The organism is Alienimonas chondri (assembly GCF_013036045.1).
In the GTDB taxonomy this organism is placed as follows: Bacteria; Planctomycetota; Planctomycetia; order Planctomycetales; family Planctomycetaceae; genus Alienimonas; species Alienimonas chondri.
The window spans coordinates 1-55,412 of the sequence record NZ_WTPX01000014.1; the positions used below are offsets into that span (position 1 = coordinate 1).

Annotated in this window: 42 protein-coding genes and 1 pseudogene; 15 read left to right on the forward strand and 28 right to left on the reverse strand. The window is 68.4% G+C overall.

Translation table 11 applies throughout. The features are described 5' to 3' along the window. From LzC2_RS03570 to ruvB, 5 genes and pseudogenes are all read left to right on the forward strand, one after another. Positions 1–1,092 (forward strand): annotated as a pseudogene (locus LzC2_RS03570) (hypothetical protein); the annotation flags it as partial. A gap of 132 nt (positions 1,093–1,224) precedes the next feature. After that, positions 1,225–2,352, forward strand: coding sequence for a zinc ribbon domain-containing protein (locus LzC2_RS03575; protein ID WP_171183857.1), 1,128 nt, complete (start codon positions 1,225–1,227; stop codon positions 2,350–2,352). A 30-nt stretch (positions 2,353–2,382) separates the two neighbouring features. Then, the gene (locus tag LzC2_RS03580) at positions 2,383–3,489 is read left to right on the forward strand and encodes a zinc ribbon domain-containing protein (RefSeq protein WP_171183855.1); all 1,107 of its coding nucleotides are present in this window, start codon (positions 2,383–2,385) and stop codon (positions 3,487–3,489) included. A gap of 118 nt (positions 3,490–3,607) precedes the next feature. Beyond that, entirely contained in the window at positions 3,608–4,783 is a 1,176-nt protein-coding gene (locus tag LzC2_RS03585; protein WP_171183858.1) for a zinc ribbon domain-containing protein, read from the forward strand. 186 nt (positions 4,784–4,969) lie between these two features. After that, a complete protein-coding gene (gene ruvB / locus LzC2_RS03590; RefSeq protein WP_171183859.1) occupies positions 4,970–6,088 on the forward strand; it encodes a Holliday junction branch migration DNA helicase RuvB in 1,119 nt (372 codons plus the stop codon). A gap of 90 nt (positions 6,089–6,178) precedes the next feature. On the opposite strand, the gene tpx is transcribed toward ruvB, so the two are convergent. Next, entirely contained in the window at positions 6,179–6,685 is a 507-nt protein-coding gene (gene tpx, locus LzC2_RS03595; protein WP_171183860.1) for a thiol peroxidase, read from the reverse strand. A 584-nt stretch (positions 6,686–7,269) separates the two neighbouring features. On the opposite strand from tpx, the gene LzC2_RS03600 reads away from it, so the two are divergent. Together LzC2_RS03600 and LzC2_RS03605 are read left to right on the forward strand one after the other, a co-directional pair. Beyond that, positions 7,270–7,488, forward strand: coding sequence for a hypothetical protein (locus tag LzC2_RS03600; protein ID WP_171183861.1), 219 nt, complete (start codon positions 7,270–7,272; stop codon positions 7,486–7,488). Positions 7,489–7,636: 148 nt separating this feature from the next. After that, positions 7,637–8,266, forward strand: coding sequence for a PDZ domain-containing protein (locus LzC2_RS03605; protein ID WP_171183862.1), 630 nt, complete (start codon positions 7,637–7,639; stop codon positions 8,264–8,266). A gap of 155 nt (positions 8,267–8,421) precedes the next feature. On the opposite strand, the gene LzC2_RS03610 is transcribed toward LzC2_RS03605, so the two are convergent. The 14 genes from LzC2_RS03610 to LzC2_RS03675 all read right to left on the reverse strand — a co-directional run bounded on the left by LzC2_RS03610 (position 8,422) and on the right by LzC2_RS03675 (position 22,294). Beyond that, positions 8,422–9,765 (reverse strand): beta-ketoacyl-[acyl-carrier-protein] synthase family protein, encoded by a 1,344-nt coding sequence (locus tag LzC2_RS03610; RefSeq protein ID WP_171183863.1) that lies wholly within the window; start codon positions 9,763–9,765, stop codon positions 8,422–8,424. Positions 9,766–10,095: 330 nt separating this feature from the next. After that, the gene (fabF, locus tag LzC2_RS03615) at positions 10,096–11,367 is read right to left on the reverse strand and encodes a beta-ketoacyl-ACP synthase II (protein WP_171183924.1); all 1,272 of its coding nucleotides are present in this window, start codon (positions 11,365–11,367) and stop codon (positions 10,096–10,098) included. A gap of 160 nt (positions 11,368–11,527) precedes the next feature. Beyond that, positions 11,528–11,776, reverse strand: coding sequence for an acyl carrier protein (gene acpP / locus LzC2_RS03620; protein WP_171183864.1), 249 nt, complete (start codon positions 11,774–11,776; stop codon positions 11,528–11,530). 250 nt (positions 11,777–12,026) lie between these two features. Then, positions 12,027–12,929, reverse strand: coding sequence for an ACP S-malonyltransferase (gene fabD / locus LzC2_RS03625; RefSeq protein ID WP_171183865.1), 903 nt, complete (start codon positions 12,927–12,929; stop codon positions 12,027–12,029). Next, the gene (gene plsX, locus LzC2_RS03630) at positions 12,929–13,990 is read right to left on the reverse strand and encodes a phosphate acyltransferase PlsX (protein ID WP_315854521.1); all 1,062 of its coding nucleotides are present in this window, start codon (positions 13,988–13,990) and stop codon (positions 12,929–12,931) included. The genes fabD and plsX overlap by 1 nt, the downstream gene beginning before the upstream one ends. A 169-nt stretch (positions 13,991–14,159) precedes the next feature. Then, positions 14,160–14,342, reverse strand: a complete 183-nt coding sequence (rpmF, locus tag LzC2_RS03635) for a 50S ribosomal protein L32 (protein ID WP_171183866.1) — start codon at positions 14,340–14,342, stop codon at positions 14,160–14,162. A gap of 220 nt (positions 14,343–14,562) precedes the next feature. Then, positions 14,563–14,832, reverse strand: coding sequence for a CPXCG motif-containing cysteine-rich protein (locus LzC2_RS03640; RefSeq protein WP_171183867.1), 270 nt, complete (start codon positions 14,830–14,832; stop codon positions 14,563–14,565). A gap of 265 nt (positions 14,833–15,097) precedes the next feature. Next, entirely contained in the window at positions 15,098–15,856 is a 759-nt protein-coding gene (locus LzC2_RS03645) for an MBL fold metallo-hydrolase (protein WP_171183869.1), read from the reverse strand. Positions 15,857–15,957: 101 nt separating this feature from the next. Then, a complete protein-coding gene (gnd, locus tag LzC2_RS03650; RefSeq protein WP_171183871.1) occupies positions 15,958–17,460 on the reverse strand; it encodes a decarboxylating NADP(+)-dependent phosphogluconate dehydrogenase in 1,503 nt (500 codons plus the stop codon). 167 nt (positions 17,461–17,627) lie between these two features. Beyond that, positions 17,628–18,524 carry an HAD family hydrolase gene (locus LzC2_RS03655; protein ID WP_171183873.1) on the reverse strand — a complete coding sequence of 299 codons (897 nt, stop codon included), beginning with the start codon at positions 18,522–18,524 and terminating at the stop codon, positions 17,628–17,630. A gap of 129 nt (positions 18,525–18,653) precedes the next feature. Further along, positions 18,654–19,172, reverse strand: a complete 519-nt coding sequence (locus LzC2_RS03660; RefSeq protein ID WP_171183875.1) for a PDDEXK family nuclease — start codon at positions 19,170–19,172, stop codon at positions 18,654–18,656. Positions 19,173–19,434: 262 nt separating this feature from the next. After that, a complete protein-coding gene (locus LzC2_RS03665) occupies positions 19,435–20,748 on the reverse strand; it encodes a diphosphate--fructose-6-phosphate 1-phosphotransferase (RefSeq protein WP_171183878.1) in 1,314 nt (437 codons plus the stop codon). Positions 20,749–20,903: 155 nt separating this feature from the next. Next, on the reverse strand, positions 20,904–21,887 hold the full coding sequence (locus LzC2_RS03670) for a hypothetical protein (protein ID WP_171183880.1): 984 nt from the start codon (positions 21,885–21,887) through the stop codon (positions 20,904–20,906). Between the two features lie 8 nt (positions 21,888–21,895). Further along, the gene (locus tag LzC2_RS03675; RefSeq protein WP_171183882.1) at positions 21,896–22,294 is read right to left on the reverse strand and encodes a hypothetical protein; all 399 of its coding nucleotides are present in this window, start codon (positions 22,292–22,294) and stop codon (positions 21,896–21,898) included. Between the two features lie 96 nt (positions 22,295–22,390). On the opposite strand from LzC2_RS03675, the gene LzC2_RS03680 reads away from it, so the two are divergent. Continuing rightward, the gene (locus LzC2_RS03680) at positions 22,391–24,226 is read left to right on the forward strand and encodes an Hsp70 family protein (RefSeq protein WP_171183884.1); all 1,836 of its coding nucleotides are present in this window, start codon (positions 22,391–22,393) and stop codon (positions 24,224–24,226) included. 38 nt (positions 24,227–24,264) lie between these two features. On the opposite strand, the gene rho is transcribed toward LzC2_RS03680, so the two are convergent. After that, positions 24,265–26,094, reverse strand: a complete 1,830-nt coding sequence (rho, locus tag LzC2_RS03685; RefSeq protein ID WP_171183886.1) for a transcription termination factor Rho — start codon at positions 26,092–26,094, stop codon at positions 24,265–24,267. Between the two features lie 845 nt (positions 26,095–26,939). Between rho and LzC2_RS03690 the strand changes: the two genes are divergently transcribed. After that, positions 26,940–31,151, forward strand: coding sequence for an amidohydrolase family protein (locus LzC2_RS03690; protein ID WP_171183888.1), 4,212 nt, complete (start codon positions 26,940–26,942; stop codon positions 31,149–31,151). A 28-nt stretch (positions 31,152–31,179) separates the two neighbouring features. On the opposite strand, the gene LzC2_RS03695 is transcribed toward LzC2_RS03690, so the two are convergent. Genes LzC2_RS03695 through LzC2_RS03715 form a run of 5 tightly spaced genes read right to left on the reverse strand, consistent with a single transcriptional unit; the run spans position 31,180 to position 36,721 of the window. Further along, the gene (locus tag LzC2_RS03695; RefSeq protein ID WP_171183891.1) at positions 31,180–32,370 is read right to left on the reverse strand and encodes a thioredoxin domain-containing protein; all 1,191 of its coding nucleotides are present in this window, start codon (positions 32,368–32,370) and stop codon (positions 31,180–31,182) included. A gap of 59 nt (positions 32,371–32,429) precedes the next feature. Beyond that, on the reverse strand, positions 32,430–33,011 hold the full coding sequence (locus tag LzC2_RS03700) for an anthranilate synthase component II (RefSeq protein WP_171183892.1): 582 nt from the start codon (positions 33,009–33,011) through the stop codon (positions 32,430–32,432). A gap of 22 nt (positions 33,012–33,033) precedes the next feature. Further along, positions 33,034–34,509, reverse strand: coding sequence for an anthranilate synthase component I family protein (locus LzC2_RS03705; protein WP_171183894.1), 1,476 nt, complete (start codon positions 34,507–34,509; stop codon positions 33,034–33,036). Further along, positions 34,506–35,969, reverse strand: a complete 1,464-nt coding sequence (locus LzC2_RS03710; protein WP_315854522.1) for a DUF6513 domain-containing protein — start codon at positions 35,967–35,969, stop codon at positions 34,506–34,508. Before LzC2_RS03710 ends, LzC2_RS03705 begins: the two co-directional genes overlap by 4 nt. Beyond that, positions 35,966–36,721, reverse strand: coding sequence for an SDR family NAD(P)-dependent oxidoreductase (locus LzC2_RS03715; RefSeq protein WP_171183896.1), 756 nt, complete (start codon positions 36,719–36,721; stop codon positions 35,966–35,968). Before LzC2_RS03715 ends, LzC2_RS03710 begins: the two co-directional genes overlap by 4 nt. 771 nt (positions 36,722–37,492) lie before the next feature. Between LzC2_RS03715 and LzC2_RS22945 the strand changes: the two genes are divergently transcribed. From LzC2_RS22945 to ndk, 3 genes are all read left to right on the forward strand, one after another. Beyond that, positions 37,493–37,828, forward strand: coding sequence for an ArsR/SmtB family transcription factor (locus tag LzC2_RS22945; protein ID WP_349771123.1), 336 nt, complete (start codon positions 37,493–37,495; stop codon positions 37,826–37,828). Between the two features lie 123 nt (positions 37,829–37,951). After that, complete coding sequence (gene carA, locus LzC2_RS03725) at positions 37,952–39,106, forward strand: glutamine-hydrolyzing carbamoyl-phosphate synthase small subunit (protein ID WP_171183900.1); 1,155 nt, start codon at positions 37,952–37,954, stop codon at positions 39,104–39,106. A gap of 119 nt (positions 39,107–39,225) precedes the next feature. Beyond that, positions 39,226–39,693 (forward strand): nucleoside-diphosphate kinase, encoded by a 468-nt coding sequence (gene ndk / locus LzC2_RS03730; protein ID WP_171183902.1) that lies wholly within the window; start codon positions 39,226–39,228, stop codon positions 39,691–39,693. Positions 39,694–39,714: 21 nt separating this feature from the next. Here the strand turns inward: ndk and LzC2_RS03735 are convergent, their stop codons facing one another. From LzC2_RS03735 to sucC, 4 genes are all read right to left on the reverse strand, one after another. Further along, positions 39,715–40,530: a DUF4328 domain-containing protein gene (locus LzC2_RS03735; protein ID WP_315854524.1), complete on the reverse strand. Its 816-nt coding sequence runs from the start codon at positions 40,528–40,530 to the stop codon at positions 39,715–39,717. A gap of 142 nt (positions 40,531–40,672) precedes the next feature. Next, a complete protein-coding gene (locus LzC2_RS03740) occupies positions 40,673–42,787 on the reverse strand; it encodes a DUF5722 domain-containing protein (protein WP_171183906.1) in 2,115 nt (704 codons plus the stop codon). Positions 42,788–42,883: 96 nt separating this feature from the next. Further along, positions 42,884–43,765 (reverse strand): succinate--CoA ligase subunit alpha, encoded by an 882-nt coding sequence (gene sucD / locus LzC2_RS03745; RefSeq protein WP_171183908.1) that lies wholly within the window; start codon positions 43,763–43,765, stop codon positions 42,884–42,886. 92 nt (positions 43,766–43,857) lie between these two features. Then, positions 43,858–45,045 (reverse strand): ADP-forming succinate--CoA ligase subunit beta, encoded by a 1,188-nt coding sequence (gene sucC, locus LzC2_RS03750; protein ID WP_171183910.1) that lies wholly within the window; start codon positions 45,043–45,045, stop codon positions 43,858–43,860. 263 nt (positions 45,046–45,308) lie between these two features. Here sucC and LzC2_RS03755 point away from each other — a divergent pair, with 263 nt between their 5' ends. The 3 genes from LzC2_RS03755 to LzC2_RS03765 all read left to right on the forward strand — a co-directional run bounded on the left by LzC2_RS03755 (position 45,309) and on the right by LzC2_RS03765 (position 48,553). After that, the gene (locus tag LzC2_RS03755; RefSeq protein WP_171183912.1) at positions 45,309–45,857 is read left to right on the forward strand and encodes a hypothetical protein; all 549 of its coding nucleotides are present in this window, start codon (positions 45,309–45,311) and stop codon (positions 45,855–45,857) included. A gap of 313 nt (positions 45,858–46,170) precedes the next feature. Then, positions 46,171–47,553, forward strand: a complete 1,383-nt coding sequence (locus LzC2_RS03760; RefSeq protein ID WP_171183915.1) for an MBOAT family O-acyltransferase — start codon at positions 46,171–46,173, stop codon at positions 47,551–47,553. Positions 47,554–47,566: 13 nt separating this feature from the next. Further along, on the forward strand, positions 47,567–48,553 hold the full coding sequence (locus LzC2_RS03765) for a hypothetical protein (RefSeq protein WP_171183917.1): 987 nt from the start codon (positions 47,567–47,569) through the stop codon (positions 48,551–48,553). Positions 48,554–48,569: 16 nt separating this feature from the next. On the opposite strand, the gene LzC2_RS03770 is transcribed toward LzC2_RS03765, so the two are convergent. From LzC2_RS03770 to LzC2_RS03780, 3 genes are all read right to left on the reverse strand, one after another. Then, entirely contained in the window at positions 48,570–49,724 is a 1,155-nt protein-coding gene (locus LzC2_RS03770) for a DUF6398 domain-containing protein (RefSeq protein WP_171183918.1), read from the reverse strand. A gap of 41 nt (positions 49,725–49,765) precedes the next feature. Next, a complete protein-coding gene (locus tag LzC2_RS03775; RefSeq protein WP_171183921.1) occupies positions 49,766–51,082 on the reverse strand; it encodes an adenylosuccinate synthase in 1,317 nt (438 codons plus the stop codon). Between the two features lie 138 nt (positions 51,083–51,220). Continuing rightward, positions 51,221–55,412, reverse strand: a 4,192-nt coding sequence (locus LzC2_RS03780; RefSeq protein WP_171183923.1) for an outer membrane protein assembly factor BamB family protein, incomplete at its 5' end; no start/stop codon positions are given.

Genomic DNA, 55,412 nt, shown 5'->3' on the forward strand with positions numbered 1-55,412 from the left:
GGCGCCGCCCCCCTCCGCTTCCCGTGCGGCACCTGCGGCAAGGAGTTGGCGGCGCCCCCGCAGGCGACCACGGCCGGCGTGACCTGCCCCCAGTGCGGTGACGAGACGACGGTCCCGAGCGTGCCGTCCGCCTGCCCCGTCTGCGGAGAGAGAACCGCCCCCGGCGCCGCGGCGTGCGAAGCGTGCGGGGAACTGCTCGGGCCGCTGTCCTCGGCCGAGACCGGCGATTTCGCCGCATCGGGACCGACGACTGTCACGCTCGGCGCCGTCTGGCGGGCGGCGTGGGCCGGCGGTCTGACGAACTACGACGTGCTGGTCGTTGCATACCTCTTGGCGGGCGTGCTGTGGTGCACGGTCAGCGTCATGTTGACTCTCGGAACGGGCTTGTTGCTGGGGTTTCTGAACCGGTCCGGTTGGTTCAATTACGATGAGCGGCTCTACGTCGTCGGCGGCGTGCTGGGCTTCGCGGCGGTGACCGCGGTCGGGTGCTGCTTCGTGCATGGATTGGCCGGCATGCACCTAGAAGCGGCGCGGGGCGGCACGTCGTTACAGCACCTGTTCCGGCCGCCGCGGCTCGGTCGGGCGATGCTGTGCGGGGTGCCGCTGGTCCTCTCAAGCACCGCCCTGCTGATCGCCCCCGGGTTTCTTTCCTATTGGGCGGCCCTCGGCCCGGTTGCGGCGGCGGTAGGGATGATGGCCGCATGGCTCGTGGTTCCGGCGGTCGCGTTCGTCCTGTTCTGGCCGACGTTTTTCCTGATCCACGAGCGACCGGCGTTGCGACACTTCCAACCGCTGATCGCCGCCGCGACCACGCCGAGGGACGATTGGGGCGGACGCATCGCGGTGGCGTTGGCCGCGTACCCGCTGATCGCCTTCGGTCTGGTCGGGCCGTTGGGGCTGTTGCTGGGGGCGGGCGGGCTTGGGATGTTCGGTTCGATCGGGTTGCTGGGAACGCTGTTCCTGGGCGGCGTCGTCACTCTCTTCACCGGTCCGCTGGGCGGGCTGCTGCTGGCCCATGCGTTCGATCGGTCGGAGCGGGCGCGGGAGGAACAGATCGGCCCCGCGCCGCTCGACCCGGAGGGGCTGTTCTGACTGCGGCCGGTCCATTTTGTCCCCGCGTCGCTTCGATCGCCGGGGAAGATCGACGCGGCGTCCCGACTTGCCCAAGCTGGGAACGCCCCGCTCCCGCCGGCTCGCCGGCTCGCACGTTCGTGCCTGATCACCATGTCTGACGACCGCATCGAGTTCCGCTGCGAAACTTGCGGCAAACGGCTGCGGGCGCCGGCGACGAGAGCCGGGGCGGAAACGGATTGTCCCCAGTGCGGCGACCGTGTCCGTGTGCCGACGGCGGCGCCGCAACGCGCGGCGGACGGAGAGTTGCTCGGGACGTTCACCGCCCCCGGCGAAGTGCGTTGTCCGGTGTGCGGCGAGATCGCCAGCGGAGACGACGCCGCCTGCCCCTCCTGCGGCGAGTTGCTGGGCGGGATGGGCGACGATCCGACCGGCATGGGTCGCGGCGGGCCGACGGAGGTCACGCTGGGCAGCGTCTGGCACGCCGCGGTCGAGAGTTGGAAGGAACACTTCGGCCTCCTGCTGGCCGGCGTGCTGCTGGCGGGACTGATTTTTTTCGCGGTGGTGTTCTCCCTGTACATCGGGGTGGCGATGCTCGTCTTCGGCGGGTTCGCTGTGGCGGCCGGAGCGGGCGGCGGAGGAGAAGGAGCCGGAGTGCTGATGGCCGTCCTGGCGATCTTCGGCGGCTTGATGTTCTCCGGAGCCGTCGTCGCCGCGAACAGTTGGATGACGTTGGGACTGGCCGGGCTGCACCTCGAAGCGGTCCGCTCCCGGCCTGACCTGGCGACGCTGTTCAAGTCGCCCGGCTTCTGGCGGATGATGTTGTGCGGGCTGCTGCTGGGCTTCTTCGGTACGATCCTGGCCTACCTGCCGGCGATTGGAATCATCGCGCTGATCGGCGGGGGCGGTGGGCTGGGCGGTGGCGGAGGCGGCGAAGCCCTGGCCATGGCCGCGTTTTATCTGGTGCCGACGGCGGTCTTCGGCGGGCTGTTTCTGCTGTTCTGGCCGGTGCCGTTTCTGTGCCTTGACCGGCCGGACATCGGCCATGTGCGGCCGCTGTGGGCGGCGATTCAGTTGCCCGCCGGGTCGTGGGGCGGGCACCTCGCGGTCGGAGCGGCGGCGTACGGGCTTTTATTCATTGGAACGCTGTTCTGTTACGTCGGTCTGCTGGTGACCGCGCCGCTCGCGGGGCTGCTGCTCGCCCATGCCTACGACCGGTTCGATCGCGCGGAGACCGACGCCCACGGCCCCCGCATGCTCGACCCGGAGGGCGTGATCTAACGCCCCGGTCGCCTCCGTCCGCACGCCCTCATGTCCGCCGCCTCGACCGTTACCTGCGTGATCTGTCAGCGGGAGTTGGAGATCCCCCCGCACGGCGCCGGCGGAACCGTCACCTGCCCCCAATGCGGCGAGGCAAACCAGATCGCGGCCGGCGACCGCTCGAACGTCATGGCGCCCACCTGCCCCGTCTGCGGTGCGTCCGTGGGGGCGGACGATCCCGCCTGCGGCCAGTGCGGCGAGTTGCTCGGTTCATTGACGGACCGCGCGGGCGAGGGGCTTGTTCAGACCGGCGGCCCGCGGTCCTCATCGACGACGTTGGGGGCGATCGTGCGGGACTCCGCGAAGGACTTCGGACGTCATTGGCTGCTGCTCTGTTCCACCGCGCTCGGGGCGCAGTGCCTGTGGATCATGCTGTTCGTCACGCAGGTGTTTCTGGGAATCGGGGGAATTTTACTCGGGGCGGAGGTTCTCCACGGAGCGCTGCCGGGCGATGCAGACGTGCTGTGCTTCTTCTTTGGATACGGCCTCGGAGCGTTGGCGGCGCTACCGTTGAACGCCGCGGTGCCGATGGGACTGGCGAACCTGGACCTCGCCGTCGTCCGCGGGACGCTGCCGCGGGGCGGTCGCAGCGGCGAAGGCTCGCGGTTCTCCCCGCTGTGGCGCCCGCGGGGACGCCGACGGATGCTGTTGTGCGGCCTGATCGTGCTCGGCCTGCTCGCCGGGCAGTTGATCGCGTGGGCGCTGCTGGTGGAGGCCTGGGAGCGGGAGTTCCGAGCCGTTGTCGGGTCTTACGACGCCTTGCAAACGCTGGCCTTCGCGGGCTTCGCCGTGCCGACGGTCGTGATGTGGACGTTGTTCTGGCCGCTGCCGTTTCTGATCGTCGAACGCCCCGATCTGCGTCACGCCCGACCGTTGAAGGCCTGTCTGACGCTGCCCGCCGGCCGGTGGGGCGGGCATGTCGCGATCAGTCTGGTCACCGCGGTGATGCTGTTCCTCGCCACGCTGCCCTGGACCCTGCTGCTGCCGATCGTCGGACCGATGGTCGGCCTGCTGTTGGCTCACGCGTACGACCGCGGCGCCCGGGTCGCGGAGGAGGCGGAGGAGCCGCGGGCGCTCGACCCTGCGGGCCTGCTGTGACGGTTCGACCGATCGTCGGGCCGTCCTGATCCGCTGCGGTTGCCGGGGCGTTCGCGACGGGGGATCGTTTTCGGGTCCCGCCGCCCCGCCCCGGTTCTCCGCACGCACGCCGACGCCCATGTCCGCCGACGATCCCCAGGATTCGTTCTCCGATCCGACCCCGCCGCGGATCGACGGCGACCGGGTGATGTTCGCCTGCGCCACCTGCGGTAAGGAGCTCCTCACGCTCCGCAGTCGCGCCGGGCAGACGACCAGTTGCCCGCAGTGCGGCGACCCGGTCACCGTACCGGACACCGGCTTCGTCCCGGATCAGATCGAGCCGCCGGACTTCGTCAACTGCCCCATGTGCGGCGCGGACAATCCGCGGGGGGCAAAGACCTGCTCCGTCTGCGGCGAGCGTCTGCAGACGGAGACGCCGCCGGAGGTCGACCCGAGGGGCACGCGGTTCCGACGCCGTGTGGGGACGGTGTCGCTGGGCGAGACGTTCAGCCGCGGATGGGAATTATGCACGGAGCACTTCGGTATCCTGCTGGGCGGGGCAGCGTTGGTCGGCGTGCTGCTGATGGTCGCCGGTTGCTTCATCGGCGGGCCGCTCGGCGTCGTCGCCCAAGTCGCGAACGGCAACTTCGGCCAGCCGCCCCGGCGGGCCTCGGTCGAAGACGCGCTGGTCATGACGGGCGTCAATCAGATTGCGCAGGTGTTGACTACGGCGATCACCGCCCTGCTGTTCGCCGGATACGTCCGATTGCGGTTGAACCTGGCCCGTCGCGGACGCGCGAAGATCGACGACCTGTTCAACGAACGCGAGGTCTGGGCCAGCGCCGCGCTGACCTCGATCGTCTACAACGTGCTCCTGGCGATGCCCGGCGTGATTCTCTGGGCGATCGCCTCCGCCGGCGACGGGGGCATGCGGGCCATCGGATTCGATCCCATCATGCAGCCCGGCATCCCCGGCATGGTGATGTTCGATTTCGACCCGGTCCTCGCGCCGATCAGCCTCGTCGTCTTTCTGGTTCAGATGGTGATCGGCGTCTTCTTCTGGCCGTATCTCTTCCTCTGCGTGGACTACAAAATGAGCGGGCTGACGCCGCTCTCAGCCGCTTGGGAAGCCACGAAGGGCAGCCGGTTGGCGCTGCTGGGACTGACGATCATCCAAGGGATCATCATGTTCGTCGCGTCGCTCCCCTGCGGGCTCGGGCTGCTCCTGGCGGGGCCGTACATCTGCGCGCTGAACATCGCCGCGTACGAGCAGATCAGCGGGAACCACGCCGTCGGCCGGCAGCGCGAAGAGTGACGACGAGCGGCCTATTGACGGTGTCCTTGCGTCCACTAAAGTGACCGGGATTCGTTCGCCCCGCTGGACGATCCGCCGCCCCCCGTCGATGATCCCCCGACGTCCATGATTCGTCATCGTCGCACCGCCCGCCCGACCGCCTCGGCTCGGTCGGCGTTGAAGCCGACACCGTCCCCCAAGGCCCGGATGGCCCGCCAACCCACCTACCGCAGCGAGACCGACCACGACGCGGGGCCGGCCGACGAGCCGGCCCCCAAACCCCGACGGGATCGCGGCGAGCCGGACGACACGCCCGCCGTGGGCACGCCGGATGCGGAGTTCGAGAACAGCCTCCGCCCCCGTCGGCTCTCCGAGGTGGTCGGCCAGCGGAAGGTCGTGGAACGGCTCAGCATCACTTTGGACGCCGCCCGGCGGCGGGGCGAACCGCTCGGTCATTTGCTGCTCGACGGCCCGCCGGGGCTGGGCAAAACGACGCTCGCCACCGTCGTGCCCCGCGAACTCGCGACGGACGGCGGCGACGGGGAGATTCAGTACACCAGCGGCCCGGCGCTGCGGGCGCCGCACGATCTCGTGGCGTACCTCACCTGTGCGTCGCGGGGATCGGTGCTGTTCATCGACGAAATCCACCGTCTCCCGCCGGCCGTCGAGGAATATCTCTATTCGGCGATGGAGGACTTCCGCGTCGACATCGTCATGGGGGAAGGCACCGGCGCCCGCACCGTCAGCCTGAACATCGAACCGTTCACGGTCATCGGCGCCACGACCCGCAGCGGCATGCTGACGGCTCCCCTCCGGGACCGCTTCGTCAATCACGAGCGGGTCGAATATTATGAGGTCGACGACCTGGCCGAGATCGTCCGCCGCAACGCCGTCAAACTGGGCCTGACGACCGAAGGCGACGCGGCCCAGCAGTTGGCCCGCCGCTCTCGCGGAACGCCGCGGAAGGCCAACAACCTGCTCCGCTGGTGCCGCGACTTCGCTCAGGTGCACTCCGAAACCGGCGAACTGACCCCCACCCTCGCCGCCCGGGCGCTGGAGATGCGGGAGGTGGACGCGCTCGGTCTGGAGGATCAGGACCGTCGCTATCTGCGGACGATCATTGAAGCGTTCGTCGGCGGCCCGGTGGGGCTGACCACGCTGTCGCACGCCCTCAGCGTGCCGACGGACACGCTGGAGGACGAAGTCGAACCCTACCTCCTCCGCTGCGGCCTGATGCAACGGACCAGCCGCGGCCGGGTGGTCACTCCGAAGGCGTGGGATCACCTGGGGTTAGACCGCACGACCGACGACAGCAGTCTCTTTTAGGAAGCATCAAGACCAAGATCTCAAGAACCAAAGCCCATGCGTGAGCGTCGTCGGTTTTGGTTCTTGAGTTCTTGGTCTTTGAGTTTTTTCTCAGCCCTTGGCGGCGGCGATCGCGGCGTCGTAGTCCGGCTCTTCGGCGATCTCGGAGCAGTATTCGACGTGCTTGAGCGTGTCGTCCGCGCCGATCACGAAGACCGCTCGGCACAACACCCGGTCCAGCGGGCCGCCGTCGATCTTCACGCCGTACGCTTCGCCGAACGCGGCGGTACGGTGGTCGGAGAGGGCTTTGACGTTCTCCACGCCCTCGGCGGCGCACCACCGCTTCATCGCGAACGGCAGGTCGCAGCTGACGGAGTAAATATTGAGGGACGGATCGCTTTTCGCGGCGTCGTTGAACGATTTGGTTTCTTTGCTGCACACGCTGGTATCGAGGCTCGGCACGACCGCGACGATGCGGGCGGAGCCGGCGTCGGTCGTGAGCGTGACGTCGGACATATCGATCGCCTGCAACGAGAAGTCCGGCGCCTTGTCGCCGACTTTCAGTTCGGGGCCGGCGAGAGCGACGGCGTCGCCCTTGAAGGTGACGGAAGCGGACATGGGCGGGCGACTCGTTGGTGTTCGTGGAACGATCGGACGCCGAGGGTCCGCTCGCGAGCCGTCGGCGCGCCGCAGTTCGGCGACGCGATCGTCGGCGCGCGGCGGTTCCGCGGCGGGCGGACAGGATGGGCGCCAACCGTCCGGGAAACAACGGTCCGCGCGCGGACGTTCGGGCCAAGCACCGCCCGCGCGCTCAGGAGAACCACGGCGGGGAACCTTCGCGCGCAAACCAAGCCCCGTCTCGCATCGGCCGAGGCGGTCACGGTGGGCGCCCCGCCGCGCGCTCGTCTGCTCCTCACTCCCGCCTCGCCTGTTCCCCGCGCCGTGCCTCGTTCCGTCCCGCTCCTGATCGTGCCGCTGGGGTGTTCCGCGGCGGCAGCCGGACACGGCCCAAACGCCGTGGCGAGCCAGCGATTTCATCGTTCCCCATGCGGCCCACCACCACATCGGGCTGCGGGCGATCAGGACCGCGTTCATGACGACGGGACGGGGCGGCGCGAAGATCCCCGCCGTCGCCAGCGATCAGCAGCGGCGTCAGGCCGTTCAGTCCGCCGAGGGGGCGTACGAGGTCTGATCTCGAACTGATGACGTCGGTGCAGCCCGGCGAAAAACACCGCTCGCATATCCCGCCATGGACGATCGCAACGGCAAGCGGCGGCGACCTCCGGGGTGGCGATCTGTCGTACGACCGGGAGAAGAACGCACCGCTGGCGAATCTCTTCGTCAGCCTGCTTCAGAACGTCGGCGTCGAAACGGATCGCTTCGCCAGCGGGACCGGCACGCTGACCGGATTGGAGGCATGAGCCGCCGAGCCCTCCCCGCGGCGCCGCCCCAACGGCGCCGTTGGGAGATCCCCCGCCCCGCCTTCCCGAGGAGACCCCAGGAGCGGAACCGAGGAGCGACGTAGGTTGAGGGTTGGTCACCCGACGCCTCTCCGCAGGAAGGTCTCTCATGTTCGCCCCGCTGCTGATCGTCGCCCTGTCGGCCCCGCTCGCTCCCCAGGAGGGGGCGGAATCCTCCGACCAGCCGGCGCCCGGACCGCTGCGTTCCCGTGGGGACGGAGAGGCGCCGGAGGAGCGTACCGACCGCGGCACTCTGGACGGCATGCCGGACGCCCCCGGAGAGCCGAGAACGCAGCGCGACGGGCGCCCCGCAGATCGTCCCGGCAGCCGTGGGGATCGAGGTCGGATCGAGCCGCAACTGGTCCCGCCGCACCGAGGGGACTACGTGCTGGGCGTGTACGCCTACAACACCAGCGAGGGCGTAACGGTGACGGGGGTGATCCCGAACAGCCCCGCGGCCCGGACCGGGTTGGAACGCGGCGATCGCATCCTGACCGTCGACGGGTTCCAGATCGGTTACGTGCAGGGGCGGCTGTACCCGCTCGGGCGGGAGATACGTCGTCGGGCCGGTCGTCGCGGCGAAGTGACGTTGTTGGTTCAGAACGTGCGGAACCGGCAATTGTTGAACGTTGACGTTCGCATCGGTCGAGAGCGAGCGGGCATCCCCCGTCGACCTGGAATCCTCGAACAGTCGGACGCGCTCCCCGACGATCGTTCGCCTGAGGCGCCGCGCCGTTGAAACCGGGACCGGGACCGGGAGTTGGACCGGGATCGGCGTTCTCCAGAGGGAGGCAATCCGCTGCTCCCCCTGTGAGGCGCTGCTCCCCGCGTCAAGCCGCCGGCCTCCGGCGCCGCCGCATGACGGGAACCAGCGGGGCCAGCGCCGTCGCCGAGCTACTCCGCCCGGACGATCGCCGCGCTGGCCTGTCCGCCGCGGGTGCCGTTGAGGTTCAGGAAGACCTTGTTGCCGCCGTCCGGGGCATGATCGCCGGCGACGAACCGCAGGCCGCTGAAGTCCGCGTCCGCCTCTTGGTGATTGAGGCAGACCGGAATCAAACCTTCCCGCAACATCATCAGGCTGGCGATCAGTTCCTGCACGCCGCTGCCGGACCCGGCGTTGCCGGTGAAGCCCTTCACGCCCGTCACGGGCACGTCGGCGCCTTCGAGCAAGGCGGCCAGCCCGCGGCATTCATCGGCGTCCGACCGGCGGGAACCGACGCCGTGGCCGTTGATGTGGCCGAGGTCGCCCGGATTCAGCCCCGCGTCGCGCAGCGCCGCCCGGCCCGCGACGGCGATCGCTTTGCCGAGATGGCCGGTCGCGTCCGCTTCGGAGACGCAGGCGGAGCCGAAGCCCAGCACTTCGCCGTAGATCGTCGCTCCGCGCGCTTCGGCGTGGCCGCGCTCTTCGAGAATCACGGTGCAGGCGCCCTCGCCGACGACCTCGCCGATGCGGTTCGCGTCGTACGGTTTGCACCAGGCGCCCGGCGGGCCATCGCCCTCGGCGAGTTCGCCGAACAGGCCGGCGTTCGTCGTCCGTACCGGGTGCAGATGGGTGCCGGTGGTCCCCGCGACCATCACGTCGGCCCGGCCGCGCTCGATGATGTGAGCCGCCTCCGACAGCACCGCGTTGCCGCTGGCGCCGCCCATCGTCAGCGAGTTGCTCGGACCGCGTGCGTCCAGAGCGATGCCGATGTGGCACGCCGGCATGTTCGGCAGATATTTGAGGAGCCAGAGCGGCTCCATCAGCTTCATTCCCTTTTGGCCCCAGCGCTCAAAGTGAAATTTGCCCGGTTCTGCGGTTTCCGCAGAGTGCGGATCGAGACAGGCCGCAGCGGCGTCAGCCAGTACCGCAGGCGGGCTGAACATGAGGTTCGCCCCGAAATCCACGCCCATCCGGCTGCGGTCGATCGCGTCGAGATCCAGCCCGCTATGGGTGACCGCGTGCAACGCCGAGACGACGCCGAGTTCAATCTCCCGGCACATCACTTTGACGAACTTCCGCTGCCGTTTGGGCATCGCCTCCTTGGTGACGCCGTCGTCGAAGTCCGGCACTTCCCCGCCGACGTTGCCCGGGGCGGCGGAGGTGTCCATCACGTCCGTGACGACGTCGATCCCGCTGCGTTTGGCCTTCAGTTCCTCAAGGAACTTGTCCACGCCGATGCCCAGCGGGCTAACGACCCCGAGTCCGGTGATGACGACGCGGCGGCGGTCGCCGCTGAGGGAATCAGAATTGCTCATCGGACTATTCAGTCGGTGCCGTTAGAACCCGCAGCATCGGTCCCGGCTGTCGGGGGGTCAATGTCGGTTGAGTCAGCGAATCGGTTCCGCCACGTCGCCGCGGCAAAGCCGAGCATGGCTCCCGCAGGAGTGACGAACAGGCCCGCGAGCAGCGAGGGGATCTCAGTCCCGGGGACCGTCGCGACTTGCGAATGCCCTTCCCTGGCGAAATAGGCCGTCGCCAATGAGACGACCGCTCCCCAAGCAGTCCATCGGCCACGATCAACAGTCAGGTCTTCGATTGCGGGCTTTACACAAACGGATTCCTCCAGCCGTCCAGAGCGACAGCCATCACACCTTGCCCAGCACCAAGCAGGCGTTGTGGCCGCCGAAGCCGAAGGAGTTGTTCAGGACCGCGTCGATCTTCATCGGGCGGGCTTCGTGCGGGACGTAGTCGAGGTCGCAGCCCTCGCCCGGCTCGTCGAGGTTGATCGTCGGCGGGGCGGCCTGTTCGGTCAGCGCCATCAGGCAGGCGATCGTCTCCACGCCGCCGCTGGCGCCGAGCAGGTGACCGAGCTGCGACTTGGTGCTGCTGACGGCCAGCTTGTAGGCGTGATCGCCGAAGACGTTTTTGATGGCCGCGGTCTCCGCCTTGTCGCCGAGCGGGGTGCTGGTGCCGTGGGCGTTGACGTACTGGATGTCGTCGACGTTCAGCCCGGCGTCCTGGATCGCGAAGGTCATGGCCCGACCGGCGCCGCGTCCCTCGGGGTCGGGGGCGGTCATGTGATAAGCGTCGCTGCTCATGCCGTAGCCGAGCACTTCGCCCAAAATCTCCGCCCCGCGGTTCATGGCGTGGTCCCAGTCTTCCAGCACCAAGATCCCAGCGCCCTCGCCGAGCACAAAGCCGTCGCGATCCTTGTCGAAGGGACGGGAGGCGAGCGCCGGGGCGTCGTTTCGGTTGGACAGCGCGTTCATGCGGGCGAAGCCGGACACGCCCATCGGCGTGATGCCCGCCTCGCTGCCGCCGGTGACCATGACGTCCGCCTGCCCGTGCTGAATCAGCCGGAACGCGTCGCCGATGGCGTTCGTGGCGCTGGCGCAAGCCGTCGCCACGGCGCTGTTCGGCCCCTTGAGGTTGAACAGATAGGAAATGTTCCCGCTGGCGGCGTTGACCATCAGCTTGGGGATCATGAAAGGGCTGACCCGGCGGGGGCCGCGTTCAAACAGCGTGCGGTGCTGCTCCTCGATTTCATGGAGACCGCCGATCCCGCTGCCGACGAGCACGCCGCGGCGGGTGGGATCGCCGCTGTCTTTGTCGAGGCCGGCCTCTTTCAAAGCGCGGTCGGCGGCGACGACGGCGAACTGGACGAACCGGTCCATCCGCCGCAGCTCTTTCTCCGGCACGTCCACCATCGCGGCGGCGTCGAAGTCCTTCACTTCGCCGGCGAAGTGGACTTTGAACTCGTCCGGCACGAATCGGCCGATCCGCGTCACGCCGCTTTTGCCGGCGGCGCAGCGTTCCCAGAACTCCTGGCGGGAGTGTCCAAGCGTGGAGACCACCGAGCCGCCGGTCACGGCGACGCGGCGGAGTTCGGTCGAGCGGGTGACCCGGTCGCTACTCACGGAGGCGTTCTCACTCACGGCGGGGCGTCACGAGGCCCACGGGCCGACGGACGAAACGGGACGACGGGGAACCCGCCGCGAGCCGCGACTGACCGACGAAGCGGACGAGTGGCGGCGACGGGCGGGCGACGACGGACGGGGGTTCCGCCCAAGCGGGGTCTCAGGCCTCGGCCTGACGCTGCTCGATGTAATCGACGGCGTCGCCGACGGTCTGGATCTTTTCGTAGTCCTCGTCCGGGATGGTGATATCGAAGGTGTCTTCGAACTCCATGCCCAGTTCGACCAAATCCAGGCTGTCGGCCTTCAAATCGTCGACGAACTTACTTTCACGGGAGACCTCCTCGACCGGCACGCCGAGCTGGTCGGAGACGATCTGGATGACTTTTTCTTCGGTCGCTTCGGCAGCCACGGGTGATCCTCGGGTCGCCGCACGAGGGCGGCGGGAGTGTGTGCGTCGGGAACCGGTAGGCTCACGGCCGCCGGCAAGGGGAAGTCGGCGTTGAAGCCGGGGGACTCTTATGGAGCCCACACCATACGCTGCCGACCGCTCAGGTTCTAACCGTGCCGGGAAAGAGTGTCTACCGCAACGCGCGGCAGTCCTGACTTCGGGTCCGGTCCGGCGAGGACGACAACGGCGACGCGGGTCGCTCGAGGGTGCGTCAGTCTCCGATCGCCGTGCACGGCGTTTTACGGTCGATTCGCTTCAGCAGCCCGGTCAGCACCCGGCCGGTGCCGACCTCGTAGAATCGATCGACCCCGGCCGCCATCATCGTCCGAATCGAGTCTTCCCACCGCACCGGCGAGAGCACCTGTCGAACCAGTAGCGCGCGAATCTCAGCGGGGTCGGTGTGCGGGGCGGCGTCCACGTTGGAAACGACCGGGACCTTCGGCGAGGACATCTCCACGCCCTCCAGCGCCGCAGCCAACTGCTCGTCGGCCGGCTTCATCAGCGAGGTGTGGAACGCCCCCGCGACCGCCAACGGAATCGGGCGACCGCCGGCCGCCTCGATCGCCGCGGTCGCCCGCTCGACGGCGGCCGTCTCGCCGGACAGCACCGTGTTGCCGGGGCACAGAAAGTTCGCCAGTTCGAGTACGTCGTCGCCCGCCGCTTCGTCGCGCACGCCCTGCACCGCGTCGCGGCCCAGCAGCAGGGCGGACACCATCCCCGAGGGCGTCGCCTCCGCAGCGGCCTGCATCGCCCGTCCGCGAGCCTGCACGACTCTCAATCCGTCCTCAAAACTGAACGCCTCCGCGAAGGCCAACGCGGTGTACTCGCCGAGACTCAAACCCGCCGCGAAGGCGACGTCGCCCAGCGCCTCCGGGTGCTCGGCTTTGAGCTTCTCCAGCGCCGCGTACCCTGAGACATACAGCGCCGGCTGCGATACGTCGGTTGCATTCAGCTTCTCCGCCGGGCCGTTCTCGCACAACGCGGCGAGATCGTAGCCGAGCACTTCGGCGGCACGGTCGTACAGCTCTTGCGCGGCGGGATAAGCCTCCCGCAAAGCGACGCCCATCCCGACGGTCTGGGCGCCCTGCCCGGGAAACAGCAACGCGGTCGTCATCAGGGATTCGTCGGGGTCGCGGGGGCGGGCTGCAGGACGGCCAGCGCCTCGGCCATGCGTTCGTTGAGGTGGGCGTGCTGAAACAGTTCGACAGCCGCGAGGGCGTTTTGAATCGCCGTCGCGTCGCTGGACCCATGAGAAATGATGCAGGTGCCGTCGATCCCCAACAGGGGCGCCCCGCCCACCTTGCTGTAGCGGAACCGATTGCCGAGCGATTCGAAGCTCGATTTCGCCGAAGCGATCGCGGCCGGGGCGGCGTCGCCCAGGGAGGCGGCATTGGCGTGCAGATCGCCCATCACCTGCCCGGCGGCGGCGGTCATGAGGAACTCGGCGATCCCCTCGGAAACCTTGAGCGTGACGTTCCCCACGAACCCCTCGCAGACCAGCACGTCGGCCTCGCCCCGATACAGCCCCCGCCCCTCGACGTTGCCGACGTAGTTCGCCGCGGTCGCCGGACTGGACCTCAGCAGGTCGTGCGTTTCGCGGTAGAGATCATTCCCCTTCCCGTCTTCCGACCCGATATTCATCAACCCGATGCGAGGATTCTCGACGCCCAACACCTCCTTGGCCAGCACGGCCCCCATCACCCCGTACTGCACGAGGTGATCCGGCTTGGCGAGCGGGTTGGCGCCGACGTCCACCAGAATCGACCGCCCCTTGAGGGTCGGCAGCGTGACCGCGATCCCCGGGCGCCGGACGCCCTTCAGGAACAACCGCGTCCGCAACCCGGCGGCCACCACCGCCCCGGTGTTGCCGGCGGAGACCACGGCATCGACGCGACGCTCGGCCATCAGCGTCCAACAGACGGTAATGGAGCAGCGCGGCTTGGCCCGCAGAGCAGCCGTGGGCTTCTCCTCCATCCCGACCACGCCGTGCGACACCTCAAACGAGAGGCGCCCGCCGTAGTCGTCGCCCCCCTCGACCGCGGGCCGTACGACCGATTCGTCGCCGACCAGCACGACGTGCAGATCAGGATCCTCAGCCAAGGCCAGACGCGCGCCGTCGATATTCGGGCCGGGCGCGTCGTCGCCGCCCATCGCATCGAGCGCAACCCGAGTCACGCCGGGAGGCGGCGGACCCGGCGCTGTCGCAGGGTCGTGCAAAGCCGGGCCGGCGGCGGAAGGAGAATCGGTCACACTGACCTTCAACTGCGAGACAAGACGCCCGGGAGGGACGAACGACGGACGGGGCAAGCGCGGGGACGCCGAACAAGCGGCGCACCGCGAGAACCTAATCGATGTCCGTCTCGACCAGAGTACGACCCATGTAGAAGCCGCAGTTCGGGCAGACGACGTGCGTCGGACGAGAGGTGCCGCACTGACTGCAGGGAGCGACGGTCGGCGCGGTGCGACTCATGTGGCTGCGGCGTTTCCGCTTACGAGCCTTCGAGGTACGCCTTTTGGGAACGGCCATGGTGCTTCAATCTACGTCGCGTCCGAAACGACCGCCGCGGGCAGGTCGGAGAACGCTCGAGAGAACGACGGAACGACGGCCGCACGGCCGCCGACGGGCCGCGGATCATAAGTGCGTCCCCCCAAGCCCACAACCGAACCCCCTCCCGAGAACCTTTGCCGCTCTGCGCAAGGGGATCGCCGCCGATCGCGCCGGATGCAGCCCCTGCCGGATGCCTCGGCTACTCCGGCCGCGCCTCGCATCGCACATCCCCGTCCAGTCCGACCGTGACCGTCAACAGGTTCGGCCGACAACAGACGGGGCAATCCTCGACGTACTCCTGAGATGCGCCGCCGGCGAGATCGGCGGGAACGACAATTTCTTCCCCGCAGGCGTCGCAGATGTAGGCGATTTCGTCTGCCGCCGGCGACGTTCCTTCCTCGTCTCCTCTCGGAGCGGGCGCCGGACGGGAGGCGAACTGAGCGGCGAGATCGAAGGGGTCGGGCGTCATGGGCGGGCCTGACGAGCGTCGGCGATCGGCGCCGGCCGGTTTACGAGCACGGGCCGGCCAGCGTAGACTGGACCGCTTCCCCACCACCACCCGCGGCTCCGCGCCGCCCCCGATTAGGAAACCCCCTCGCGTATGGGCACCAAGAAGTCCGGCAAAGGTCGTCGTAAAATCGGTCGCAAAAAGCGGCGGATGCGGGCCAAGATCCGTCACAAGAAATAGTTCGCACGATTTCGGGGGCCGTTCGGCCCTCGACGTTCGACCTCCTTTATAGCGTCGCTTGAAGACCGTCGACCGCGACCGCGGTGAACGGCGGAGGGTTCGTGACGTCCCCCAGCCCGACCGGGTCCGCGGGATCGCATGCGCCGGGGCTGACGTGCACCAGCAACGTTCGCTTCGCACGCACCTGGCGGGCGAGATCGAGCGTCGGCGTTAACGTGCTATGCCCGGTGCGGGCGCCGAGGTCTTCCCAACCGTCCGGGAAGTTGCACTCGTGGGCGAACAGATCGGCGTCCGCGGCGAAGTCCGCGGTCGCGGCTTCCGGGACGGTGTCGGTACAGAACGCGAATCGCTTGCCGTCGGCGTCAAACCGTAGTCCGAGGCTGCCGCCGGGGTGCGTTTGCTCGCGAAAGTGCAGCGTGCCCCCGGCGACGTCCAGCGAGCCGGACTCCACGTCCGGCAGCGGGAGCCACTCATAGACTTGCGGGATGATCGGAAAGAGATCGTTCGCGAACAGATGCTCGCGGACGGCGTCCAACTTCTTCTTGCGGCCGTGAATCCGCACGGCCGTCAGCGTCCCCCGCTCGATATGCACGAGCGGGAACGTGAGTCCGACGATGTGATCCAGGTGGGCGTGCGTCAGCACGAGATCCAACTCGGTCACGCCGTGCTCCGACAACCGGTCCGGCGCTCGGAAGAAAGCGGAGCCGGCGTCGATACAGAGTCCCCGATCCGGCAGCAGCACACAGGTGGTGTGCCGATGGGCGTCCGGGTGATACCCGCCGGTACCGAGGAACTCGACGTTCACCCGCCCGCCTCCCGCAGCGACCTGGTCATGAAGCGATCCATGAGGGCGGCCTGTCTGTCGGAGGGACGAGCGAGCGACGACGAATTACGCGACGCCGGGAGTCATTCGGGGGCTTCGGCCGGTTCGCCCGGATCCTTGCGCAGGTCGAGCCACTCCGAGTGGAACGTCTCCTCCCGGGGCTTGTCGAGGCGCTGGTAGGTGTGGGCGCCGAAATAGTCCCGTTGCGCCTGCAACAGGTTGGCCGGCAGCCGGGCCCGGCGATAGCCGTCGTAGTAGGACAGCGCCGCGGTGAACCCGGGCATCGGAATGCCGAGCTTCACGCCGGCCTGCACGACTTCGCGCCACGCGGCCTGCGATTTGTCGATCGCGTCCTTGAAGAATTCGTCCAGCAGCAGGTTCTCGAGCTGCGGGTTCTTGTCGAACGCGGTCTTGATGTCGTCGAGGAACACGCTGCGGATGATGCACCCGCCCCGCCACATCAGCGCGATGTCGCCGTAGGCGAGATCCCAGCCAAACTCCGCGGCAGCCGCCTGCATCTGGACGTAGCCCTGTGCGTAGCTGACCAGCTTCGAGGCGTACAACGCATTGCCGACGGCGTCGATGAACGCGTCGCGGTCGCCGTCGAACTTCGTCTGGTCCGGGCCCTTCAGCACCTCTTCGGCCCGCACCCGTTCGTCCTTCTGGGCGGCGAGGCAGCGGGCGTAGACGGCTTCGGTGATGAGCGTCGTCGGCACGCCGAGGTCCAGCGCGTGCTGGGCCATCCACTTGCCGGTGCCCTTTTGCTTGGCGACGTCGAGGATCAGGTCGACCATCGCCGTACCCGTTTCCGGGTCGTGGGCGCTGAAGATGTCGCGGGTAATCTCGATCAGGTAACTGGCGAGCACGCCTTTGTTCCACGACGCGAACACGTCGTAGAGCTCGTCGTTGGACAGGCCGAGGGCTTCCTTCATCAGGAAGTACGACTCGCAGATCAACTGCATGTCGCCGTACTCGATGCCGTTGTGCACCATCTTGACGTAGTGCCCGCTGCCGGCGGGGCCGACCCACTCGCAGCAGGGGATGTCGGCGTTCGGGCCGACCTTCGCGGCGATGTCCTGCATGATCGGTTTGACCAGCGGCCACGCCTCTTTCGAGCCGCCGGGCATGATGCTCGGCCCCTTCAGCGCCCCCTCTTCCCCGCCGGAGACGCCGGCGCCGACGAACAGGTAACCCTCTTTCGTCAGCTCTTCGGCGCGACGGTTGGTGTCGACGAAGTAGCTGTTGCCGCCGTCGATGATCACGTCGCCCTGGTCGAGGTGCGGCTTGATCGCGTCGATCACCGCGTCCACGGCCGGACCGGCCTTCACCATGATCATCACCTTGCGGGGCGACTTCAGGCTGGCGCACAATTCGCCGAGGTCCGCGTAACCCTTCACGCGGTCGATCGTGCCCTCATGGACCTTGTCGATGCCCTCGCCCGGCAGGCTGGCGATGAACTCGTCAGTCGTCGCGGTGGTCCGGTTGTAGACGGCCACGGAGTGGCCGTGGTTGGCCATGTTGAGGACGAGGTTCTGCCCCATGACGGCGAGGCCGATCAGGGCGATATCGTGTTGCGGTTCGGGCATCGGGGCGCGGGCGGAATTCACTGCGGAAATCATGAAACGGCGAAGTCGTCCGGGGAGGATACCGGCGACCGGCCGTCACTGCATGCGACGGTCCGCGACCGCCGCTTCGGGGGAAGCAACGTCCGCGGACCGTGCGGGTTCGATCGGCGAGGCGTTCTACGCCGCGGTTACTTGCCCACGCGCGGCCAGGTCGGCTCCTCGGGGAGATAGGCCTGGAACTCCGCGATCAGTTCCGCCTCGTATTCGCCGGCATAGGTGCCGCCGAGGAATCGATCGCAGCCCTCGCCGTAGAAGCGTTCCCAGCTCTCTTCCTCGTGGCCCGGGTTGATCGGGTAGAACAGCGCACCCACATGACGGGCGGCTTTCAGGTCGCCGGGGGCGTCGCCCATCATCAACACCTTGCCCTTCTCATAGCCGTAGCCGGCAGCCTGGCCGAGCGTCTCCTTCTTGCCGCCGGCCTCTTGGCCGCAGATCGCCTGCACGAACTTGGCGATGTCGTGTTCCCCCCACTCCTTCGCGAGGGCGTCGTTGGGGGTGGCGCTGCAGACGATCATATCTGCGACCGAATGCAGCTTTTGCAGGCTCTCCCGGACCATCGGGTACGGGCTGACGCCGTGGACCATGTCGTCGATGTCCCGGTTGACCTGTTCGCTCCAGACGAGGCACTGCTTGAGATCCTCATCCGGGTTGCGGTCGAGTTCCTCGATCAACGTCGGGTTTCCCAGCCGCGTTTCCCGGGCGACCCACTCGCGCAGCCCCTTCAACGCCGGCAGCTCGACCTCCCGACGGCGGACTTCGGGGCGCTCCGCCAGCAGATCGAGCACGCTCAGCAGCGCCGGGAAGCGGTTGATGCCGCGTTCCTTGCTGTAGAGATTCACGAATTCCGCGCACTCACGGCCGTACTTACTGCACGCCTGCAGACCGAACGACTTGATGATGTTCGGGATGAAGCATTCCTTGTGCTTCAGTTCCATCGTGTCGAACGCGCAGCCGTCGGAGTCGATGCCGACCAGAAAGTCTTTGGTGCGAGCGGTGAACTGCGTGTCGAGCGGGTTATCAGACATCGAACGGCGTACCTGTCATAGCCCTGGACGGGCGGGTGCGGGCGGCGGCGGGCGTGAAGTCGCCCGGTCTACCCGGGATCGTCCCCGGCATCCAGTTTCGTACCGAGCGAACCAGCGAACGAACGCCCCTCATCGGGCCTTTCGCCCCGTTCCGTTGCACAGGCCGTTGACGAACAGAGCGTGGTCCAGCGTGCCGCACCCGGCCCGCACGGCGGCGACGACATCCACCTTCGACGGGTCCGGCGCCAGCACCGCCTCCGGCAACCACAACCCCGGCAGCGCGGCGCTTTTCAGATAACCCCCGCCGCGACCGGGCCGCAGCGGATCGTCGTCCAAACGGAACCATTGCAGCCCGCCGCGGGCGCCGGCGAGCACGAACTCCGTCACCCCGCCCTCGCGGAGCGCGTCGATCCGATCCGACAGATCGCGTCCCCGGTCGGTCTCCGCCACGCCGATCACGACGGTCGGCGGTCCTTGGAGCCGAGGACCGGTCAGGCGATCGGCGACCTCCGCACAGCGGCCGTCGGCCGGGGCGTATAGAGCGACGTCGGCGAACAGTTCATCCCGGGACGACAGGGTGATTCGGACGTCCGTCGCCCGCACGATGCCCGGCGTCTCGACCTCGTACTGGCGTGCCCACGACTTCATCGCCCCCGTGAGTGCGGTCCTCCGGTCGGACGGCGTCACCTCGTTCAATCGCACGCAGCCGCGCAGCAACTCTGCTCTCGTCGGGCGTCCGCTCCGCGCCAGTTCCAAACGAAATCCCGCCACGCTCGCCCGGTCTCCCTCCGTAAGTCCCCGCCCCGCTCCGCTCGATCCGCCTCCGCCGGACGATGAGGCCGGCGCGGCGATCGGCGGGAGGGCGTACGTCGGCGGAGCCGACGAGCGGGTGGCCATCAGGGGCGCTCCGTCAGGACGGGGAGGACTGGCGGTCTGCTTGGGGGACGTAGGCGTCGAGCTTCTGGTCCGCGAACTTGCGGGCCAGCTTGGCGAAGCGGATGCGGCCGTCGATCATCGGCACGCTCGGATTGCCGTCGCCGATCAGCGGGCGAACGTACTTCAGAAACTCGTCCGTCACGTCCGTGCCGTCTTCGCTGATCCACTCGGACGGGAAATGCCGCTCGCTGTTGGCGACCTCGCTCAGCGGGGCTTTGTCGTAGCGAACGCTGTAGTTCTCGCGATCGGTGCGCAGAATCGTGCTCATGTAACCGTGCTCGCCGGCGGCGGCCAGCAGGGCGGCTTTCTCGCCGGCCCGGTAGCTCTCCGCGAGGTCCACCGTGCTGGCGTGGAAGATGCTGTGCCGCTGATCGGTGCCGGGCACGTTGCAGCGGGCATTCCCCTTCACCGGCAGTCCCTTGTCGTTCAGCGCGTTCGTCAGCATCTGGGCGACGGTGATCTTGGAACTGCTGAACGTCGGGTGCCCGAAGCTGTCCCGCACGATGAACTCCTCCGGGATCTCCAGCCCTTCGATGTTCAGTCCCTCGGAGACCACCACGATCGCCCGGCCGTGCTCCTTGCAGGTCGCGGCGATCTGCTCGTGGATCTGCTCGATCGTGACCTTGCGCTCGGCCAGATAGATCAGCAGCGGCATCTCGCGATTCGGGTCCGCCAGCCGGGCGGCGGCGGGGATGTAGCCGATCTTCCGGCCCATCGCCTGACAGACCACCACCGGGTCCGCCGGAGAGGAGCCCATGTTCTCCTCGTTGACCTGCTGAATGTAGTTCGACCAATACCGCGCCGTGCTGCCGTAGCCGGGCGTGTGGTCGATCAGTTGGAATTCGCTGTCGCCGACGTCGTTGTCGATCGTCTTCGGTCCGCCCAGCCCGCAAACGTCGAGCCCCCGCTCCCGAGCGAGGTTCGCCACCTTGTTGGCGGTGTCCATCGAGTCGTTGCCGCCGATGTACACGAAGTAACCGATGTCGTGCGCCTTGAAGATTTCCATCACGCGGTCGAAATCTTCGTTCTGCCAGTCCTTCAATTTATAGCGGCAGGTGCCGATCGCCCCGGCGGCGGGGGTGGTGCCCAGCAGCGAGATTTCTTCCGGGCACTGAGCGGTCAGGTCGATCAGCTCCTCTTTCAGGACCCCTTCGATGCCGTGATGACCGGCGTAGACCGTGCCGATGTCGTCCAGGTGACGGGCCGTTTCGACCACGCCGCGAACGGTGTTGTTGATCACGGCGGACGGGCCGCCGGACTGGGCGACGATCAGATTCCGAGCAGGCATAGGCGAAGCAGACGGGAGCGACAACGACGGACGGGCGAACGAAACCCGATGCTACCGTGCGACGAGCGATCGCTCCACGGATCGGCATAGGGTCCGCTCCGCGGACCGCTCTCGCGACATGCCGCGGTCGTTCCGAACGGTCCGCACAGCGGACCCTACGAGGCCGGCTCCAGCGTCACGGTCGTGCCCTCCCAACGGAACGCGATCCCGGCAGGTTCGAACAGCGCGGTGAAGAACGTGTCGGCGTCGGCGTCCGTCACGTCGATCGAGACGCGCGTCTCCAGGCCGCCCTCCTCCCCGCCGAGCGCACGCGGGTCGTATTCGAATCGCACGCCGTTCACGGCTTCCATGATTCGCCGCACGCTCGCCCCCTCCACGGCGAGGGTGAACGTCCGCCGATCCAGCGGCACGCCCCCGCCCTCGCCCATCGCTGCCCCGTCGCCGGGAAGACGGGCCGCGAAGGCGGTCAGCGGGGGGGCCGGATCGGGCGAGAAGCCGTCCGCGAGGGGTTCGATCGTCACACCGGTGCGGTCGTCGGACCAGACGAAGGTCAGGTTGAACGGGGCGAGAATCGCGGCGAGCGCGGCGGGGGCGTCGGCGGCCGGCAGACGCCCCGCGGGCCAGAGGTCGTGCGGCACGGCGTCCGCGTTCTCGACGGCGAGGCCGAACTGAGCGGCGACGTCGTCCAGAATCGCCCGCGGCGGCGTCAGGTCGCCCCAAACGACGTTCTGCTCCGCGAGCGCGCGCTCGCGCGGTTCCCTCCGCACGCCGCGGGTCGGCCCGAGTTCCTCGCGTCGCTCCGCGGCGATCTTCAACGCATTCGCGCATACCGCCGGCGGAGCGACGTACACTGCCCCACCCAGCGCCACCGCCGCGGCGTTTCCCTGCCCGACCACGTCGGCCAACGCTTCCGCGGCCGTGAGGTCGGCCTCGTCCAGCGACACCGGCGTCGTCGGGTCGACGCCGCGCACGAACATGACCGCCGCCCCGTTCGCGTCCGCCACCCGGTTCACCGCCCGCCGCAGCGGGACGTCGTCGAACCGCACGCCCGGCACAACCTTCGCCAGCGCCGTCGGCAGCGGTTCTAGTTCATTCCCCGGGAGTTGGGTCAGGCAGGCGATAAATAGCAGGGCGGGCACGATGATCCTCAGAGCGGGCCGATTTGAGTGGGGAAGACCAGCACCGAGAGCGCCGCGTAGGCCATCGTCGGCAGCAATCCCAGCAGGAACAGCCCCCAGCGAATCGCCCGGTGCCGCAGACCGAGCCAGTCGAGGTAACTCTCGACCGCCGGCCCGGCGAAGAACAGGACGTTGACCAGCAGAACCCCCGCGAAGACGTTCCCCCAGAACGCCGGTGCGGCGTAGGTCTCCGGCCCGCACAACAGCGCCAGCGGACTGCACAGTCCGGCGAGGACCAGGTTGAACACGATTCGCAGCCGCTCCCAACTCAGGAAGATCGCCTTCAACTCGGCCTGACCGAACTTCGCGGCACCGTCTGCGGGAGCGATGGGGTCGGCGCTCAGTTCAGCGGTCGTCTCGGGCGGCATGCGGGAACGGCGGCGGTCGGATCGGAACCGCTTTAGGATACCAGATGACGCCGGCGCCCCGTCGCGTTCACTCCGATCTCGCTTCGCCCCGCCCCCATGCCCGCTGCCGGATCTCCCGACATCCCGTCAGAGTCGAAAGCGGGGAAACGGGTTCGTCGCGTGGGCATCGACCTGGGGACGACGTTCAGTTCGCTGGCGGTGCTGGATAAGCACGGAAACCCGGTCAGCGTACCGAACGCGGCCGGCGAACTGGCGACGCCGTCCGTCGTGCTGTTCGAACCCGGCGGGAAGGTCGTCGTCGGCACCGAAGCCGCCCGCCGGGCCGTCAGCGACGGGGGTCGCGTCGTCCAACAGGCGAAGCGGTTCCTCTCCGAGCCGGGGAAACGTTGGGAGATCGGCGACCGCAAGGTCACGCCCACGGAGGTCAGCGCCCTGATCCTCCGTGAACTGCTGCGCTCGGCCCGCGCGCGGTTCGGCGAGTTGGACGAGGCGGTCGTCACGGTCCCGGTGCAGTTCGGCGACGCCGAGCGCCGCCGCACCGTCGTCGCGGCGAAGTCCGCGGGGCTGAAGCGGGTCACGCTGATCGACGAACCCGTCGCGGCAGCCCTCGATCACATCCTCGCCGGCCCGAACGCCGAGGAGGGCGGGCTGTGGTTTACCGAACTCGCCGACGAAACCACCGTGCTGGTGTTCGACCTCGGCGGCGGCACCCTGGACTTAGCCGTCGTCGAATACGGAGCGAACGGAGTGAAAGTGCGGGCCGCGGGCGGGGACCCGAAGTTGGGCGGCGTGGACTTCACCGCCGCGATCGCGGACGCCCTCGCGGGCCAGTTCGCCCGGGAGAACGCGGACCTCGACATCCTCGCCGATCCCCGCGACGACGTGGATTCCGAACAGGCGCTGATGAACGAAGCGGAGGACGTAAAGCGCTCGCTGTCCGTCCGCGAAGCGACGCAGATCAACATCGTCCACGCCGGGCGCCGCAAAAGTTATAAGGTCGAACGCGACCAACTGAACGCCCTCACCGCCCATCTCGTCAAGCGGGCCGAGGAGCAGGTGACGGCCCTCATTCGCGAGCACACCAAGGGCTGGGGCGAGATCGACGCGGTCCTGCTGACCGGCGGATCGACCCGCATCCCCGCCGTGCGGGCGATGCTGAAGCGGTTGGCGGGCACGACCCCCAGCACGGAACTCTCGCCGGATCAATCGGTCGCGCACGGCGCCTGCCTGTACGCGGGGCTACTGGCGCAAGACGAGGCATTCGCGAAGAACCTGCTCGGCGATCGGGCGGACGACGGCGAGTGGCAGGACAAGCTCTCGAAAGCCGTCCCCACCCAGCGAACCGGCCGGGGGCTGGGCATCCTGGTCCGTCAGGCGAAAACCAACGCCCACGTTCCCCACTACCTCATCCCGCCGAACAGCGCGATCCCGGCCTCCGCGACGCAGGTCTACGGCACGGTGCGGCCGGGCCAGCAGCGGGTGCGATTGCGAGTCGTGCAGGCCGGCCCCACGCCGGAGGCGCCCCCGACGGAATTGGGCGACTGTGTCGTCGCCCCGCTGCCGGAGGGGCTCCCTGAGAACGCTCCGATCGCGGTGACCCTCTCGCTGGACGCCAGCGGGCTGGTGCACACGACCGCCGTCGAACAAACCGGCGGCGTCCGGGCCGAGGCGAAGATCGTGCCGCCGGACGTCCAACGCTCCAAAGCGAAACCCGCAGCCGCGTCGCCGAAGCCGTCGAGTCCCGGATCAAAGAGCGAGGAGATCTCGGAATCGCTCGCGGAGAAGCCGACGACCATCGGTTCTCAACCGCCGCCGCCCGCCCCCAGCCGGACCGGCAAAGAGGCGGATGAAGGCGAGTCGGAGTTCTGGGACATCGTCGCCCCGGAGGTGAAGAAGCAGCGTCGCAAGCGGCCTGCCGGGAAACGCACCTGACGCCGAGGCTCCGCGGAGCCTCGGCGTTGCTGAAACGTTCACATCACCTGCAGCACGCGTTCCAGGAACTCCTGGTTCGTCTCGAATTTCTGGAGCGTCCGCGACAGGTCCTCCATCGCCTGCGTGCTCGGCAGGGAGATCAGGCTGCGACGGAGCCGGTTGACGCTCTCGTGCGTCTCCCGATCGAGCAACAGTTCCTCACGACGGGTGGAGGACTGCGGAATGTCGATCGCCGGGAAGATCCGCCGGTCGGCCAGGGAGCGGGACAGAACCAACTCCATGTTGCCGGTCCCCTTGAACTCTTGGAAAATCACGTCGTCGCCGCGGCTGCCGGTCTCGACCAGCACGGTGCCGACGACCGTGACGCTGCCGCCCTCCTCGAACTTCCGGGCGGTGCCGAACAGCTTCTTGGGGATGTCCAGCGCCTTGATGTCGATGCCGCCCTGGGTGACGCGGCCGCTGTTCGTCCACTTGTTGAACGCCCGAGCCAGCCGGGTGATGGAGTCCAGCAGGACGACCACGTCCTTGCCCTCTTCCGCCATCCGCTTGGCCCGCTCGATAACGAGTTGCGAGACGCGAATGTGGCTCTCGACGTCGTGGTCCAGGCTGCTGGCGACGACTTCGCCCCTCACCGTCCGCTGCATCTCCGTGACTTCTTCCGGCCGCTCGTCGATCAGCAGGACGATCAGGTGCACCTCCGGGTGATTCTCGGAGATGCTGTCGGCCATCTCCCGCAGCAACACGGTTTTCCCGCTGCGCGGCGGAGCGACGATCAACGCCCGCTGACCTTTGCCCAGCGGGGTGAGCAGATCCATCACCCGGGTGGAGACGGTGTGCTGGCCGTTCTCCAGGATGATTTGCTCGGTGGGGTTCACCGGGGTGAGCGTGTCGAACTTCGGGACGTCGTCGTATTCCTCCGGGGGCACGCCGTCGACGGAGGTGATGAGCTTCAAACGCGGCCCCTGCCCCCGATTGCCGGGGCCGATCTCGCCGTCGAGCGTCACGCCTTCCCGCAACCGGAAACGGTCGACGAGGGCGCCGGAGACGAACGGATCGGACTCTTGCGCGACGTAGTTATTGCTGGCTTCCCGCAGGAATCCGTAGCCCTTGGGGTGCATTTCGAGCACGCCCGTCACCGGTTCGCCGCTGCCCTTTTGCGGGGCGGGCTTCCCGCCGCCGCGGGGGGCCGGAGCGGCCTGGGCGTTCTCTCCGCCGCCCTTCTTGCCGCGACGACCGCGACGAGACTTCTTTCCCCCGGCGTTCTGTCCGCCGCGGTTCGAATCGAGCGTCTCCGCCAGCTTTTCGACCGCCAGCGATTTAGCGACCGAGGGCGGCAGACGCACGCCGAAGTCGTCGCCGCTCGTCACCGACCGCTTCGGCTTCACGACCGCGGCGGCAGCCGGGTTGATCGGCACGCGGGGGGCGTCGTCTTCGTTGCCGAAGTCGAATTCGGAGAGATCGATCTCCTCCTCCTTCGGCTCCGCCTTCTTCGCTCGGCTGCGCTTGGGAGCGGCCTTCTTCGCGGTCGACTTCTTCGCCCCGCTTTTTGCGGTCGAAGAGCGGCGGCGGGTCGGCGTTTTCTTGCCGGCGTCTTCCTCGCCGTCGGACGCTTCGGCCTCTTCGTCCGCGGCCTTCGCGGTCTTGCGGCGCGTCGTCTTGCGACGGGCGGGCTTCTTCTCAGGCTCCTCGGCCAGCCCGGATCCGAACCCGTCTTCGGAGGCCTCGGCGGAATCGGTCGATTCCGTGTCGGTCTCCGTTTTCTTGACGGAGCGGGACCGGCGGCGGGCGGCGCCGCGGCGGGCCGCGGGGGCGTCGAGTTCGGCGGTGGTGTCCGTCTCCTCGGAGACGGCAGCGGTGGCGGACGGCATAGGGCCGAAGTTCCTCACACGATCAACAAGTAAACGAAATCAGACGCGACCGACCCCGATCGAGATGGGGACGCGACCGCAAGCTGGCCCGAACGGCCGACAGAAAGCGAGAGAGGCGTCACAGGCCGTACGGCCCGGGTGATGACGGCGGCAAACAGAGCGGATCTCCCGTTCCCCGGGACCGCCGAGTCCGCAGCGACGGAGAGCGTCGCGACGCACGCTGCCCCGGGACAGGGGCGAGGGCAACCGACCGTGCCGATGCCCCGGCGAAGTTCGCCAGAAACAAACGCGGCGCAAGCCGGATGCAGATGCAGAACGTTCGCCCCGAACCCGCTCGCGCTATCCCTGCAGCGAGGAGAATCGCGAGACGCGACGCTCGGAAGGGAAAGCCCGGCCGACCACCCGCGGAACCTGACGAAAACGCGTCTCCAATGAGGACGAACTGCGTCCTGCGAGACGTGACGGATCGATGCCGCCGCGGACGTCGTGATCGACGAGACGCGAAAAGAACCGACCCGGTCAGGGCGGAAAGAGGCCGACGGGAGGAACCCGGGGCAGCGATCGGGAGAAACGGGAACCGTCCGACGGCCCCGAGGCCCGACCTGCGGGAATCCTAGCCATCCCCGCTGCCATGTCAATCGCAGTCCCGCCCCGCCGTGCGGGCTGCGACGATTCCACGGGCCATCGCCCGCATGATCCCCCTTCCCGTCGCCGGCCCGTCGCGTCGCCGATGTCGGAGGACACCGCTCGCGGCGTGGCGAGAGCCGACGGGCCGCCGGTAGGTTGCTTCCCGCCGGCTCGCCCGCAGTCGCACTCGAACCGCCCCCGTGCCCCGAATCCGTCCGATGCCGAGCGTCGCTTCCCCCCGCCCCTCACGGGCCGTCCCATTGCTCCTGGCGCTTGCCGCGGGGCTGTTCGCGGCGACGCCGCTCCGATCCGCCGTGGCTCAGGAACGCCCCGCGGGCTTGGCCGCTTCGGCCTATGCGTTGGTCGGCGGGACGGTGCGAACCTCGCCGGACGCGGAGCCGTTCATCGGTACGGTCGTCGCCCGCGACGGCCTGATCGTCGCCGCCGGCCCGACGGACGAAGTGACGGTCCCCGCGGATGCGGAAGAGATCGATTGCACCGGCCTGTACCTCTACGCCGGGTTTCTCGACGCGGCGACCGACCGACCGCTGGACGACAGCCGGATTCCCGATCCGGTCGACGGCCGCAAGGTCAACCAGAGCCGTTACGTCCTCGCCGCGACGCGGGCCGACAATCGCCGCGGCCTCACGCCGGAGTTCCCCGCCCAGGAGGGTCTTGAGGAGGGCGACAAGACGATGAAGTCCCTGCGGGAAGCCGGCTTCACCGCGGTGCATCTCGTGCCCCGCGGACGGATCGCGGGGGGACGGACGGCGCTGGTCACCACCGCGAACGCGCCGCTGCGGGAGACGCTTTCCGCCGAGGGGTTGTTCGCCGCGATGGATCTCTCGCGGCTCTCCGGCCGGGAGTATCCGAACACGCTGATGGGTACGTTCGCCCATATCCGCCAGGCGTTCGAGGATGCCCAGCGGCACACCTTGCATCAGAAACTGTGGGACGACGGCGCTCCCGGCGTGCCGCGTCCGCCCACCGATCCGACGCTGGACGCCCTCGCGGCGATCCTCGCCGGCGAGATCCCGACGCTGTTCGAGGTCAGCAGCGCCGACGACGCCCGCCGAGCCGTGAACTTCGCCGCGGAGTACGACCTCACGCCCGCCCTCGCCGCCGGCCCCCGCCTCCGGGACGCGGCGTCCCTCTGGAACCCGGCGGCCGCGAATCGTGCCGAGAACGCTCCGGAGGCGATCGTGCTGAGCCTCGATTTCGGCGCGAAACCGAAGCGCGAGGGGTTCAAGAAAGGGGACGCGGAAAAGTCGGACGAGGAGTCGAACGACGCATCAGGCGAGGACGACGCATCGGCCGACGAGGGCGACGAGCCGGACGACGAAGCTAAACCGGACGACGCCCCGGATGACGCTGAGGAGGAGACGGACCCCGCGGACGTGCGTCATCCCGAACCGCTGCGGGCCTATCGGGCACGGTTGGCTCGCTGGCAGGAGGCGGTCGCGACGCCCGCCGCCCTGCACCGTGCCGGAAAGCGGTTCGGGCTGTCCTCCCGCGGATTGAAGAAGCCGAGTGAACTGCTGGAGAATCTCCGACTGGCGATTCAGGCCGGGCTGCCGGAAGACGCCGCGCTCGCCGCGTTGACCGCGGATGCGGCGGAGCTGCTGGGTCAGGGCCGCCGGCTCGGGGCTTTGGAGGCCGGTCGTCAGGCGCACGTCATCGCCCTCACCGGCCCGTTCACGGACGGCGACGCAAAGGTGCGGTACGTCCTGATCGACCGCGAACGGTACGAGTTCAACGAGAAATCCGACCCGATCGACCCCGCGAAGGCCAAGCGGAAAGCCCTGCCCGCCCCCAAGCCGATCCCCGCCCCGGGAACCGGCGACGTGCCGACCGAGACGCGGGCGGATCGCCTCGCCGCCCGCCGCGAGACCGGCGGCAACGTACTGATCGTCGGCGGAACCGTCCTGACCGGGACGGGCGAAACGCTGCCGGCGACCAGCGTGCGGATCACAGCCGGCAAGTTCACGGAGATCGGCCCGGACCTGAAACCCCGGCCGAACGAAACGGTGATCGACGCGACCGGCCGCTATTTGATGCCGGGCATCATCGACACTCACTCGCACATCATGATCACCGAGGGGATCAACGAGGCGACGCGGTCCCTCACCCCGGAAGTGCGGATCGCCGACGTGATCGACACCGACGACGACAGCGAATACCGCGCCCTCGCCGGCGGCGTGACGACCGCCCGGCTGTTCCACGGCAGCGCCAACGTCGTCGGCGGACAGGACGCCGTCGTCAAGCTGCGGTACGGCTCGACCGCCGAGGAGCACAAGTTCGACGGCGCCTTGCAGGGCGTGAAGTTCGCCCTGGGCGAGAACGTGAAGGACTCCAAGACCGCCTTCCCGAACACCCGGCTCGGCGTGGAGGCGACGCTGATGCGAGCCTTCAGCGAAGCGGCCGACTACGCCCGCCGGCAGGCTGCCTACCGCGAAGCGATCGCGGACGATCCGTCAAAGAAAGACACGCTGCTGCCGCCCCGTCGCGACCTGCGGCTCGAAGCGCTGGCGGACATCATCGGCGGCGAGAAGTTCATCCACTCGCACTGCTACCGGGCGGACGAAATCCTGATGCTGATGCGGGTCGCGGAGAGCTTCGACACCCGCGTCGCCAGCCTGCAGCACGTGCTGGAGGGCTACAAAATTGCTCCGGAGATCGCCGCCCACGGAGCGAGCTGCTCCACCTTCGCCGACTGGTGGGCCTACAAGGTCGAGGCGTACGACGCCACGCCGTACAACGCCGCGATCCTCAATGAAGCGGGCGTCAATACGGTTATCAAAAGCGACGACTGGGAACTCATCCGCCACCTCTACTTCGAGGCCGCCAAGCCGGTGAAGTACGGGCACGTCAGCCCGGACGAGGTGATCGCGTTCGTCACGCTCAACGCCGCCCGCGAGCTGGGCGTCGAGGATCGCTTAGGCAGCATTGAACTCGGCAAAGACGCCGATCTCGCGATCTACAACGCCCACCCGCTCAACACCTTCACGCGGGTCGAAACGACGATCGTGGACGGCGAGATCCTGTTCGACCGCTCGCGGGCCGTTACCGCCCTCTCGGACGAAGCTCAGGAACGAACCAAGACCCCGCCGTCCTGGACGTTCCCGGAACAGGCTCTACGTAATCTGACGCTCGATCTGGAGCCGGCCCGCGGCGGCACGTTCGCCCTGGCCGGGGCGACGCTGCACACTTGCGACGATTCACTCGGCGAGGAAGGCGTGATCGAGAACGGCGTGATCGTCGTGCGAGACGGGATGATCGAAGCAGTCGGCGCCGTCGGGTCCATCGACGTGCCGGACGACGTGCCCTTGCTGAACGTCCGCGGCCTGACGATTACCCCCGGCCTGTTCGACTCCGGCACCGAACTGGGCCTGACGGAGATCGGCAAGGTCTCCGAGACGCAGGACTACCGGGAAAGCGGCGACCTCCAACCGGACCTGCGGGCGGGCATCGCGCTGAACCGCGACTCAGAGTTGATCCCCGTCGCCCGCGCCGGCGGCGTCACGCATGCCCTGATTCGCCCCGTCGGCGGTTTGATCGCCGGGCAGGCGAGCGCCGTCAAACTGTCCGGCTGGACGGCCCCGGACATGGTGCTGGAACTGGAAGCCGGCCTGCAGATCAACTGGCCGCAGGAACGCAGCTACAACCCCTTCGACGGCGACAGTTCCGAGAGCGACGACCGCCTCAAGGAGCAGATCGAACAGCTCACCGAGTTTCTGGAGGAAGGGAAACGGTATCTCTCCGCGGTGAAGGCCGCCGAGGGCGACGAAAACGCGATCGGCCCGGTGCCGGACCCGCGGTTCGAGGCGCTCGCTCCCTACCTCAGCGGCGAGAAGCCCGTCTTCTTCGAGGCGAACACCACCCGGCAGATCGCCCAAAGCCTCGCGTTTGCGGAGAAGTTCGGTCTCAAGCCGATCATCACCGGCGCCGCGGACGCTTGGAAGCTGGCGGATGTCCTCGCGGAGAAGGACGTGCCGGTGATCATCGGCCCGGTGATGCGGCGACCGACGGAAGACCACGATCCGTACGACGCCCCCTACGCCAACCCGGGCCGTCTGTACGAGGCGGGCGTGACGTTCTGCCTCCACTCGGACGAGGCCAGCAACAGCCGGAACGTCCCCTTCGAAGCGGCCCAAGCCGTCGCCTACGGATTGCCGGAGCAAGCCGCGCTGCGGGCGATCACCGCGGACGCCGCGGCGATCCTCGGCGTCGCCGATCGGGCGGGCACGCTCTCCCCCGGCAAACGGGCGAGCCTGGTGATCGCGGACGGTTCGCCGCTGCAAATCACCTCGGACATCAAAGCGGTGTTCGTCGACGGCATTCCGCACGCCCCGGAGAGCCGCCAGACGCGGTTCTACGACCGGTACCTCCAACGCCTGCGGACCCCGGAGGCCAGCCCGGCGATGCGGTAGCCCCCGCCCCCGCGGGCGCTTCCGCCGGTCAGTACGTCCCGATGCCTTCGATCTCGTCGATCAGCAGGACTTGGCGGCCGTTGGCGTAGGCGGAGGGGTCGGCACGGAACTTGGCCCGGGTCTCCGCGGACTGGAAGAGGAACAGGTCGTCCCGCCAGATCGCGGCGTGCTTCGTGCTGCCCGGGACGGCCCGGCCTTCGTCGCGGTAGAGCACGGGATCGCAGCCTAGCAGCTTCGGGGCGTAGCGGTCGGCGTTCATGTAGAACTTGTCGAACGCGGCGTCGTCGGCCAGAAAATACGTGATGCCCTGGTGTTCCCACTGGAAGTCGCGGGCGCCGCGGACCCACTGCCGTTGATCGTGCAGCGTCACCGGGCAGAAGCCCCGCATGCCGAGCAGCTTGCGGGAGGGACGACGAGCGACGCGCGGCGAGCCGACGACCGGCCGACGCATCTCCCGTTCGTTCGACGGCTGGCCGGAGGACGCGGGGGGATCGGCGGCGAGCGGGTCGGTCGTCGGTTTCGGGCCGAACGGGTCCGGGTAGTCGCCGAAGGTGTCGCCCCGCGGCGCCGCGGAGCCGCCTGCGTTGGACGGACCGTCGCTGGCGGAATCGCCGAACGCTCCGCCGAAGGCCGCATCAGGTACCGCCGGGCTGAGGCTCGGGTCGGACTGCTTCGGTTCGGGCGCCGCCAGACCCGGGAAGGACGGATCTTCGAAGGGGGTGCGTTTGGCGATCGACTTCGGCGAGTCCACCGCCAGTCGGGCGCCGAGGTCCGGCTGCGGGAGGGAGCGCAGCGAGACGTACTGCCCCGCGACCGCCCGCACCCGACGGGCGTAATCGTCCGGCTGTTTGAGGCCGCTCATCTGACCAAGCACCCGACCGTCCGGCGTCAGGAGCACGTCGGCGGGGATACCGCGGACGCCGTACTTCTGGGCGGCCGCCTTGTTGCGATCGAAGTCGAGATGCACGCCGACGGCGTCGGTCCGCAGCACGTCCGTGACGGTCCGCGAGTGCAAGATCGGCTTCATCTGCTGGCACGGTCCGCACCAGTCGGCGCTGAAGTGCACGAGTAGGGGCCGATCCGCCCGCTGCGCCGCTGCGAATCCGGCGTCCAGGTTGCCGAGCCACTCCCCCGCCCCGGCGGTCGGTCCCTGGGCGCACGCGACTGCGGCGCAAACGGCCAGGGCCGTCAGAAATGAGTGAGGGGAACCACTGCGCACCGCCGAACTCCAACCGGGACCCGGGAATCGGGGTCATCGGTCGGTCGGCCGCCGTCGCTTCAGTCAAACCCGGCGAGGCCGTTCAAAAAGTTGGCCAGCAGGGCGTCGCCGTGCGGGGTCAGCACGCTCTCGGGGTGAAACTGCACCCCTCGTACCGGCCGGGTGCGGTGGGCGAAGGCCATGATCGTTCCGTCGTCCAGCGAGGCGGTCACGGCTAGTTCGTCCGGCAGCGTGGCGGGATCTGCGACGAGGGAGTGATACCGGCCGCAGGGCATCGGATTCGGCAAGCCGGCGAACAGGTCCACGCCGTCGTGCCGGACCGCCGCGGCGACGCCGTGCGCCGGTTCGCCGCGCACGATTCGCCCTCCCAACGCCGCGGCGATCGCCTGATGCCCCAGGCACACGCCGAGCAGCGGCACCTCCCAGTCCGTGCAGGCGGCGCGGGCCAGCGTCAGGCAGACGCCCGCCTCCGCCGGAGAGCACGGGCCGGGCGAGAGAATCACCGCCTCCGGTTTCATCGCCCGCGCTTCGGCGAGCGTGACGGCGTCGTTTCGCCGGACGGTCGCCGGTCGCCCCAACTCCGCGCACGACCGGGCGAGGTTGTGGGCGAAGGAGTCGTAATTGTCGACCAGAAGGATCACAGCGGGATGGTAGCCGCTCCGGTCAGGAGAGCGGTTCGCTCGAGGCGTCAAACGCTCGCAGGGTCGCGGCGGCCTTGTGGAGGGTCTCCTCATACTCCGCCGCCGGATCGCTGCGGGCGGTGATGCCGCCGCCGACCGGGACGACGCAGCGCCCCGTCGCCCGATGCCGGGTGACCGTGCGGATCAGCACGTTCGCGTCCAGCGAGCCGTCCCGCCCCGCCCAGAACAAACTGCCGCAATAGGGGCCGCGGGCGGCGGGTTCGAGGTCGTGGATGATCTCCATCGCCCGGACCTTCGGCGCCCCGGTGATCGACCCGCACGGGAACGCCGCGGCGAGCAGACTCCACCGATCCTCGTCCGGCCGCAGCGTGCCGCGGACTTCGCTGACGAGATGGGCGACGGTTTCGTAGCGTTCCAGTTCGCAGAGCGCCGGCGCCCGCACGCTGCCCGGGGCGCACACCCGCGACAGGTCGTTGCGGAGCAGATCGACGATCATCACGTTCTCCGCCCGATCCTTGCCGGACTGCCGCAGTTCGTCGCCCACCCAAAGATCGAGCGTGGGCGACGCCTTCCTCCGCCGCGTCCCCTTGATCGGCCGGGCTTCGACCTCCGCCGCCCCCGTCTCCGGATTCACGGCGACCGACAGAAACCGTTCCGGTGAGGCACTGACGACATCGAAGCCGCCGTCGCCCCCTTCCCCGCCGTCGTCCCCTTCCCCGCCGCCGCCGAGCGGAAACAGACCGGCGAACGGGGCTGGATTCGCTTGGCGAACGCGCTCGTACAGATCGACCGCGGACCCGTCGAAGGTCGTCAGCAGCGGCTGGGAGAGGTTCGCCTGAAAGATGTCTCCCGCACAGATCAGCTCGACCGTCTCCGCGACCGCGGCTTCGTACTCCGCCCGGGTGAAGGGACTCCGCACGCCGGGGGCGATCTCCGGTCCCACCGACGCCGGCCACGGGGATGACCGCCGGGCCTCCGGCGCCGGCTGGGGCGGGCGGGCCAATCGGGCAAGCGCCCCGTCGAGCCGCTGTTGTGCCCGCGTCGCTGATGGAGCTTCGTTCCGCGTTATCCCCGTGGAAATCGCCCAGGCCCGGCCGATGTCGTGATCCCACGCGATCAGCCAGTCCGCCAGCAAGACGCTGGCCACAGGCGGGATGCCGATTTCACGCCAGACCTCTCCCGCCTCCGGCGCCGGGAGACGTTCGAAGTGCCCGCCGAACTCGTATCCCAGCAGCCCCACCGCCCCGCCCTGAAACGGAGGCAGTCCTGCGATCGCTGGCGCTTTGTTTCGATCCAGCAGGGAGCGCAGCGGAGCAAACGGTTCGTCCCCCGTCCCCAGCGGGAGGTCCGTCGCATCCGCGGTGAGAAATGAATACCGCCCCAGTCGACCGGGCCGGGAGACGCTCTCCAAAAGCACCGGCGCGGCGTCCGCGACCTGCCGCAGCGCGGTCGGGACCGTCGGCGGAGGCGTCAATTCCTGAACGAGCGGGGCCTTCATCCGTCCGCCTCCGTCGATCGCGCCGCCGCTCGAGGGGCGACGGCGCTGGCCTCGTCTTCCGTCAGCATGCCCCACTGCAGGGCTTCGTCCTGCACATATACTTTACCCAGCGTGAGGGCCGTCGAGGCTTTGGCCAACTCGTACCCGAGATAGAAGGCATGCGAAGCCGATAGCGGACGCCCAGCATCTGCCGCGGCCTTCTCTGCCGCGTCGAACACTCGAAACGGATCCCGTCCGGTATGAAGGCCGTCTCGGTTGAAGAGGTGAATCGAGCGACCGTCGATCAGCACGCGGAAGTTCGCATCCGTCACCGACTCGGCCAGTTCGGCGATCTCCGTCGAGGTCGCCCGCCGCGGCCGGGGATCGCGGAGCATGACCAGTGCATCGGACAGATGCTTCGGAACCGTGCCGCGGTCCGCGGCACACTTCATCAAGCGGCGGGCGGCGTCGAGTTCCCGCACGCTGCTTTGCGCCCACGGGATCACCTGGGTGGTCAGCACGCTGAAGATCCTTCGTTCTTGGCAGAACCCCGCCAACAACGTATTTACCCCCGCCGAATCGACGCCGGTCAACTCCGTCAGGTTCCCCACGCCCATCAGCATCGCCGCGTCGGGGAGCCGGCGACGCACTTCGGAATACCGATCGAGCGACGCCGCGAACCCGAAGTGGATCGGTTCGAGGATCGGATCGAGCCGATGGGCGACGCCGGCCTCGCCGAGGGCCTCGGCGGTGCGGAACAGACTGTCCAGGTCCGACGGCTCATCGGGGATCACGACGAATTCCACGCCGGTCTCGCGGCCCAGCGGATCGGCCCAATCGAGATTCGTCCCGTTGCAAGACAAGACCAGTTCGGCCCCGGCATCGACGGACGCCGTCACCTCGCCGCGGTCGAAGCTGTCGACGCTCACCCGATGCCCTTCGCCCCGCAGCAAGCGGACGAGGTTCGGCACGCGGGCCGTGGGCGCGCCGGGGGTGGCGCCGACGTCGATCAGGTCCGCCCCGTCCGCCCGCATCGCCGCGGCGGTCGCGACGACCTCGGCGTCCGTCAGGCGGGCGGCGTGGTTGATCTCCGCGACGATCTCGATGTCCCACCGCGAAAGGTCCGGCGGTTCACGATCGCCCTCTCCGAAGAACAGCGGCAGATCGTGCAGATCCTTCGGCCCGCGGACGAACGGGAGGCTGAATCGCTCCGACAGCGCCGCGACGTCCAGGTCGCCCAGCCCCGGCAGCACGATCCGGTCGAAGGATTCGCCGCTGGCTTCGATGTGCGGGCCGAGTCGATTCAGCAGGAGAGGCGTGTGCATCAGCGCAGCGACCTGCACGCCGGGGACGGCGACTTCCCATTTAAAATCGTGTCGCCGGCCCAGCGGGGCGAGCGTTCGCCGCAGAGCCGGTTCCGCCAGCTTGCCGGTCACGAACAGGAGGCGCATCCCCGCCCAGCCCGTGGGAGGGTCGCTCACCGCACCGCCCCGCCGTTGACGTTCACGATTTGGCCGGTCACGAAGGAGGCCTCGTCGCTGCACAACCAGCGGGCGCAGCGGGCGATGTCCTCCGGCGTCCCCCAACGCTTGAGCGGCGTCTCCCGCAGCACGCGAGCCTGCCACTCGTCCGGGGCGGTCTCTCCCCACGCCGTGAGGATCCAGCCGGGGGCGACGCAGTTCACCCGGACCTCCGGCGCCAGCGACAGCGCCAGCGAACGGGTGAAGGCCATCACGCCGGCCTTGGCGATGGCAAACAGCTCGCCGCTGTCGCCGTCCATCCCGGTCGCCGCCTGATCCCAGCCGATGTTCAGGATCGCCCCCGAACCGCGCTGCCGCATCGCGGCCCCGACGGTTCGCGACAACAGGGCCGTGGCGGTCACGTCGACCGCCAGCAGGGCCGCGAGCTTCTCCTCATATCCCAACGTCCGCCCGGCGCCGGTCAGCAGATCGACGCCGGCGTTGTTCACCCAGACGTCGGGCGTCCCGATCGCGGCGCCGGCCTCGTCCCACAGACGATCGCATTCGCGGGCGTCTCTCAAGTCGCCGACGAACCGCCCGACGGCGCCGAGTTCTCGACAGAGCGCGTCCAGCTGATTCGCGGACGACCGACAGGTCAGAAAGAGATTCGCCCCGGCCGCTTTCAGCTCAGCGGCGATCGCGGCACCGATGCCGCTGCTCGCCCCCGTCACCACCGCCGTACGGCCGCGCAGAGACGCAAATTCGGCGGGCATCTTCGGGGAGTGATCTGACATTCACGTCATGTTAGCAAACGGCGTCGCGGAGACGCTTATGATGGCACCGGCGCCCATCCCACAGGCACGCAACGCCACATTGCGATGTGACGCAGAATCTCAATCGAGAATATCCGGAATCCTCAATGGCTCATGCTGTCGCTGCGTCCCGCCCAGTACGAACCCCTGCAAACCACTCCGCTGAATGAGAAGACCTGCGGAAATTTGCCGCCGCATCAACATTTACCGTTGACTCAATCTCTTAGCTCGAGAACACTCCCCACAGGAACACGTTTCAACGGCTTTCCCCGGCCCCCCTCAACGCCCGCTTAGAGGCGAGGGGCGAAGGGGATTTCAACGTTGCGGGTCTTCCTTTTAGAGTCCTATCTCAGAGTTCGCCTTGGATCGAAGTTTGTTCGCCTCATCGGCACGCCGCTTGCGGTAGCTCCGATCCGACCGCCGGCCCTCATCGACTTCCGGCACGCTATCGGCCGATCGTCGCTCGATCGGCCGCCTTCCATGTTAACCCCGCCGGTCTGCCGACCGGCTCACACCATCGACCATCTCATGCTCGCCACCGCTGTCGCCCACACGGTCGCTTCGCCTCGCTCGGCCCCGTCCGCTTCGTCCGTCAACAACTCGGTCAACGTGACCGGACGCGCCGGACTCGCCGCTAAGTCTGACGACGTGTTGGACGACGATTTCGGCGCCGGACTCGCCGAAGCGCTGGACGCGGACGCGGATAGCGAACACGACGGACGCTTTCCGGTCCTGCCGGACGCCCTCGAGCAGGATCTCGTCCAGGTCTTCAAGCTGCTGTCGGACGAGACGCGGTTGCGGATTCTGCTGTACCTGGCTCGCGAAGGCGAACTTCACGTGACGGCCCTGTGCAAGCGGCTCTCCCAGAGCCAGCCGGCGGTCTCCCACCACCTGGCGCTGCTGCGGAACGCCGGCATCATCGAGCCCCGCCGTGACGGCAAGCACAACTTCTACAGCATCCGTCAGCAGCGGTTCGTGGGACTGATCGCCGAGTTCTTCGCCTCCGTCCGCGATCCGGAAACCGACGCGGTCGAGTTCGACGAGTTCGTGTTGAGCAAGACGGAGTAACCTTTCTCCCGCAAACTGTGTTGATCACGCCCCGGACGCTCCGAGCGTCCGGGGCGCTTTGCGTTAGGATGCGGGCGTACCCCGTCGCCACCGCTCCGGGGGCTCCCGCCCCCCGCTCGCCTGATGCCTCATTCTTCGCCCAAGCCCGCCAAGCTCGCCCTCGCCGACGGCACCGTCTTTACCGGAGAGCACTTCGGAGCGATCGGCGAAGCCTTCGGCGAAGCGGTCTTCAACACGTCGCTGACGGGTTATCAGGAGATCCTCACGGACCCCTCCTACGCCGGTCAGATCGTGACGATGACCTACCCCGAGATCGGAAACTACGGGGTGAACGCCGACGACGTCGAATCGAAGGGCATCGCGGCACGGGGGTTCGTCGTCCGCGAACTCTGCCGCCGGCCGAGCAACTTCCGCAGTGAGAAGGGGCTGAACGAATACCTCGCGGAAGCCGGCGTGGTGGGGATCAGCGGGGTCGATACGCGGGCGTTGGTGCGCAAGCTCCGCAGCGCCGGGGCGATGACCGCGGTGATCTCTTCGGAGACGCTCGACGACGACGCCCTTGTGGAAAAGGCCTGCAACAGCCCTGAACTCGTCGGTCAGGACCTCATCAGAACGGTGATGCCGGAGTCGGCCGCCAGCTGGGACGAACCGCTGCACAAGTTCGCCGCCCCCAGCGCCGCCCCCCCTTCCCCCAACGACGGCACGCCCGGTCGGACACCGCATGTGGTCGCGATCGACTACGGCATGAAGTGGAACATCCCGAGGCATCTGTCCGCGATGGGATGCAAGGTGACCGTGCTGCCCGGAACCGCGACCGCCGCGGAGGTGCAGGCGCTCAAGCCGGACGGCGTGTTCCTCTCCAACGGCCCCGGCGACCCGCGGCCGCTGGACTATGCGGTCGGCACGATCCGCGAGTTGCTGAACGACGACGTGCCGATCTTCGGCATCTGCCTCGGTCAGCAGCTGTTGGGTCTCGCCTGCGGCGGGGAGATCGAAAAGCTGAAGTTCGGCCACCGCGGCGCCAACCAGCCCGTGCTGGAGAAGGCGACCGGCCGCGTGGAGATCACCAGCCAGAACCACGGCTTCGCCCTCAAAGAAGCGACGCTGCCGGCCGACGTGGAGGTCACGCACGTCAACCTGAACGACGACACCGTCAGCGGCATCCGCCACAAGACGCGGCCGGCGTTCGCCGTGCAGTACCACCCGGAAGCCAGCGCCGGCCCGCACGACAGCGGCCACCTGTTCGCCCGCTTCCGCGAGATGATGTCCAAGGCGTGAGCCTCAAGGCGGAGGGGCGACGGCGGAGGGCGGAAGGAACTCTGCGGTAGCGTTGAGGTAAGTCGTGACGGCGATACCCTCTCCTTCCGCCCTCCGCCTTCCCCCTTCTGTTTTATCCTATGGCTCTCGAACGCACCCTGATCCTCGTCAAGCCGGACGCCGTCCAGCGGCGCCTGACCGGGGAGATCCTCTCCCGCTTGGAGCGCAAAGGGCTGAAGATCGTGGGCTTGAAGATGCTCCGCATCACGCCGGAACTGTCCAGGCAGCACTACGCGGAGCATGTCGAGCGGCCGTTCTACCCGGACCTCGAACAGTTCATCACCAGCGGCCCGGTGGTCGCGCTGTGCGCGGAAGGCCCGGGGGCGATCGCCGTCTGCCGGACGTTGATGGGCGCCACGAACGGCCGTGAAGCCGCCCCCGGCACGATTCGCGGGGACTACGGCCAGAGCCGCAGCATGAACCTGATCCACGGCAGCGACGGCCCCGAAGCCGCCGCCCGCGAGTTGCCGCTGTACTTCCGCGACGAAGAGCTGTTCGACTTCGACAAGCTGATCGAGCCGGTCCTCTACGAAGCGGCCGAGGCCTGAACCGCGGCTTGGACGGACTCCCTAGGCGACCGGCGTCGGTTCTCGGCGGGCCGGTCGCTCGGCGCCGCACATCGGGCAGTTCGCCGGGTCGGCCTCGCCAATACCGCCCGCGACCAGCGCTTCGCCGCATTCGCGGCAGGTGTCCGCCAGCGCATAGCCGCTCGCGGTCAGACGGGCGGCCTCTTCGTCACGCTCGAAGCGCTTCTCCTCGCGCCGTTCGCTCTGCCAGTGGAACAGCGTGCGGAACATCCAGATCGCCGCGGCGGCGGCTGCGATGCCGACCAGCGATTCCGCAACGGAGAGATAGCAGGCGAGCTTCGCGACCGTGAAGTCTCTTCCGACCGGTTCCTGCATCGCGAGGCGACCGGCGATTTGCCCCAGGAGGCCAGCCACGATCCATAGCCCCCACCAGACGCCCAGCAGGCCGGGCACGGCGTTGTCCTGCCAGCGTTCCGGCACGCCGCCTTCGGACCGCGGGCGGCTGGCGCGGAAGAACTCCGCCATGGCCTGATAGGGCCGCACGAGGTTCAGAATCGGGATGAAATACCACCCGACGGCCCACCCCGCGTCGTGTTCCAGCCCGCGGGCAAGCCGATGGGCGTTCGCCCCCGCCCGATAGGTGAGGAAGCAGAAGCACACCACCGTGACCAGGAAGATCAGCAGCATCAGGACCGCGGCGCCGCCCATCGCCACGCCCATCGCTTCGGCGTCGGATTGAAGCGTGTCGTCCAGAAATGCGTCCGGGGACTCGGCCCGCTCGTAAATCGAGAGTTCCCACAAATCGAGCGGGATGAACACGAGATCCATCGCCGCGTTGGCGACCAGCAGGCCGATCACGGCGGTCAACAGCAGGCCGCCGGGGCGGTAGCGGTAGTTCTAGCGGGCCACGGCGTTCGGGGGGGCGGAGGGACGGGACGGCCCCGCCGTTATGGCGGCTCGATTCGTCCGTCGCGAATGTCTCCGGGTTTGGACGAACTCATCACGGAGAGTCGCTGGGAGCGTCCGCGGCCTCCAGCAACCAGCACCAATTCGCTTCCGCGGGCGTGCCCAGATCGCGGTACACCTCCCACGCCAATTTCTTCGGTCCGTGCGGTTCAGCCGTGGTGGGCAGCCGTCGCAGGCCGAGCCGCAGCGGTCCCTCGTTCGGATGGTCGATCCAGCGGTGATTGTGAAACGCCTCGACGACGGTCAATTCACGGAGTCGGTCCCAGGTGTAGAGGAACGCGGCGGCCTGCGTGCGTTCGTGGGTCTCCCGCTCGGCCGGGTCGGTCGTCTCCGGCGTGTGAAATCCCTGCTCGGACAGCAACACGCCCCGCACCCTGCCCTCGCTTTCCCCCGACGCAGAAGCGCCCGGCGGGCGAAACAAGAGGTCCTCCCGGTGCAGGAATCGTTCGAGCACGCCCAGATTGCGGGTCGTGATCATCGGCGTGTCCTCCGCCTCGGTCGGTAGCGGGTCGCTCCACGGCGTGGGTCGCAGCAGGCTCTGCGGATAGGGGTGATAGGCGACGCCCCACTCGAAATCCCCTTCTTGGCGGGACAATGCCGCGAGGTCCTCGAGCAATCGCCTCGGCGCGTACGTTCGCCACGTGGGGTCGGCCGGTTCATCCCAGTAATGCGTCAGCGAAATGAACGTCCGGGCGTGCGGATCGTTCCGCCGGGCGAGGGCGTGCACCAGTCGCATCGCCCGGTAATAGGTCTCCAGATACCGCAGCGGGGGCTGTGCCCCCATGTTCGTCCACTGGACGCCGCGGTCGATTTCGTTGTGGAGGATCCAGTTGCTGATCCGACCGTGAAAGGCCCCCTGAGAACCATCGACCGGCCGCGAATACCGCTCGCTGAGCAGCGCCACGGCGGCCCCGTACGCGACGACGCCCTCGGGCGTGTCGAGGTTCGGCATCGCATAGATGCCGGCCCCGCCCGCCTCGGGATGAGCGAGGAGCCGGCCGAACTCGGTTTGCGTGTAGGGGATCAGCAGGATCGCGCTGAGCACGATGCCGCGGTCCGTCACGGCCTCGATCACTTCGTCGTATCGATGCAAGGCCTGATCGACGACGTACCACGTCCGCCCGTCATGCTCGAACGGCGTGCGTCCCGGTCCGGGTTCCGTTCGGAGGAACAAGTTGAGCGGGACGTTGATCGTGCCGTTGTGCAGGCCGAGATCCTCCCAGTCCGACCGCGGCCCCCGCTCCGTCAGCCCGCCCAGCCCCTTGATCGACCGGGGCGTCAGGCGTTCGAGCGGATGCCGAGCCGGGATCGACTCTGGATGGCGGGCGGCGCTTTGCAACGTCCAACCGTCCCCGTCCGGCGCCGACTCGGCGAGCGCCCAGCGGGACGTGACGCGATCCGTGCCGGCCTCGACCCGCGGCAATTGGAGATCGAACGGCCCCGCGGGCAATTCCGCGACGACCCGCACGCCGTCACCGGACACCGCGCGGGTCGATCGAATCCACGGTCGCAATTCGAGCAGCGTCGCCGGCCGATCCGTTCGTCCCGCCACCTCGATCGAATCGGCCCCGACCGAAACCCGCGGCGGGGCGGCGGGCGGCGGATCTTCCAACAGCGCCCGGATCGCGGCTTCGTCCCGCAGCTTCGCCGCCTTCGCCTCGGCTTGAGCGGCGGATGCACGTCGCTCCGCTTCGTTCGCAGGCCGGAGACGGATGCCACGCAAACCGATCTGCACGCCGGCCTGATCGCCGAAGTCCAACCGCAACTGGTTTGCCGCGAGCGTCCAACCGCCGCCGGAGGCGGTGACCAGATCGACGGTGAACGTCCGCCAGACCTGCGACGGCTCAAGCCGACCGGCGGAGAACGATTTGTCGGCGGTGATCGGCGACCCGTAGTAGATCCGCAAGTCGTTCACGCCCGCCGGGGCGCGATACTCGAACGTCAGCCGCGTGGCTTCCGGGCCGGCGAAGTCCGGGGCGAAGGGGGCCAGAAAGACGTACGGATCGTTGCCGGTGGTGGCGATCCTCACCCCGCCCTCGACCGCGGCGACGTCCGCGTCGTGGGCGGAGTTCGTCAGGACGGACAACGCCGCGCCCCCCTGCGGTGCAGCGACGGCGATGAGAAGCGGTACGAGCGTCGGGATCAGCATGCCGGCACATTACCCGAACGGCACGGCCGAATCCCGACGGAACAAACCGCGGCGACGCCGCGCACGAAGGCGGGACGCCCCGGCCATCGTCGTCGGTCAGGCCATCGCGCGCTGCACCGCGGCGCCCATGTCGGCGGGGCTTTCGGCGACTTCCACGCCGGCGGCCTTCAGCGCGGCGATCTTCTCTTCTGCCGTGCCGGACCCGCCGGAGATGATCGCTCCGGCGTGGCCCATCCGCTTGCCCGGGGGCGCCGTGCGACCGGCGATGAAGCCGGCGACCGGCTTGGTGACGTGCTCCTTGATGTACTCCGCGGCCTGCACCTCGGCGTCGCCGCCGATCTCGCCGATCATCAGGATGGCGTCGGTTTCGGGGTCGTCTTCGAACAGTTCCAGCAGGTCGATGAAGGTCGTGCCGATGATCGGATCGCCGCCGATGCCGACCGCGGTGCTCTGGCCGAGCCCGACGTTCGAGAGCTGCCAGACGGCTTCGTAGGTGAGCGTGCCGCTCTTGGAGATCAGGCCTACGCGGCCCGGCGTGTGGATATAGCCGGGCATGATGCCGATCTTGGCCACGCCCGGGGTGATGATGCCGGGGCAGTTCGGGCCGATCAGCCGGGACTTGGTTTTGGCGACGAAGTCGTAGGCCTTCACCATGTCCAGGACGGGGATGCCCTCGGTGATCGCGACGATCAAACCGCCGCCGCGGCTTTCGTAGGCGTCGGCGGACTCCATGATCGCATCCGCCGCGAAGGGCGGCGGGACGAAGACGAGCGAGCAGTTCGCCCCCGTTTCCTCGACGCACTCCTCCACCGTGTTCCAGACGGGGAAGCCGTCGACCTCGGTGCCGCCCTTGCCCGGGGTGACGCCGCCGACCATCGGCGTGCCGTACTCGCGGCACTGCTGGGAATGAAACAGGCCCGCCGACCCGGTGATCCCCTGCGTGAGGACCTTGGTGGCGGAGTCGACGAGAATGCTCATGCGGGCAGCGGTGCGAGTCGTACGCCGGACGGCCGGCGGGAGATGTGCGGGGTCGGGTGAGTCGTCGGCAGGCGAGCTAGGCGCTCGGTTCCTCAGGCACTGAGGGAGGCGACGACCTTCTGGGCGGCGTCGGTCAGGTCGGCGGCGGTGGCGATGTCCTTGCCGCTGTCGGCGAGCATCGTGCGGGCCTGCTCCACGTTGGTGCCTTCCAGCCGAACCACCAGAGGCACGGTGATGCCGACCTTGTCGTAGGCTTCCAGCAGGGCTTCGACGACGTAATCGCACCGCATGATCCCGCCGAAGATGTTGACGAGGATCGCCTTGACGTTCGGGTCGGCGAGGATGATCTCGAACGCCTCCGTGATCGCCTCGACGCTGGCGCCGCCGCCGACGTCCAGGAAGTTCGCCGGCTCGCCGCCGTGCAGTTGGATGAGGTCCATCGTGCTCATCGCCAGCCCGGCCCCGTTGACCAGGCAGCCGATGTTGCCGTCGAGTTTCACGTAGCTCAGCCCCGCCTTGCCGGCGCGGATCTCACTGTCGTCCTCTTCGGTCAGATCGCGGTAGGCGTCGAGGTTCTTGTGGCGATAGAGGGCGTTGCCGTCGAAGCTGACCTTCGCATCGAGGGCCACCAGGGCGCCTTCGCCGGTGACGACCAGCGGGTTCACCTCCGCCATGTCGCAGTCGGAGTCGAGGAAGAACCGCACCAGTGCCGGCAGGAACTTCGCCGCGGCGCGGACAGCCTTCCCTTCGAGGCCTAACTGGAACGCCAGTTCCGTCGCCTGGAAGGCGTGCAGGCCGTAGCCGCCGTCGACGGCGACCTTGAGGATCTTCTCCGGCGTGTGCTCGGCGACGTGCTCGATGTCCATCCCGCCCTCGCTGGAGGCGATCAGGATCGGCGTGCGACGATCGCGGTCGACGGTGACGGCGACGTACAGCTCCGTGGCGATGTCGAGACCTTCCTCGACCAGCAGCGTGTTGACCCGCTTGCCCTCGTCCCCGGTCTGGATGGTGACGAGCGTGGAGCCGAGCATCCGGGCGGCGTTCTCCTTGGCCTCTTCGGCGGACTTCACCAGCACGACGCCGGCTTGCTCCGGGTGCTCTTGGAATCGGCCCTTGCCGCGACCGCCGGCGTGGATCTGACTCTTCACGACGGCCAGCGGGCCGCCGAGTTCGCCGTACGCCGCGGCGACTTCGTCGGCCGAGGTGCAGACGATTCCGCGGGGCGTGGGCACGCCGGCGTCGCGGAACAGTTCCTTGGCCTGATACTCGTGGATCTTCATGGCCGCAGACTAAGCGAGCGGCCGCGGGGGCGGAAGCGTGCCGAGAGGACGACCGGCGGGCGTCTGTGATCCCACCGCCTCCCAGCGTGCGGGGCCGAGGGATCGGCGCCTCCGTCGGCGCCGGCGACGCGGTAAAACGGTCCGTCGATTTTCGACGGATTCGGGTGCGACCGGGAAGCGCCGCGATGACCGCGACGTAGCGCTTCGGGGCGTCCAACCGTCGCGGCGCCCTGCCCGCTTGCCTCCGAGACCGAGCTCTCCCCATGCCCGCCGCCAGCCCGTCACGCCCCAAGGTTCGTTCCCGCGCCAGCCTGCTGATCGCGATCGCGGTGGTGGGCGCCGTGCTGCTCGCTGTCGCCGCGGCCGTGGGCGGCCGCCTGTTGTGGGAAGAGTCGTATCGCACAATCGACTTCCCCCCGGATCCGACGTTGGACGACCGGGAGAATCTCATCGGGCAGTGGGTCGTGCGAGAGGCCACGCTCGCCGGGCAGCCGGCGCCGAGATTCGTCGGCCGAGGGGTCGCCTTTACGGAGGACGGCCGGCTGTTAATGACGGACGGCCCCCGGATCGAACGGGGCGTGAGTTTTCCGTTCCAGGTCGAACCGAGCGACGAGCCGCTGACCGGATCCGTGAAATACGGCACGCAGCCAGCCGGTTCGATCCTCCCGAGTCCGGTGACGTCACTCCTGTACCGGTTCGAGGACGGCGGTCTGACGCTCGTGGGAAATCCTCGCGGCGGGGCCGCGCCGACGGAGTTCTCCAGCACCGCGAAGAACGGCTATCTCGTGCGACGCCTCAACCGCATGGAATAACGCTCCGTCGTCGTCCCTCGATTCGCAGCGTCCGGGTCCGGTTCGCCCGCGGGCCAGCCTCCATGCTTGTCGAAATGCTTGTTGAACGATTGGGGGCGCTTGCGTGCCGGCGGCGAGAGAATCGACATGGACCTCGGAACCGATCACGATTTGAGGCTTTCGCTCGGCCCGTAGAGAGGCCGCGTTCGACTTCGCTCCGCATCGCCTCCTCTCTCCCGCCGCGATGTCGTTCACGACGCTCAGCTTCGCCCTATTCTTCCCGGGCGTGTTTGCGGCGTACTGGCTGCTGCGGTCCGTGCGGCGCCAGAACTAGTTGCTACTCGGGGCGAGCTATCTGTTCTACGGCTGGTGGGACTGGCGGTTCTGCGGCCTGCTGTTCGCCACCAGCCTGATCGACTATCTGATCGCGGGGCGCATCGCCGCGGAGGAGCGTCCGCGGCGTCGCCGATGCTGGCTGTGGCTGAGCGTCGGCACGAATCTCGGCGCCCTGGGGTTCTTCAAGTACTACGGGTTCTTCACGGACTCCGTGCGGGCGGGGTTCACGGCGCTGGGGTTGGAGACGTCGTTGCCGACGCTGTCCGTCGTGCTGCCGGTGGGAATCAGCTTCTACACGTTTCAGTCGCTCAGCTACGTCGTCGACGTCTATCGCGGACGGCTGGAACCGGCGAAACGGGCAAGCGATTACCTCGTCTACGTCGCTTTCTTCCCCCAACTGGTCGCGGGGCCGATCGAGCGCGGCAGCCATCTGCTCCCGCAGTTCCTGCGGCCGCGGCGCTTCGATCCGGCGTGGGCTGCGGAGGGGGGGCGGCTGATCCTGTGGGGCCTGGTGCAGAAGCTCGTGTTGGCGGACAACCTCGGCCGGTACTTCGTCGACCCGACCTACGACTCCCCCGAGGGGCACGGCACGCTGGTGCTGGCGTTCGCCACAGCGTGTTTCGCGTTTCAGATCTACTGCGACTTCGCCGGGTACTCCAACATCGCGATCGGCCTGTCGCGAACGCTGGGGTTCGATCTGATGCGGAACTTCGCCTACCCCTACTTTTCCCGCAGCCCCGCTGAATTCTGGCGGCGATGGCATATCTCGCTGTCCACTTGGTTCCGCGATTACCTTTACATCCCCCTCGGCGGGAATCGATGCGGACCGGGGCGACAGGCGTTCAATCTGCTGTTCACCTTTCTGGTCAGCGGGCTATGGCACGGGCCGGCGTGGACGTTCCTCGTGTGGGGCGGGCTCAACGGGCTGGGCGTGCTGCCCTCCCTGCTGCCGAGTTCATCCGGCAACAGTCGATCCGGCGGCGGGCCGGACGAACCGCCCTGCGGCCGCGGCTGGCTGCCGTCGATCACGGATGTGGTACAGATGGGCGGGACGTTCGCGTTCATCTGCCTGACGTGGGTCTTCTTTCGCAGCGAGACCTTCGCAGACGCCTGGGTCGTCCTCACCGGTCTGACGCAGCCGGAAAACGGCTTGGAAGAGTTGAAGAGCGCCGGCACGATCAGCGGGTACTGGTCGCTGCTGCTCGCGGCGCTGCTGGCGGGCTATCTGCTATGGGAGTGGGCGGCCCGCGAACGGCCGTTTCCCCTGTCGATCGGCGACTGGCCGGTTTGGGTTCGCTGGCCGGTGTACGTCGCGTTGGGTTGGACGATCATTTTGATGTACCCGCAGGCCAGCGGGGCGTTCATTTACTTCCAATTTTGAGGGAGCCTTGCCGATGGTCGCCCCGCCGCCCGCCGCCGATGCGTCCCGCCCCGTCGGGATCCGTCGGTTCCTGCTCAAGGTCGGACTGTTCCTCGCCGTACAGGCGGCGAGCGTGTGCGGGCTGATCGTCGCCGGACAAGACGACGACCCGTATTTTGCCGCGTACGCACAGAAGCGAACGCTCGCCGAGACCGCGCCGGGGCCGCGCGTCGTGCTGGTCGGCGGATCGAACCTGGCGTTCGGCGTGGACTCCGTGCGCCTCGGCGCAGCGGTGCGACGCACCCCAGTGAACCTGGGGCTCAACGCCGGGTTGGGGCGCCATTTCATCCTCGATCAGGCGGCCGCGTCGGTCAAAGAGGGGGACCTGGTGATCCTGTCCCTGGAAACCGGGCCGGGCAATCAGGCGACCGTGATGAACGATCTGCTCTTGCTGGAGCCGACCGCCGCCAGACATCTGAGGCTGCCGGGATGGAAGACAGTCGGCGATACGGCGCTGGAGTACGTCATGCTCAAGGCCCGCGGCGGCGCCCGTCGGCTCACGTTGGACTCCGAACGAGAACGTGGCTATCGCGGCTCCGGATTCGATCAGAACGGCGATTACGTCGCCCATCGGACGATTACGCCGGACCCGAACCGCGTGCTGGTCGGCATCGCCGGAGCGACGCCCCCCGAGAAGCTGGAGCACGTCGACGCATTCGCCCGGACGGTGCGGGAGGCCGGCGCGACGCTGGCTGTGGTGCACCCGCCGGTGCCTCGGCGCCGCTACCTGGAGCACAAAGCAAACCTCGACGCCTGGGATCGCTCGCTCCGCGAACGGCTCCCCGTGCCGGTCCTCACGACCCCGGGCGATGCAGCCCTGCCGGAAGAACTCTTCTACGACACCGCCTATCACCTGACGGGACCCGGGATCGAACGTCGCACGACCGCGCTGATCGACCTGCTGACCGCTGCGGGTCTGGCCGAGCCGCCGACCGAGCCTGGCGCCGAGCAGCAGCGCTGACGGACCGAATACGCCGTCACTTCTTCCCTCTGCGTTTCCTCTTGGACGGCCGTTTCTTTTTCGGCGTCCGTCGACGGTCAGTCCGGGACGGGCCGTCCAGCGCCTTCGCGAGTTGCGCGAACGTCAGCCGGGTTAGCAAACGCTCGACCTGAGGATGGTTCGGGGCGACGTCTTCGCACAACTCGTAGTCTCTCTCCGCAGCGTCGTAATCGCCGATCGCCGCGTGATATTGGCCCATGAGGGCATGAAAACCGATGAACTCGCTGACGTGAAAGCGTCCTTCCCTCTCCGGGTACAACCACGCCAAGGCGAGGCGCCCCCCGAAGACGTCCGGGAACTCGTCCAGGCGATCGGCCGCGATCAATTGGCCGGCGTAGTTCAGACGGGCGAACAGATAATCGGGGAAGAGGCGGTAGGTCGCTTCGATTTCGGCCGCGGCCTCTTCACCGCGGCCCGCCGCCTGGAGGGCGACGGCGAGGAAGTTTCGCAATGGCGGATGGTCCGGGTGGCGTTCGATCAGAGTTCGGATCTCGTCGAGCCGGTCCGCTCCCTCCCCCGCAACCGCTGCGGCGCCGACAGCCTCGATCGCCGCCCGCTCGGCCGGCGGCAGCGATTCGTCGTACTCCTCAAAGATCGGCTCTTCGGTCACCTCGTACTGCACGAGGTGAATCTCTGTCGGTTCCGCCCCTTTGCCGCCGGGTGCCCCGCGGTCGCGGGGGCGGGTGGGCGCCCCCAAGGCGGCCGACGGGTACCGCTCCCGCCGCTCCGGCAGCATCCATTCCCAATCCAGTGGCGAGAGGTCCAGACCCTCCCGGAGAATCCTCGCTTTGTTGTACATCGTCGCGGGCGAGACGCCGCAGGCCTCGGCGACCTCCTCTGCCCGCATGTGCGGATCCTGCGACGGGTCCGTCAGGAAGTTGAGCGAGCCGACGCTGTAGATCACCCCCGCCGCCCAGCTTTCGGGCTTCCCGCGTCCGACCGGCGAACCGTCCTGACAAAGTGCCGCCGCCATCGTTCGACAGAGATCGCGGTAGCCGTCGCCCAGGCGCGCTTCGCACAGGGCGTCGGTTCGCTCGACGATCTGTAGAAACCGCGACCGTAGCCGGAGCGGAACCTCGTCCAGCAGCGAACCGGCTTCGTCCGATCGGTCTGATCGGTCGTGCACTGGCATGGGCCCGTCGTGCTAAAACATGGGTCAGGGGCGACCGGGCCTCACACCCGGATCGTTTGCGCTCGATCCGGGCCGACGCCGACGTAGGTCAACTTGGAACCGAGCAGATCCGCGATCGTTTCGAGGTAGGCACGGGCGTCCGCGGGGAGATCTTCGTAGCGGCGGCAGGCCGTGGTGTCGTCCGGCCAGCCGGGCAGCGTGCGATAGATCGGGGTCGCCTCGGCGAGGTCTTCGGCGTGGCTGGGGAAGTCGGTCGTGCGTTCGCCGCGGAGCGTGTACGCCTCGCAGATCTTCACCTCGTCGAAGCCGTCCAGCACGTCGAGCAGGCTGATCGCCAGCGCGTCCACGCCGGACAGCCGAGCCGCGTAGCGGGCGGCGACGGCGTCGAACCAGCCGCAGCGACGCGGGCGGCCGGTGACGGTGCCGAACTCGTTGCCCCGGGTGCGGATGCGTTCGCCGGTGGAATCGTCCAGCTCCGTGACGAACGGTCCGCCGCCGACCCGCGTGCTGTAGGCCTTCACCACGCCGAGCATCGTGTCGAGATGCCGTTCCGGCACGCCGCTGCCGGGGTGCACGCCGCAGCCGGAGCTGTTTGAACTGGTGACGTACGGGAACGTGCCGTGGTCGATATCCAGCATCGAACCCTGTGCGGCTTCAAACAGGATGTTCTTCCCGGAATCGACCGCATCCAGCAGGAACGACGTGGTGTCGGTGATGTACGGACCGAGGCGTTCGGCGAACGACAGGTAGCGGTCCGCGATCTCCATCGGGTCAAAGGGTTCGAATTCCCCGTTCCCCGAGGAGGCGGCCATCGCCCCGAGCAGGCCGTTCTTGAAGGCGCAGACTTCTTCGACCCGCCGACGGAATCGATCCGGTCGCAGCAGATCGCCGGCCCGAATCGCGTGGGTGCGGCCGGCCTTGTCGCGGTAGCAGGGGCCGATGCCGCGGAGCGTCGTGCCGATTTTTTCCTGCCCGGCGTCGCCGCGGTCGGTTTCGAGGGCGGCGTCTTCCGCGATATGCCAAGGGAAGATGAGATGGGCGCGGTCGGAGATCAGCAGCCGCGTCCCTTCCGGGGGGACGGGTCCGCCCATCGACTCGTTCGCCCGGTCGATCTCGCCCAGCAGCGCCGCGGGGTCGAGCACCACGCCGGTCGCGATCACCGCGGTCTTGCCCGGGTGCAGCACGCCGGCGGGCAACAGGCTGAGTTTGAAGGTCTTGCCGTCGAACACGACCGTGTGGCCGGCGTTGTTCCCGCCCAGATAGCGGCAGACGACGTCGTGGGCGTCGGTGAGGACGTCCACGAACTTCCCCTTCGCTTCATCCCCCCACTGCAAACCGATCACGCTGGTGGCGGGCATCGGGACGAAACTCTCGGTGGGGTCGCGGAACGGATTGGGAACGACGCGGACGCGCCGCGCAGCAACGCCCCAGCGTAACGACCGCCGCCCGGTCCGTCACCGCGGACCGATCACCGCGGCTCCGTCACCGCGGCTCCGTCACCGCGGCGGGCGACGTTCCAATTGGTCCCGCATCCGCTCCCGCAGTTGTTCGATCTGCTGCATTTGCAATTCGGTTCGATCCCCGTTCGCCCGCTCCCGGTCGAGGAGCTGCTCGACCCGATCGAGCGCTTGCACGCGCAGCGCCTCCCGACGCAGCGCTTCCGGCGAACGGTCCCGCCGCACCTCGCCCGCGTCGCGGCGGAGCGACGGATTCACGGGGCGAGCGTCCGCCGCCTCGCCCGTTGCAGCGTCGTCCGTCGGCGTGCCGTCCGCGGCGTCGGCCTCTGGAGCCACGCGGTCTCCGGCCTCCGTCAGACGCATCCGCCAGTGCTCCTGCAACTGATTGTTGTTGTTCCACAGGTGCAGTACGTCGCCGGCCGGGGTCACGGCGCTCTCCTCCAATTCGTCGAGGACCGGAACGAGCGCCCGCATCAGTTCGCGGCCGGTTTGTTTGTCGAGAGCGACCAGTTCCACCTCGGTCAGTTCGCCGCGGCCCGCGTCCGTTTCCGCCGTGAGCAGCGTGACGAACGAGGCTCGATCCAGCCCGTCCCACAGCAGTTCGGAGCCGGAACCGTCGGTCCGCCACAACCGACCGCCATCGCGGTCGAAGACGTCGATCGTCCCGCCGACGGTCAGGGTGGAAAGTCGATTGATGCTGTAGCGACGGGACGTGCCGCGGGTCGGACGGGCGGCGATCAACACGCGGTCGGCGTCCGCGATCGCGGCCAACGAGGCCCCGCCCGTGTTCACTCCGCCCAACGTCACGGAGGCTCCGGTGCGGAGATCGACGAGCAGACCTTCCTCCTCGTCGTCATCGTCGGGACCGTCGGGGGAGACGATCACGCCGATCGGCACGCCGGCGCCGGGCAGGACGATCAGTTTCGCCTCCCCGTTGACGCCGCGAGTCCACAGCGGGCGATCGTCGCCCGGATCCCACGAGGTGAAAAAGTACCCGCCCCCCGGGCCTTCGAAGACATGCACGATCCCCGCCCCGGCGACCGCCAAGGCTTTCGTGACGACGTCCAGCGCCCGCTCCGCCGTGGGCAGCGGAAAGCCGTCCCGAGCCGCCAGCGCCAGCCCCGGCGGGCTGGCGCTGTTGCCGGGGGCGACGATCACGGCGGTGGAGGTCGCGATCGCGGTCGCGTTTTGCGGTTCCAGCCGACGCCGCAGCCAGATCGTTTCGCCCGTCAACGCGTCCAATGCCGTTAGGGTTCGATCGTCCAGGACGACGACGATCTCCGCGTTGGCGGCGACGACGCCGCTCCGAGGCCGCTGATCGCCGGACCGTGCCCAGCGAGCGGCCCGCTGCATGATCTGCGGCGCCTCTTCCGAGGAGGCGGGAACGCCTAACGCGAGCTTGCCGGAGCTGTACGGCGCGGCCCCCTCGACGGGGCGATTCCAGAGCGTAATGCCGGTCTCCGGGTGCACCGCCCCGACGGCGCCGCGGGTCACGGGGAAGATCACCCCGCCGGCCGATCCGACGGCCATCCGCCCGGTGGGCCTGCGGTAGGAGGTGGACAGGCCCATCTGGACCAAACCGCGAATCTGGTTGAACTGCTGCACGGTGCTGGAGGTCACCTGCCCCAGCAACGGGAACCGCGCCGCGACGGTCGTTCGCCCGCCCGGGGCGCCCGCGTCCAACACGTCCAGCCTCGCCCCGTCCGTCGAGACGGCCAGCACGTGCGATTGGAAGAACGGCCGCAGCGTCGCCGGAGCCGGCAGCAGCGTCGGCGGAGTAATCTGCGAGTCGCCCGGAACAGCCTCGGCGACGACGGACCTCAAACTGTCTCCCGCAGACTCCGGCGGCGCCTCCCGCAGACTCCCCAGCGCCTTCTCCGCCCGTTCACCGACGGAGTCGCCGCGGGCGTCCGCGAGTCGAATGAGCGTTAGCTCCCCGGCGGCCGCGGTCTCCCGCGACCCCAATGCGTTCTCGGCCCAGGTCAGCAGTCCCTCTGCCACCGCGGGATGAAACGACAACAGCTCCGCGGCGGGGGACGAGGGGCCGCTCACACCGTCGGCGTCGGACATCAGATCCGCGGCGAGGTCGTCGACGGCCTCACGGCCGGCTTTCTCCACGTCGGTCGCGTGGTCGGCGCCGCCGGCTTCCCAGATGCCTCGCAGCTGCCGGGAGACCGCTCGGCTCAGACGGACCTCCGCGTCCGGTTCGGGGGCGACCGGCTCGGCGGCGGGCGGCGGCGGTTCGTCGTCTCCCGCGGCGGGAACGAGGGGGTTGTCGTCTGGCACGGCGCCCTCGTCCAACCGGGCGCCCATCAACTCCCAGAGGGCCGTGACGGCCTTGGCCGGTTCGCCCCGCGACCGCAGCCGGTCGGCTCGCAATCGATCCGCGGCGATCACGCGGGCGGGGGTATCGGCCAGCGCGGAGAGCCGATCGAGCAACTCATCCTGTCGATCCGGTTCCGGCAGCGGGCCCTCGGGGAACCCGAGGATCGCGTCCCGCAAAGTACCCCGCAGCAGGGCGCGATATCGCTCCGCGTCCGCGGGGGACAGCCCCGCCGGCGTCTCTCGACCCGCGGAGCCGTCGCCGTGGATCGCGTCGAGCTTCGCCAGCACCTTCGCCGTCTCCCCGCCGGTGCGAAGCAACTCCGCTTCCCGCAGCATCAAGAGAGCGTCTTGCGACTCGGGAGCCTCCGCGGCCGCGGCCAGATCCGCCGCCAAACCGGCCCGGTCCTCAAAGCCGACGAAGCCGCTCGGCCCGACGCTGATCAGCCGCCCCGCGGAGACGCCCAGCGCTCCCAATCCGCGAGCCGGCCCGCCGGCGTCGGTCCGCCAAGAGACTTCCGCATCCTTCCCGGTCACGGCATCCACCGAGACCAACGCCCCGCCGGACACCGGCAACAGCAGCCGGTCGCCTGCGACCAACGGCATCCCGCTGGGCCGCCCCAGCTCCGGCGGCAACGTGTAGGTCCAGACCCGGGTGGAGCCATCCGTCAGCGAGACCGCGGCCAAGCCGTTCGGCCCGACCAATACTAAGGCGCCGTCTTCCGTCTTGCCGGTGGCCTCAAAGAGCGCCGGGGGAAGCAGGGCCGTCATCGCCTTCCAATCACGCCTCCGCCGTGGCCGCCAGAGGCGTTCGCCGGTCATCAGGTCGAGGGCGTACAGCCGGTCTTCGCCCGGCGGGGCGAGGACCACGCGATTGTCCAACACCAATGGGGGACCGGGACGCCAGTAATCGGCGAGGCCATCCCGCGGAGAGGCCGAAATGACCGCCCCGCCCCGCCAGATGCGCTGCCCTTCCAGATTGCCGACCTCCGGTTCATAGACCCGTTCCACCCACAGCACCTCTCGGGTCAGTCGATCGATTCCCGCGACCCAGCCCACCGTGGTGGGCACGACGATCACGCCGTTAGAGACGGCGCACCAGGCGCCCCATTCCGCCCGGACGGGGTCGGTGGTGATCGTCGATTCGGCCGCCGCCACGTTGCGGTTCCAGCGGGGGCGACCGGTCGCGGGGTCGAGACAGAACAGGTTGATCTGACGAAGCCCCTCCGCCGCGACCCGTTCCGCAACCAGGAAGAGATCTCCCCCGTCGACCACCGGGGCGCCGAGCGGTCGCCAGCCGGCCAGCGGCAGGTCGAACGGTTCGTCCCGAAAAGTGCCGCCGATCTCCCAATCCAGTCGCCCGGTCTCGATCCGGTACGCGACGAGACGGACCGGCCGGCCCACCTCGCCCAGAATCCGCCCGCTGTAGTTCGTCGGGACGCCGGGCGTTTCTTCATCGGCTTCGAGCAGGAAGACCCGGACGCCGTCGGTCGATAGCTTGCCGAAGGACGCCTCGCGGTACACGGCGGAGATCGTGTCGTTCTGCTCCGCTTCGTTTTGAGTGTTTCGACTGCTGTAATAAAGGATTCGCGGTTTCGCCCCCCGGACCGCCAAGCCGGACTCGCGGCTACGCCACTGGATTTCGCCGGTCTCCGCATCCGTGGCCACGACGCCGGCGGTGGTGCGGGCAAGCGTCAGATGCCTGCCGCCGACCGTCACCGTCAGCGGCTCCCAAACCGGCAGCAACGCCGCGTCGCTGCGCTGGAGGCGGTCCACCGCTTCCCGAAACTCTTCCCGTTCGCCCGCATCGGCGATGATCGGCGTCGTCCAACGCGGCACCAGCAACGGTTCCTCGATCAGCGCCGGATCGACGCCCCCCGCCGCGCTGCGGGGCGGGGCGGGCGAGGCC

What these genes read in the sequence shown, in the direction of transcription:
- LzC2_RS03575 (WP_171183857.1), top strand. Translation starts at nt 1,225, where the DNA reads ATGTCTGACGACCGCATCGAGTTCCGCTGCGAAACTTGCGGCAAACGG.
- LzC2_RS03580 (WP_171183855.1), top strand. Translation starts at nt 2,383, where the DNA reads ATGTCCGCCGCCTCGACCGTTACCTGCGTGATCTGTCAGCGGGAGTTG.
- LzC2_RS03585 (WP_171183858.1), top strand. Translation starts at nt 3,608, where the DNA reads ATGTCCGCCGACGATCCCCAGGATTCGTTCTCCGATCCGACCCCGCCG.
- ruvB (WP_171183859.1), top strand. Translation starts at nt 4,970, where the DNA reads ATGGCCCGCCAACCCACCTACCGCAGCGAGACCGACCACGACGCGGGG.
- tpx (WP_171183860.1), bottom strand. Translation starts at nt 6,685, where the DNA reads ATGTCCGCTTCCGTCACCTTCAAGGGCGACGCCGTCGCTCTCGCCGGC.
- LzC2_RS03600 (WP_171183861.1), top strand. Translation starts at nt 7,270, where the DNA reads ATGACGTCGGTGCAGCCCGGCGAAAAACACCGCTCGCATATCCCGCCA.
- LzC2_RS03605 (WP_171183862.1), top strand. Translation starts at nt 7,637, where the DNA reads ATGTTCGCCCCGCTGCTGATCGTCGCCCTGTCGGCCCCGCTCGCTCCC.
- LzC2_RS03610 (WP_171183863.1), bottom strand. Translation starts at nt 9,765, where the DNA reads ATGAGCAATTCTGATTCCCTCAGCGGCGACCGCCGCCGCGTCGTCATC.
- fabD (WP_171183865.1), bottom strand. Translation starts at nt 12,929, where the DNA reads ATGACGACCGCGTTGCTGTTTCCCGGGCAGGGCGCCCAGACCGTCGGG.
- rpmF (WP_171183866.1), bottom strand. Translation starts at nt 14,342, where the DNA reads ATGGCCGTTCCCAAAAGGCGTACCTCGAAGGCTCGTAAGCGGAAACGC.
- LzC2_RS03640 (WP_171183867.1), bottom strand. Translation starts at nt 14,832, where the DNA reads ATGACGCCCGACCCCTTCGATCTCGCCGCTCAGTTCGCCTCCCGTCCG.
- gnd (WP_171183871.1), bottom strand. Translation starts at nt 17,460, where the DNA reads ATGCCCGAACCGCAACACGATATCGCCCTGATCGGCCTCGCCGTCATG.
- LzC2_RS03655 (WP_171183873.1), bottom strand. Translation starts at nt 18,524, where the DNA reads ATGTCTGATAACCCGCTCGACACGCAGTTCACCGCTCGCACCAAAGAC.
- LzC2_RS03660 (WP_171183875.1), bottom strand. Translation starts at nt 19,172, where the DNA reads ATGAAGTCGTGGGCACGCCAGTACGAGGTCGAGACGCCGGGCATCGTG.
- LzC2_RS03665 (WP_171183878.1), bottom strand. Translation starts at nt 20,748, where the DNA reads ATGCCTGCTCGGAATCTGATCGTCGCCCAGTCCGGCGGCCCGTCCGCC.
- LzC2_RS03675 (WP_171183882.1), bottom strand. Translation starts at nt 22,294, where the DNA reads ATGCCGCCCGAGACGACCGCTGAACTGAGCGCCGACCCCATCGCTCCC.
- LzC2_RS03680 (WP_171183884.1), top strand. Translation starts at nt 22,391, where the DNA reads ATGCCCGCTGCCGGATCTCCCGACATCCCGTCAGAGTCGAAAGCGGGG.
- rho (WP_171183886.1), bottom strand. Translation starts at nt 26,094, where the DNA reads ATGCCGTCCGCCACCGCTGCCGTCTCCGAGGAGACGGACACCACCGCC.
- LzC2_RS03690 (WP_171183888.1), top strand. Translation starts at nt 26,940, where the DNA reads ATGCCGAGCGTCGCTTCCCCCCGCCCCTCACGGGCCGTCCCATTGCTC.
- LzC2_RS03705 (WP_171183894.1), bottom strand. Translation starts at nt 34,509, where the DNA reads ATGAAGGCCCCGCTCGTTCAGGAATTGACGCCTCCGCCGACGGTCCCG.
- LzC2_RS03715 (WP_171183896.1), bottom strand. Translation starts at nt 36,721, where the DNA reads ATGCCCGCCGAATTTGCGTCTCTGCGCGGCCGTACGGCGGTGGTGACG.
- carA (WP_171183900.1), top strand. Translation starts at nt 37,952, where the DNA reads ATGCCTCATTCTTCGCCCAAGCCCGCCAAGCTCGCCCTCGCCGACGGC.
- ndk (WP_171183902.1), top strand. Translation starts at nt 39,226, where the DNA reads ATGGCTCTCGAACGCACCCTGATCCTCGTCAAGCCGGACGCCGTCCAG.
- LzC2_RS03740 (WP_171183906.1), bottom strand. Translation starts at nt 42,787, where the DNA reads ATGCTGATCCCGACGCTCGTACCGCTTCTCATCGCCGTCGCTGCACCG.
- sucD (WP_171183908.1), bottom strand. Translation starts at nt 43,765, where the DNA reads ATGAGCATTCTCGTCGACTCCGCCACCAAGGTCCTCACGCAGGGGATC.
- sucC (WP_171183910.1), bottom strand. Translation starts at nt 45,045, where the DNA reads ATGAAGATCCACGAGTATCAGGCCAAGGAACTGTTCCGCGACGCCGGC.
- LzC2_RS03755 (WP_171183912.1), top strand. Translation starts at nt 45,309, where the DNA reads ATGCCCGCCGCCAGCCCGTCACGCCCCAAGGTTCGTTCCCGCGCCAGC.
- LzC2_RS03765 (WP_171183917.1), top strand. Translation starts at nt 47,567, where the DNA reads ATGGTCGCCCCGCCGCCCGCCGCCGATGCGTCCCGCCCCGTCGGGATC.
- LzC2_RS03770 (WP_171183918.1), bottom strand. Translation starts at nt 49,724, where the DNA reads ATGCCAGTGCACGACCGATCAGACCGATCGGACGAAGCCGGTTCGCTG.
- LzC2_RS03775 (WP_171183921.1), bottom strand. Translation starts at nt 51,082, where the DNA reads ATGCCCGCCACCAGCGTGATCGGTTTGCAGTGGGGGGATGAAGCGAAG.